We start from the raw sequence: 56,833 nt of genomic DNA, 5'->3' as shown, positions 1-56,833 counted from the left end.
ATCTCGGGCGTGGCGATGACCAAAGCGGCACCGAACCATGATGCGGCGCTGAAGCTGATGGAATGGCTGTCGTCGGATGAGGCGCAGAAGATCTACGCCGAAACCAACTACGAATTTCCGGTCGAGCCGGGGGTGGAACGCTCGGCCTTGGTGAAAAGCTGGGGTGAGTTTACGCCCGACAGCTTGCCCTTGGCAGATGTGGCTGCGCAGCGGCCGGCGGCGTTGAAACTGATCGAGGAAGTTGATTTCGACAACTGATCGGAACCCATGATCGAAATAGACGTTGAAAGGGGCGCTTTTGCGCCTTTTTCTTTTTTGACCATGTGGACAAGATCGGGGGAATGGCGTTTTCTGGCCGAAAAATGAGGAGCAGACCATGCCACAATCCCCGCGTAAAATCATCATCGACACCGACCCCGGCCAAGACGACGCTTTTGCGCTTATGCTTGCATTCGGCAGCCCGGAAGATATCGAGGTGCTGGGCATCGTGGCCGTCGCAGGCAACGTGCCACTGGCGTTGACCCAGAAGAACAGTCGGATGATTTGCGAATTGGCCGGGCGCTCGGATGTGAAAGTGTTCGCGGGCTGTGACCGTCCCATGAAGCGCAAACTGGTCACTGCCGAGCATGTGCATGGTAAAACCGGGCTGGATGGCCCGAGTTTGCCCGACCCTGTGATGCCGCTGCAGGATCAGCATGGCGTGGAGTTCATTATTGAGACACTGCGGCGCGAGCCTGCGGGGACGGTTACTCTGTGTCCGCTGGGGCCACTGACCAACATCGCGCAGGCGTTTTTGCAGGCACCGGATGTGGTGGGGCGGGTGCAGGAAATCGTGCTGATGGGCGGGGCTTATTTTGAGGTTGGCAATATCACTCCTGCCGCCGAGTTTAATATCTATGTTGACCCAGAGGCAGCAGAATTGGTGTTCCGGTCCGGTGTGCCTTTGGTGGTGATGCCGCTGGATGTGACCCACAAGGTGCTGACCACCAAGGCGCGGGTTCAGGCGTTTCGGGCTATGGGAACCGAGGTCGGTCGGGTTTCGGCGGATTGGGCGGATTTCTTTGAGCGGTTCGATATGGAGAAATATGGCTCGGATGGCGGGCCGCTGCACGATCCGACTGTGGTGGCCTATTTGATCAAGCCGGAGTTGTTTTCAGGGCGGGTGATCAATGTCGAGATTGAGACCCAGTCAGAGCTGACTTTGGGGATGACGGTGGCGGATTGGTGGGGGGTGACGGATCGGCCTAAGAACGCGCTATTTGTGGGCGATGTGGATGCGCAGGGGTTCTTTGATTTGCTGACCGAGAGGTTAGCGCGGTTATGATTTGGGGCGGTCCCGAGTTGGGACCGTTTTGGGTACACGGGGAATCAATAGGTTATGGGGCGGCGGTAAGGATCTGTTAAGGTTTCGTGGACTTCGATGAGAGGACCGGGGCCAGCCCCCGGCCCCCCGGAGTATTTGTGCCAATGTGAAACTGCTCAGAACAGCACGTTTAGACCGATGACGCGCGGTGTTTTATGTGGTTTTAGACAATGGCATGCTGCCAGCTTTTGTAGACGAACTCCAAGCTATAGCCATCGGGATCGCGGACCTGCGCAGCGTAATAGCGCGGGTCGTAATGCAGTTGTGGGCCGGGTGGGTGGATTTCAGTCGCACCTACTTTGAGGGCTGCTTGATGGGCGGCGTGGACCTCGGCTTGTGAATGAGCAATGAAGCCGACATGCAGTGCCGTTGGGCTGGGTTCACCCTGACGCAGCCAGAAGAAGATGCGGCCCTCTGCGCCAAAGCCCTTCAGATCGGGGTGATCTGGGAGGTTTAAGGGCGCGTCGTAGTCGTGCCGGATTGTGATGCCGACTTTCGGCAAAACCGCCTCGTAGAATGCGATGGAACGGGCGAGGTCGCTGACTGTCAGGAAGATGTGGTCGAGCATTGATTCTCGATTGCAGGTAGGGTTGGGGATCAATCCCTTGTCGATGTTTTAGGCAAGATAACCAAGCCCTCCATCAAGGCGAGGCGGCACCCAAGCTGCGGTCAGGCGCCGCCTATGTTGTGTGTTATCCTAAAGCATACCCCGCCCCGCGCACGGTGCGCAAAGGGTCGTCGCCGCCGAAGGTGCAGAGCGATTTACGCAGCCGACCAATGTGGACATCGACGGTGCGGGTGTCGACGTAGATATCGCGGCCCCAGACGCGGTCCAAGAGGCTTTCGCGGGAAAACACCCGGCCCGGCTTTTCCATAAAGGTCGCCAGCAGGCGGAACTCGGTGGGGCCGAGTTTCAGCACTTTGTCGGCGCGGTAGACGCGGTGGGTTTCGGTATCGAGGCGAATATCGCCCCATTCCAGCAAAAGCCCCGCCGTCGCAGGCCGCACGCGGCGCAGTTGCGCGCGCAGGCGGGCCATCAACTCGACCACGGAATAGGGTTTGATGACGTAATCATCGGCCCCGGTCTCTAACCCGCGCACCTTATCGACTTCTTCCGAGCGTGCCGACAGCATGATGATCGGGATGCCCCGGGTTTCAGGGCGGGCTTTCAGGCGGCGGCAGACTTCGATGCCGGAAACATGCGGCATCATCCAGTCAAGCAGGATCAGATCGGGGGCTTCTTCCGAGATCAGGGAGAGCGCGTCTTCGCCATTGTCAGCTGTGCGGACCTCGAAGCCTTCGGCCTCAAGGTTATAGGACAGCACCGCGCGCTGTGCCGGTTCATCCTCGACCAGCAGCACCGATGGACGCGGTGCCATCAAGCCTCCCCCCCAGCGAGTTCGGCTTTCGGGCGGGCCTCATCCGGCAGTGATCCGGTGGTGAGATAGATCACCTGTTCGGCAATCGTGGTGGCATGGTCGCCGACGCGCTCGATGTTTTTGGCGATAAAATGCAGGTGCATACAGGCCGAAATGTTGCGGGTGTCTTCCATCATATGGGTCAGGAATTCGCGGAACAAAGCGTTATACATCTGATCGACTTCTTCATCGCGCAGACGCACTTCGGCGGCGAGGCCCGCATCGCGCGACACGAAGGCGTCCAAAGCGTCTTTCAGCAGCAGACCGACCTGACGCGCCATACGGCGGATCGAACCTGCGGCACCGGGGATCGGTGACATTGCATTCAGCACCAGCGCACGTTTGGCGAGGTTTTTGGCGTAGTCGCCGCAGCGTTCCAGACTGGAGGCGATTTTCATCACGGTCAGCACGGTGCGCAGATCGGTGGCGATGGGCGCGCGCAAAGCGATCAGCCGGGCGCATTCGGTGTTGATCATTTCTTCCAGCTGATCAATCGCGGCGTCGTTGTTGCGCACCTGATCGGCGAGGCTTTCATCTTGGGTATCCAGCGCTTTGGCGGCATCAGACAGGGCGGCTTCAACAAGCCCGCCCATTTTCATGATCATGGCCTGAACCGCTTCAAGATCACGGTCGAAAACGCGGGCGATATGGGGATCATTCAACATATTTGTGTTCCTTAACCGATCCGGCCAGAGATATAGGATTCCGTGCGCGGATCTTTCGGATTGGTAAAAATCTGCCCGGTTTCGCCAAATTCCACCAGATTGCCGAGATGGAAGAAGGCGGTGCGTTGCGACACCCGAGCTGCTTGCTGCATCGAGTGGGTGACGATCACGACCGAGAATTGGCTGCGAAGTTCGTCGATCAGTTCTTCGACTTGTGCGGTGGCGATGGGGTCGAGCGCCGAGCAGGGTTCGTCCATCAACAAAACCTCGGGTGAGGTCGCGATGGCGCGAGCAATGCAGAGGCGCTGTTGCTGACCGCCAGACAGGCCGGTGCCGGGGGCTTGCAGACGGTCTTTGACCTCATTCCACAAGGCGGCTTTGCGCAGGCAGGATTCCACGATGGCGTCGAGTTCGGCCTTGTTGCGGGTCAAGCCGTGGATTTTCGGGCCATAGGCCACGTTGTCATAAATCGACTTCGGGAACGGGTTTGGCTTTTGGAACACCATGCCGATGCGGGCGCGCAGTTGCACCGGATCGACGCGGGGATCGTAAATGCTTTCGCCTTCCAGCGTGATGGAACCTTCCACGCGGCAGGACGGGATGGTGTCGTTCATCCGGTTCAGGCAGCGCAGGAAAGTCGATTTACCGCAGCCCGACGGACCGATGAAGGCGGTGACGGTTTTGTCCATGATATCGACATCGACGTCTTTGATGGCATGGTTGGTGCCGTAATAAACCTGCGCCTTGCGGGCCTCAATCTTGATGGTCTGGGTGTCCACGCGGGTCTCCAATCTTTGGTCTTTCATGTGATGTCCCCTTACCAGCGGCGTTCAAATTTGCGGCGGAAATAGATCGCCACGGCGTTCATTGCGATCAGGAAGACCAGCAGCACGATGATGGCCCCAGAGGCGCGCTCGACAAAGCCGGGGTCGCCGCGTTGGGTCCAGTTGTAGATTTGCACCGGAAGCGCCGAGGCCGGGTCAAACAGGCCCTCGGGCGGGCCACCGGGGAAATCGCGCACGAAGGCGACCATGCCGATCAGCAGAAGCGGTGCGGTTTCGCCCAAGGCTTGCGCAAGGCCGATGATGGTGCCGGTGAGGATGCCGGGCATCGCGAGCGGCAGCACATGGTGGGTGATGGTTTGCAAACGGCTTGCGCCGATACCAAGGGCTGCGTCGCGGATCGAAGGCGGCACAGCTTTCAGGGCGGCGCGGGTCGGAATGATGATACGCGGCAGGGTCATCAGGGTCAGCACAAGGCCGCCGACGATAGGCGCGGATTGCGGCAATCCGGCGAAGTTGATGAAGATCGACAGGCCGAGGATGCCGTAGACGATCGACGGCACGGCGGCGAGGTTGGCGATGTTGACCTCAATCAGGTCGGTGAATTTGTTTTTCGGGGCAAATTCTTCGAGATAGACCGAGGTTGCCACGCCAATCGGCAAAGCCAGAACCAGCACCACGAACATCATGTAGAGCGAGCCGACGATGGCGACGCCAAGGCCAGCAGCTTCCGGGCGTTTGTCCGACGCATCGGGCATCGTGAGGAAGCCGGGGTTGATTTGGGTTTTCATCACGCCTGCGGTTTTCAACTGATCTGCCAAAGCGAGCTGGGCGGGCGAGGTGTTTTTGTCCAAGGCGGCGGATTCCATCGTCACCCGGCCTTTGTAGTAGCCGTCGATGCGGCCCGAGGCGAGGACGTTGACCTCAATCGTGGTGCCGATCAGCGAGGGGTCGGCCAGGACGCGGTTGCGCAGGGTGGCCGGGGATTCTTCGGAGATCATCTTGGTGAGGTCTTTGGGCTTCATATCGCCCAAGTTCAGGCCTTTGGCCGCGACGTCGGCTTCCAGAGACGAAGCCAGCAGTTTGCCATAGGTGACAGTGGTGGCCTTTGCCAGATCGGCAGGATCGCGTTTGCCGCCTTTGTCGAGCAGGGCTGCGTCAAGGGTGACGGGCAAAGTGATGAAGGTCTGCTTGAACGCAGGCAGACCGTTGCCAAAGATCGAGATCAGCAACCAGACGAGGGCCAGCAGCGCCACGACGATGGCGGACAGGCCATAGGCACGAAAGCGTTTTTCGGTGGCGTTGCGGGCCTTGGTGCGGGGATCTTGCACCAGCAAAGACGCGCGGGTGTCGATGGCGGCGCGTGGGTTCAGCGGGCGGGCGGTCATTCGTATTGCTCCCGGTATTTACGCACAATCACCAAGGCGACGATGTTCAAGGCCAAGGTCAGGCAGAACAATGTCAGACCCAAAGCGAAGGCGACCAAGGTTTCTGGGCTGGCAAATTCGGTGTCGCCAGTCAACTGGCTGACGATTTTCACCGTCACGGTGGTCATCGCCTCAAACGGGTCAAGCGAGAGCTTGGCTGCGGCCCCTGCCCCCATCACCACGATCATCGTCTCGCCAATCGCGCGGGAGGCTGCCAGCAGCACGGCCCCGACGATGCCGGGAAGCGCTGCGGGGATCACCACTTGTTTGATGGTTTCCGAAGGCGTGGCGCCAAGACCGAGCGAGCCATCGCGCAGGCTCTGCGGTACGGCGTTGATGATGTCGTCAGACAGCGAGGACACGAAGGGGATCACCATGATGCCCATCACGAGACCTGCCGTCATCACCGAGGAGGATGAGTTGCCAAGACCCAAGGGCGAGGCGAAGTAATCGCGCAGCAAGGGGCCAACGGTGACCAAAGCGAACAGGCCGTAAACGATGGTTGGGATGCCTGCGAGGATTTCGATGGCGGGTTTCACCCAAGCGCGGGTGGAGCGGGAAGCGTATTCGGCCAAGTAAATCGCCGACATCAGGCCGATTGGCACCGCCACGATCAGGGCGATCACCGAGACGTAGAGCGTGCCCCAGAGCAGCGGTAGGATGCCAAGGCTGGAGCCACCGCCGAATTGCGGCTTCCAGACGGTGGAGAAGAAGAATTCGGACGCGGGATAGAGCCGGAAGAAGTGGATCGATTCGAACAGCAGCGAGGCCACGATGCCGACTGTGGTCAGCACGGCGACAAGGCTGGAGGCCATCAGAAGCCACATCGCAAAACGCTCGGTGGCGTTGCGGGCGCGGTATTCGGGATTGATGCGGCTAAGGCCAAAAGCCAGACCTGCGAGGGCGAGCAGAAGTGCGGCCCCGGTCATCGCAAGCCGCGAGGTTGCACCTGCATCGCGCAACGCGGCAGTTGCGGCGAGGGTTGAAGGCGTGGGTTCGGTTTCCAACACAACGCCCGCCCCATTCAGCGCGGATTTCAGCGCGGTGGGGCTGGCCAGCAGAGGACCCACATCATCGCCACGCGCTTCCAGCATGTTGAGACCAGCGGCGACACGGCGGACATCGGCCATCACCAGCTCGGCCGATTTGCCTGCGGGAAGCTCGGCTGGGTTGATCAGGCTGAGGGCTTTGTTTTCCAGAAACAACGGTTGCGCCAAAAGCCATGCGGCGATCAGAAAGAACGCGGGCACGGCGGTGAGCAAAGCGGTGATGCGGCCATAAAACGGCGGCAGAGAATGCAATTTGCGAATGTCGCCTTCGACTTGAGCGACGGCCTTACGGCGGCCAATCACATAGCCAGCAATGGCGAGGCCGAGAATAATCAGGGAGAGGAGGCCGATGCTCATGGGGATCCTACCAATGAGAGGGACAGGCGCGGGATGGATAAGCGGCGCGAGATGCCTCGCGCCGCTTATTTAAGTCTTACTGCAGCGGGCCCATCACGGTTTCGGCCTCAACAGCCGCTTGGGTTGCTGCCAGTTCCGGGTCGGGGACCAGACCGTATTCGGCCAGTTTGCCATCCGGGCCAGCCATGTCATCGGACACGAAGAACTGGATGTATTCTTTCAGGCCGGGGATCACGCCGATATGGGCTTTCTTGACGTAGAAGTAGAGCGGACGCGACACCGGGTATTCGCCCTTCGAGATCGTCTCAACCGACGGCAGGATGCCGTTGACGGTGGCGACTTTCAGCTTGTCGGTGTTGTTCTCGTAGAACGACAGACCGAACACGCCGACGGCGTTCTTGTTGGCGTCGATGCGCGACAGGGTTTCGGTGTAGTCGCCGTCGATGTCGACCGAAGTGCCATCCGAACGGGTGGTGAAGCACTGCTTTTCAGCATCTTTCTTCTTGGCAGCGTCATCGGCCTCTTTCGAAGCAGCGAGGAACAGATCGTAAGCGCCGTTGGTTTTGCAGCCTTCCAGCAGAACCTTGGTGTCGAACACTTCACGCGTGCCGTGCTTGGTGCCGGGGATGAAGGCGAGGATGTCTTGTGCCGGAAGTGCGGCGTTGGCGTCAGCCCAGGTCTTGGCGGTGTTGGCAACCAGAGCGCCGTCTTTGGCGATTTGCGCGCCGATGGCGTTGAACACGTCCACCGGAGTCAGCACGAAATCCGGGCCGTTGATGTCGGAGGCAAACACGATGCCATCATAGCCGATGCGGACTTCCATGATGTCGGTGACGCCATTGGTTTTGCACAGGTCGATGTCAGACTGGCTGATGCGCGAGGAGGAGTTCGCGATGTCGATGGTCGACTCTCCGACGCCTTCGCAGAGCTTCTTACGACCCGCGCCCGAACCGCCGCCTTCAACAACCGGGGTTTTGAAATCGCCGTTTTCGCCGAACGCTTCGGCCACGATGGTGGCGTAGGGCAGCACGGTGGAAGAACCCGCGATTTGCAGCTGGTCACGCGCCGAGGCGATGACGGTCGTGGCGGCAAGGATCGCCACGGCGGAAGGGATCAGTTTGATCAGAGACATGTTGCTCTCCAGTTAATTCCCGAGGGCTGCCCGGATGGCTTGCCCTTCGCCGCCCCGTCTAGGCGGGTTGTTCATATGTTTTGCGACAGTTTTGTAACAGTTATATGACGGGAACGGCTGGCAGGGGGAAATGAGCTGAAATAGGGCGCGGGTGGAGGTGGGGGAGCCTCCGGCGGGGATATTTAGGCCAAGATGAATGGCTGTAGGTAGGGGTTTTTGTCAGCGTGCCTCGTACGGCAACAGCACCGAGAATCGGCTGCCTTTGCCTTTGCTGCTTTCAATCACCAGCCTGCCCCGGTGGCGGTTGACGATGTGTTTGACGATGGCGAGGCCCAAGCCGGTGCCACCCTTTTCGCGCGAGCGGTGGCCATCGACGCGGTAGAACCGTTCCGTCAGGCGGGGGATGTGGAACGGGTCGATGCCCTCGCCTTGATCGCTGACCGAAATCCGCAACTGCGCACCGCGCGGGCCTTGTTCCCGCGCCAACGCCACCCGCACCTCGGCCCCCGCGGGGCTGCCGTATTTCACCGCGTTCTCGACAAGGTTGGTCAGTACTTGCGTCATCTGATCGGCATCAGCGCGGATGATCAGCGGTTGATCGGCGCCCTCGACCCGGATCGTGACGCGGGCGGTTTCGGCAAGCGGGCGCAGGCTGGCCACCGAGGTGCGCAAAAGTCCTGCGATATCAACATCATCTCCCGGCAGCACACGTTCTTCGGACTCAACCCGGCTGAGATGCAGCAGATCGCGCACCAGGCGGTTCATCCGCTCGGCCTCAGAGGCCATGATGGCCAGGAACCGCTCGCGCGCCGGGGCATCATTGCGGGCGGGGCCGCGCAGGGTTTCGATGAAGCCCAGCAAAGCGGTCAGTGGCGTGCGGAGTTCATGACTGACATTGGCGACAAAATCGCGACGCATCTGGTCCATCTGCTCCCATGCCGAGCGATCCTCGAAGGCGCAGAGCACGCCCTGCGGCACTGGGCTGACCGAGATTTCATAGATGGTGTCCTGCGCGGCCCCCGCGAGGGTGAGGCGGATGCGGCCCTTCTCGCCGCGCAGCATCGCCGCCGCTATTGCGCGCAGAAATTCCGGTTGCCGAAAGCTGAGCGCGTGGTGACGATCCACAATCGCCGCACCAAACAGCGCAACGGCAGGCCCGTTTGCCTGCACGATCCGCTCATCCACCGCGATCAGAATCACCGGCAGCGGCAGTCCGCCCAGTAGTGCTTTTGTGGCCTCATGATCCATTGCCCACCCCTTTTGCCTTTGCCAATCTCTACCCTGCCCCAACTGATCATGCCAGTTCGGGCTTGCTCACGCCGCTGCGTGTGCGCTAACATAAGGCGAGTGTCGTAACGGAAATTCGCGCTTTGGCTGTGGAGGCGCAGGATATCGACGCCTCTAAGCCCCAAAGCGCGCAGTAGAGTGAGTGGGAGGCTACCATGCCACCGCAGTCGGGGTTGTCGCAAGACCAAAATCCGCCGAGCCGCCGAATCCTGTATCTTGCCGGAGGCGAGGCTGCCCCGGCGTCACAGGATGCGATGATCTTCTCGCTGCCCTTCGCGCGGCTTTGCCCGGAAGAACTGTCCCGTATCGCCCCCGATCTGGTGGTTTTCCCCCTGTTCAGCGCCAGTTTGGACGCGATCGTGGTGCTGACCCGGCTGAACGAATTGGGCTATGCTGGGCGTTGTCTGGTACTGACGCCCCGCCTGCCAAAACCGCATCTGATCGAGGCCGAACTGCGGGGCTATAAGGGTGAGATGCAGGTGCAGCTTTTGACCTCGGACGCGCCGTTTGAATAGGGTTTAAACTGGCGCGTTGTCGCGCTGGTAAATCCAGTCATGATCCGGGTCGTTCTGAAACCGCCAGTTGCGGCGGGGGCCCGCCATGACGTTCAGGTAATACATCTCATAGCCATAAGGCGCGCCGCAGGGGTGATGGCCCTTGGGCACCAGCGTGACGTCATGGTTTTTGACCGCCATCGTCTCATCAAGGCTGCCATCCTCGGTATAGACGCGTTGGATGCCGAAGCCCTGGGCCGGATTGAGACGCATGTAATAGCTTTCCTCCAGATAGGTCATGCGGGGGAAATCGTCTTCGTCATGACGGTGGCTGGGATAGGACGACCAGTTGCCGGAGGGCGTGAAGACTTCGGTGACCAGCAGGCTGTCGGCCACATCCAAGCCTTCCATCGCGATGTTGTTGATGAAACGGGTGTTCGCGCCGGTGCCACGCTGGGTCAGGGTGATGCCAGCGGGGCCTATTTGTGCGGCTTTGTGGCCGGATTTGCCGGGGGCGGTGCAGACCGCCAAGGTGCAGGCGGTGGTGGCTGTGGCAGACCAATCGGAATCGTTGGGGATATACAGGCAATGCGGTGGGGTTTTCTCAAACACATCCAAACGGTCGCCGAGCACGCCCCAATCTTGGCCTGCGGCATGGATTTGGGCTTTGCCTTCGACCAGCACGAGGATGACTTCGCGGTCGCCAGTGACTTCGGCAGCGGTTTCACCGGGTTGCAGACGATAGAGACCAAAGCCGACATAGCCCCAACCCGCGCTTTCGGGCGTGATGTCATGCACCTTGCCTGATGTGCCCTTGGGTTTACGCAATAGATCGGCCATGTTCGTCTCCCAGATACGGGGTCTGGGGGGCGTGCCCCCCAGCCTTTATTTGTCGAGGCCAGCCCGCTTGGCAAAGCCCTTCAGACTGCGCAAACCAAGGCTTTGATAATCCATCGGAATCCGCACAGATGGGTCTTGCTCGGCCTCAATCACCAGCCAGCCCGAATAGTTGTGCTGCGCCGCCACTTCGAGAACAGAGTAGAAATCGACCGCCCCTTCGGCATCGCCCGGAACGGTAAAGCTGCCACGCCGCACGCCTTCCAAGAACGACAGCCCTTGCTCGCGTACCTGTTTCATAATGTCGGGGCGGACATTCTTGGCATGGATATGGCCGACACGGGCCATGTGCTTTTTCGCCACCCGCACCGGATCGCCGCCGCCGTAATAGCAATGGCCTGTGTCGAGCAGCAAATGGGTGTGCGGACCGGTCTCGGCCATTAGGCGGTCAATCTCCCACTCGGCCTCAACAATGGTGCCCATGTGGTGATGGTAGACCAGTTTGACGCCCTGTGCTTTTGAAAATTCCGCCAAAGCTTCAATGCCTTGGCCGAATTTCTTCCACTCGGCGTCGGGCAGATGCGGGCGGTCGTTGACGGCTTTGCCATCGTCGCCGTGGATGGCGTTCGAGGTTTCGCAGACGATGATCACCTTGCAGCCCATGCCCTTCAGCAGGTCGAGATAGGGTTGCATCGCGGCCTTTTCGTCTTCGACCGAGTTCACCAGCAGATTGGTCGAATGCCAGCCCGAGATGTATTTCAGCCCACGCGGTTGGAACAAGGCGTTCAGACCTTCCACCGTCAGCGGCATTTTATGGCCCTTTTCGATGCCATCAAAGCCGATTGCGGCGGTTTCGTCCAAGCATTGTTCCAACGAGATATGCGCGCCAAGGCTGCGATCGTCGTCATTGGTCCAAGCGATTGGGTTGGTGCCGTAGTAGATCATCATGTCCTCAAATTTTAACCATAACGTGAAGGTCAGTCGACAAGCCGCTGATCTTTTTGTTTTTCTTCATAATTGGCGCGGGCCCGATTGACCTCTGCACGCAGCGAGACCTGCGGCACGCCGACATCCCACCATGTGCCACCCGCCTCGGTGCCGGGCCAGGGATCGGTGTCAATCACGATCACTTGGGGAATTTTTGCGCCCTTGGCGGCGGTCAGGGCAGCCTCTAGTTCGGCCACGGTGGCGACTTTCACCGCATTTGCCCCCATTGAGGCTGCATGGGCGGTGAAGTCGATATGGGACGGGTTAACGTGGTAGGATTCGTCAAGAAGGTTGTTGAACCCTGCCCCGCCGGTGCCTTTTTGCAGCCGGTTGATGCAGCCATAGCCGCGGTTATCGGTGATCACGACGGTGAACGCCACGCCCATCATCACGGCGGTGGCGAGTTCTGAGTTCGCCATCATATAGCTGCCATCGCCGAGCATACAGATCACGTCAGCTGTCGGACGGGCCATTTTGATACCCATAGCGCCGGCAATCTCATAGCCCATGCAGGAGAAACCATACTCCATATGGTATCCGCCTGTCGGAGCATCCCAGATCTTGTGCAACTCGCCCGGCATGGTGCCAGCAGCAGACATTACCACGGTGGCCTTAGAGGCCGTGCGCTGCACAGCGCCGATCACCTGCATATCGGTCGGCAAAGCGTTGCTGGTGGGCGCGGCTTTGACGGCAGCGGTGGCAGCGGCCCAATCGGCTTGCAGTCCGGGAATCGAGGGCCATTTCTGATTTCCCAACGCCTTGCCAAGCACTTGCATGGCGCTCTTCGCATCTGAGGTTAAGTTAATCGCGCCGTGCTTATACGAATCGTAAGCTGCCACGTTGATCGACAGGATGCGACGGTTCGGGTTCTTGAACAACGACCATGACCCGGTGGTGAAATCCTGAAACCGGGTGCCAAGGCCGATGACCAAATCAGCGTTTTCGCACACCGTGTTGGCGGAAGCCGATCCGGTCACGCCCACTGGGCCGAAGTTCAGAGCATGGTCGAAATCGAGGCTGGATTTGCCGGCTTGGGTTTCGACCACAGGGATATTATGGGCGCTGGCGAAAGCCGCCAATTCCGCTTCGGCCCCTGAATAGATCACGCCGCCACCTGTCACGATCACCGGAGATTTCGCGCCCTTGATCGCGGCAATCGCTGCGGCGAGTTCATCAGCATCGGCTTCGGGACGACGGATTTTCCAGACCTTCGGGATAAAGAAAGACTCAGGATAATCAAAGGCTTCGGCTTGCACGTCTTGGCAGAACGCGAGGCACACCGGGCCGCAATCGGCGGGATCGGTCATCACCCGGAAGGCGCGCGGCAGAGCGGTGAGAATATGCTCGGGGCGGGAAATCCGATCAAAATAACGGGTGACCGGGCGGAAGCAATCATTGGCAGTAATGGTACCGTCGTTGAAATCTTCGAGCTGCTGCAACACCGGATCCGGCGCGCGGTTGGCGAAGACATCGCCGGGAATGATCAGCAATGGCAAGCGGTTGGCGAAGGCCACCCCGGCGGCGGTCACCACGTTCAGCGCCCCCGGCCCAATCGAGGTGGTCACCGCCATCGCGCGGCGGCGTTTGTGTGCCTTGGCAAAAGCGATGGCGGCATGGGCCATGGTTTGTTCGTTATGGCCGCGCCAAGTCGGGAATACATCCTTCGCCCCGTGCAGCGCTTCGCCGATACCGGCCACGTTGCCATGGCCGAAAATCGCCCAGATGCCTTCGATAAAACGCGCGCCGTCCTCGGTCATCTGCACGGAAAGCCAGCGCACCATGGCTTGGGCGGCGGTCAAACGGATGGTGTTCATGACTTTACTCCTGCGCGGGCCCCAGTTCGGGCGGCGTCCCAGATGCCGCAGAGGCGGCGGAAGTTTTCGGCCATGATGGCCACGGCACTGGCGTCGTCAATCTTGCCCGCGATCCATTGGCGGCCAACATCGGCGTGAATGGTGCGGCCGACGGCAAAGCCTTTGACCAGCGGGAAATCGGCGGCGAGTTTGAAGGAAGACGCCAGTTCCGCCTCGGATTGACCCAAACCAAGGATCACGATGCCTTGGGTATGCGCGTCGCGGCTGGTGATGGCGTCGCAGGTGGCGGCCCAAGCTTCGCGCGTTTGCATCGGCTCCAGCTTCCACCAATCGGGGTAGATGCCGATATCGTAGAAGCGGCTGATCAGCTTGGCGTTGGTTTGGTCATCCACGGGGCCGACTTTCGACGGGATGATTTCAAGCAGCATTTCCAAACGGTTACGGCGGCAGGCGTGGAACAGCCGGGTGATCACAGCTTCCTGTTCGGCTTGCATTTCGGCGCTGTCATCGGGGTGGCAGAAGCACAGCACCTTGACCACATCCTCGAGCGCCCATTCCGACAGGCCGCCGAAATCGGGGCCAATTTCAGGTTCTAGCGTCAGTGGGCGCGAGCCGGGCCACTCAACGGGGCGACCGATCCACAGGCCTTGACCCGAGGCTTTGTGAAGCGCGGATTTGCCGAGGCGGTTGTCGCACAACAGGCCGTAGCCTTCGCGGCCTTGGCTGACGGCGAGTGTAGCTTCCAGACACAACTCTTTGAAACGGCCAATGTTTTCAGGATTGGCGCCGGGGATTTCTTCCAACTGGGAGCGGTGATCATAGGCGAAGGCGCGCACTTCGGACCATTGTTTGCGACGGTTGGTGGACCAGTGGATTTGTTCTAACTCGGCGTCTTTGCGCAGGGCTGGGGTTTTTACGCCGCGGTCGAGGAAGAAATTGAGTTCTTCCAAGGATGGGTAAGCCGGGGTACAGCCGTGGCGAGACACCGCGAAAGCACCGCAAGCATTGGCGTATTTCAGTGCGACTGACCAAGATTCGCCATCGAGCCAGCCTTTGGTCAGGCCCGACATGAAACCGTCGCCTGCGCCCAAGACGTTGAACACTTCGATGGGAAAGCCGGGGCCGGTTTGGCCTTGATCGAGGCTGTCGGGGATTTCGCCTTCGAAGGCGGCAGCCCCGGCGGCCCCGCGTTTGCAGACCAAGGTGGCGTTGGAGACTTTACGGACGGCGCGCAGGGCTTCGATGGTATTGATCGAGCCGCCCGCGATGTGGAATTCTTCTTCGGTGCCGACGATCAGATCGAAATAATGTAAAGATGCTTGAAGCTTAGTGGTAACAGCAGCGGATTCAATGAAGCGCGATTCGCCATCGCCATGGCCCGCCAGACCCCAGAGATTCGGTCGATAGTCGATGTCTAAAGCGGTTTTTGCGCCGTGTTTGCGCGCGAGCTTCAGGGCTTTCAGCACGGCGGCTTCGGTGTTGCTGTGCGACAGATGCGTGCCGGTAACGATGATCGAACGGGTTTCGGCGATGAAACTCTCGTCGATGTCGTCTTCGCAAAGCGCCATATCAGCACAGTTTTCACGGTAGAAAATCAGCGGAAACTGGGTTTCATCACGGATGCCAAGGATCACCAAGGCGGTCAGCCGTTCGGGGTCAGTTTTCACGCCGCGCACATCGACGCCTTCGCGCGCCAGTTCTTCGCGGATGAAGCGGCCCATATGTTCATCGCCGACGCGGGTGATCAGCGCCGATTTCAGACCCAAACGCGCGGTGCCTGCGGCGATATTGGTCGGCGAGCCGCCGATATACTTCTGAAAACTCGCCATGTCCTCCAGCCGCCCACCGATCTGCGCGCCGTAAAGATCGACCGAAGATCGGCCAATGGTGATGGTGTCGAGCGTTTTCATCGCAGGCTCCTCCGGGGACAGGCGCTGCAGCGAGACTCAGTCGCCTTAGCGTTTTGGAATATTTATTCCATTTCTGCGCAAAGCAAAAGCGTTTTCTTTGCCGATCTAACCGCGCGCCGAGCCAACCGCCACTGCCAGCGCAATCGCCAGCGCGAGGGTGGCGGAAAGCGAGCGGAACGCGCCGAAATCAACCTCGGGCACCGTCAGAATCGCATCGCCGACGCGTGCAAGGGGGCTGGTGATACGGTCGGTTAGTGCCACCACGGGCAGCCCACGCGCGCGGGCATCTTGGGCCAAGGCGATGGTTTCTTCGGAATAGGGCGCGAAGGTGATCGCCAGCACCGCATCGCCGGGACGCAGGGCGTGGCGGTGATCCAGTTTGCCGGTGCCTTCGTGCAGCATCGCTGGAACCGACATCTTATCAAACACATAGGCGAGATAGGCGGCGACTGGAAAGGCGCGACGCAGACCGATGATATGGATGGTATCGGCGGCGGCGAGCAGATGAACGGCCTGCGCCAAAGCGGCCTCATCGGCGGATTTCGCCAAGGCCTCCAGCGACAGCCGCCCGGCTTCGATGAACTCGCCCAGCAGCGCTGAAGGGGTGCCCGTGCCGCCATCTTTCAGATTTTGCAACCGAGTGGAATAATCGGGGAAACCGGGCGAATAGGCGTCGCGGAACAGCTTTTGCATTTCGGAAAAGCCGGAATAGCCGAGGATTTGGCAAAATCGCATCAGCGCCGAGGGCGGCACATCGGCCCCGGCGGCGAGTTCGGCGACGGTTGACACCGCAATGCGGTCGATGTTGGCGGCGATATGATCGGCGCATTGCCGCAGGCGGCGCGGCAAGCCTTCGGTGATCGCGGCCAAACGCTCGCGGAATTCCTCGATCGTGGCGGGCGCGGTCAGGTCGTCGGAATCCAAGGCGGTCATATGTCTGCGATCATTCTGCGGAGTTTCGGGTGATTGATCGCAGGGTAGCGCTGTGGAACAAACATTCCAACTGTTATTTCTTTGCTTGCGGATAACGCCGCGCCAAGGCATCGGCCACCGGGGGGGTGACGAATTTGGAGATATCACCACCAAGACGGGCGATCTCTTTCACCAGTTTTGAGGCAATCGCTTGGCGGCGCGCATCGGCCATCAGAAATACGGTTTCAACTGATGCATCCATCGCGCGGTTCATGCCAACCATTTGGAATTCATATTCAAAATCCGCCACAGCCCGCAGGCCACGCACGATCACCGAAGCGCCGACATCGCGGGCGCAGTCAATGAGCAGGTTTTCAAACGGATGCACGATGATCTCGCCACCGGTTTTGGCGAGGATGCCGGCGCATTCAGCTTCCACCATCGCCACGCGTTCTTCCAAGGTGAAAGCCGGGCCTTTGTCGCGGTTGATGGCGACGCCAATCACCAGACGATCCACCAGTGCCATCGCGCGCTGTATGATATCGACATGCCCCAGAGTGATGGGGTCAAAAGTGCCGGGATAGAGGCCGATGCGCATGGGAGGCTCCTCGCGTAAGTCCCGGACACGCAACAATATTGCGCGTCCGGATGCAAGCGGATTAATCGCCGCCTAGAACCCCTTGATCATGCCTTCCAGCGCGTCATTCTCCATATGCAACTCGGACAGCCGCGCCTTCACCACGTCGCCGATGGAGATCAGGCCGATCAACTCATCCCCCTCCAGCACCGGAATATGGCGGAAGCGACCATCGGTCATCTTTTGCAGCACGTCATTGGCATTGTCGGCGCGCGCGCAGGCGACGACCTTTGCGGTCATGATGGTGTCCACATTTTCATTCAGGCAGGACGCGCCACGACGGCCGATTTCGCGGACGATGTCACGTTCCGAGACGATTCCAGCGAGTTTTTTGCCATCGGGCGAGATCACCACCGCCCCGATGCGACGGGCGGACAGCACTTCGGCGACGCGGCTGATGATAGTGCCGGGTGGCAGAGTGACGACCCCGTCATCGGATTTCGATTTCAGGATTTGGCTGACAAGCATGAAGGTTCCTCCCTATCTGTCAGTCCCAGCGTCGGGGCAGCGTAAGATTCTGTCAAGGAATTGCTTCAAGTCTTTGCATTTCTTTCTTTACCTCAAGCATGAGTTGTGCGGCGAAGCGGTTGAGGCGTTCCACACGGCCATCATCGGCGTGGCGGATCAGCCAGAAGGCGCGGGTCAGGTGGATTTGCTCGGGGATAATACGGGCCAGTTCGGGCGCAGCGGGCAAGGCAAAGTCATGCACCACGCCAATGCCCGCGCCGTGACGCAGGAAGTTCAACTGCACTGAGACGGAGTTTGAAGCCAAAGGCGGGGCGGAGGCACCGATTTCGGTCAGATAGTCGAGTTCCTTGTCGAAGATCATATCGGGGATATAGCCGACAAGTCGGTGGGCTTTCAGGTCTTGCGGCGTGAGTATTGGCGGATGGGCGTTGAGGTAGTCGCGGGAGGCGGCGAGGTGCAGGTGGTAATCGGTGAGCTTTTGCACTGTGAGCCGACCAGCCTCGGGGCGGGATACCGCGATGGCCATATCAGCCTCGCGTTTCGAGAGGTTGAACACGCGCGGCAGGGCAACGATTTGCACCTCTAGCCCCGGATTGGCGTCGCAGATGCGGGCGATGACTTGTGGCAGCAGGTAGTTGGCGCAGCCATCCGGCGCGCCGATGCGGATTTGGCCAGTGAGGCCCTCGGGGCCGCTCAAGGCTTCGGAGGCGCCATCAACCGCCGCTTCGGTGCGAATCGCATGGGTAAGCAGGCGGGTGCCTTCTTCGGTCAGGCTGTAGCCTTGCGGGGTTTTGGCAAACAGCCGTGCGTCCATGGCGTCTTCCAGACGCGCGATGCGGCGGCCGACGGTGGCGGGGTCGATCTTGAGCCGCCGCCCTGCCCCGGACAGGCTTTCAGAGCGCGCTACCGCCAGAAACACCCGCAGGTCATCCCAATCCATCTTGTCACCTTTGCAATTTTGCAAAACCTATTTGAAACCTTGCCTCTACCTTCCGCAATTTCGCAAGGCTATTGTGGCGGCAGCTCATGGGAGAGATATGATGAAAGAGATCGGTCACTGGATCAACGGCAAGCTGGTTGCGGGCACTTCGGGCAAGTTTGCTGATGTGTTCAACCCGGCGACGGGCGAAGTGCAGGCGCGGGTGGCTTTGGCCTCCAAGGCCGAGTTGGACGCCGCCACCGCTGATGCCGCGAAGGCTCAGGTGAAATGGGGCGCCACCAACCCGCAGCGCCGCGCACGGGTGATGATGGCGATGGTGGGCCTTTTGAACCGCGATATGGACAAGCTGGCCGAGGCGCTTTCGTCAGAGCATGGCAAGACCATCCCGGATGCCAAGGGCGACATTCAGCGCGGTCTGGAAGTTATCGAGTTCTGCATTGGTGCACCGCATCTGCTGAAGGGCGAGTTTACTGACTCGGCTGGCCCCGGCATTGACATGTATTCGATGCGCCAGCCGATTGGCGTGGCGGCGGGGATCACTCCGTTCAACTTCCCGGCGATGATCCCGATGTGGAAAATGGGTCCGGCGCTGGCTTGCGGCAACGCGTTCATTCTGAAACCGTCCGAGCGTGCGCCGACGGTGCCTTTGATGCTGGCGGCTTTGATGAAAGAAGCCGGACTGCCCGATGGCGTGATGCAGGTGATCAACGGCGACAAGGAATCGGTCGATGCGATCCTGGATAACGAGACGATTTCCGGCGTGGGCTTTGTCGGCTCGACCCCGATTGCGCAGTATATCTATGCGCGCGGCACGGCGAACGGCAAACGGGTGCAGTGCTTCGGCGGTGCGAAAAACCACATGATCATCATGCCGGATGCCGATTTGGATCAGGCGGCGGATGCTTTGGTGGGTGCCGGTTATGGCGCGGCTGGCGAGCGTTGCATGGCGATCTCGGTCGCGGTGCCTGTTGGCAAAGCCACGGCGGATGCTTTGATCGAGCGGCTGATCCCGCGGATCGAAAAGCTGAAAGTTGGCCCCTACACGGCGGGCAATGATGTGGACTACGGCCCGGTGGTGACTGGGGCGGCTAAGGCGAATATCCTGAAGCTGATCGAATCCGGTGTGGCGCAGGGTGCCAATCTGGTGGTCGATGGCCGCGATTTCAAACTGCAAGGCTATGAGGACGGCTTCTTCGTCGGCCCGCATCTGTTCGACAACGTGACCACGGATATGGAGATTTACCGCAAGGAAATTTTCGGGCCTGTGCTGTCGGTGGTGCGCGCCAAGACCTATGAAGAAGCCCTCGGCATGGCGATGGACCATGAATACGGTAACGGCACCGCGATCTATACCCGCGACGGCGATACCGCGCGCGACTTTGCCGCCCGGATCAATGTGGGCATGATCGGCATCAACGTGCCAATTCCGGTGCCTTTGGCCTATCACACCTTTGGCGGCTGGAAGAAATCCTCGTTTGGCGATCTCAACCAGCACGGGCCGGACAGCTTCCGGTTTTACACCCGCACCAAGACGGTCACTGCGCGCTGGCCGTCGGGGATCAAAGAAGGCGAGGAGTTTAACTTCAAGCAGATGGAGTAAAAACTCTGATCTGACCCCGGAAATCTGGGGTCAGATCAAAGTCGATGGGACGGATATGGGTTATCCTTCCGACAAAGCCGCTGCGCTGGCGGGAATGTCTGAAAGGAAACATCATGTTGAAAACCAATGTCGGGAATCTGGACCGCATTCTGCGCGTGGTGGTGGGTGTCGCTTTGCTGCTGTGGTTTTTCATGGATCAGGGCACGGGGTTTTGGCATTACGCCAAGCTGATCGGGCTTGTGGCCATCGGGACGGCGCTGCTGCGCACTTGCCCGCTTTATACATTGTTGGGTCTGAAGACCTGAAGTTTAGGGTTGAAAAAGGGCGGGATGAACTCCCGCCCTTTTGCTTTGCTGTCAGGGCTTACTTCGCGCCCATCCGCAGCAGGAAATACACCCCACCGCCGATGCCGACGCCGAAGAACCAGCCATAGGTGCCCCACCAAGCGGGCAGGATCGTGGTGAACGTCGGCAGGATCGACGAGAACACCATGCCAATCGCCAGTGCGACGAAGGCTTTGACGTGCCAGCCGCCTTCAAAGCGGAACTCGCCGTTTTCTTGATAGAGCGCGTTGACGTCGATCTTGCCTTGGCGGATCAGGTAGTAATCCACCATCATGATGCCGAAAATCGGGCCCATGGTGGAGCCGATGAAGTTGACGAAATGCGCGGCACCCGTCTCCCACGGCGCCCAAGGATACAGGATCAGCGCGATAGCCGCGGCGATATAGCCGCCGCGTTTGAAGCTGATGTGACGCGGGAACACGTTGGCAAAGTCGAAGGCCGGAGAGACAAAGTTTGCCACCACGTTGATGCCCAAGGTGGCAACGGCGAAGGTCAGGGCTGCGAGGGCTGCCAGGAACCAGCTGTCGAATTTGGCGCTGATTTGCTCGGGGTGCAGCAGAACCTCACCATAGACGGTGAAAGCGGCCGTGGTGGTGATGCCTGCGACCAAGCAGAACGCCAGCAGGTTGATCGGCAGGCCCCAGAGGTTGCCTTTGCGCAGGGCGGCCTCGGATGTGGCATAGCGCGAGAAGTCGCAGAAGTTGAGGTAAAGCGCTGCGAAATAGGTGATCCATGTCGCAGCAACAGCAGCAAGGGCTGCGGTAGAGCCGGGAACACCGGGGACACCTGCATCAGCGGTGGCTTTCAACAGAACATCTTGCGGGATTTCGGCACCGAATGAGAATGTGCCGGCTTTCACGACCAGATAGACGGCGAGCAACAGCATGGCGATCCAGACCGCCGGGCCTGCCCAATCCTGGAACTTGCGCACGGTTTCCATGCCGCTTTGGATGATCAGCAGCTGCAGGCACCAGACGACGAAGAAGCAGATCACCTCAAGCGTCGAGTGGCCGAGCAGGTGGGAATTGGTGTGAAACTCCAACATGCCGGGGCTGCGGATCAGCAAAGCCACGATGGCCCCTGATGCTGCCGAGGTCTGCGCACCATACCAAAAGCAGGCGACGATCGCCCGGACCAAGGCCGGGGCATTGGCGCCAAAGGTGCCAAACGAGGCCCGCGCCAGCACTGGGAACGGCACGCCTGTACGGACGCCTGCGTTGCCGACCATGCTCATCAGCACGAAGATCACCAAAGACCCCGCACCAATCGCGATGACGAAGTTAACGAAGCTGCCGCAGAGCAAAAACAGGCTGGCGGCCAGATAATAGCCCCAAAGGCTGTGAACGTCCGAGGTCCAGACGTTGAAAATCGAAAACGCGCCCCATTTTCGCTCAGTCGCGGGCGCCAGATCCTCGTTATGGAGCGAGGGTGACGGGTTGGTGAGTTGCATCGTGCTGTCCCTATCCTATAGCGCAGATACGCTTTTATCGACGCCAAAGCGCCCAGCATAACTTGCGAAAACCGTGTTGCCCGTTTTGGGCCTGTGTTGGTTTACCGAATGGCTGTTGGCTTTCGGTCGCGGGCCCGGTCTTGCGCCGGATTGTCGCAGGCGCAGGGTGCTCCTGATCAGGGTTTCACACAATCGTGTTAATCTGAAATGGACCTTTCGGGAAATTTTGAAAATGTTTCGGGTAACGCAGGTGAATTGCCCTGATTTTTGGCGAAAATGAAATCGGCCTTCGGGCGTATTATGACACCGATACCCGATCTCTGATGCGCGCCAAATCGCTGACGGGCTGATTTTGTCGGAACGGAAACCCCGGATGGGCGTTAAGGTTGCAGTGCCAATCTGTCGTCAGGATCTCACCATGAACATGATCAAAGCTCTCTACATTCCCCTCACCGTTTTAGCCTTGTCGGCGGGCTCTGCCTTGGCTGACTCGAAAGGCCACGGCGACAAGGGCCATGGTAAAAAGCCAAAAGCGCATCACGCGACGCAGTTTTGCCCTCCGGGTTTGGCAAAGAAGTCACCGGCTTGCATCCCACCCGGCCAAGCGAAGAAACACGGACATGATGACGATGACGACCATGAAGGCCATGTCATCTACTACCGCCTCGGCGACGTGGTGCGCGACGATTGTACGGTCGTGCCGTACACACGCTATCGGTCGCTGCCCGCTGGTACCTACTGCCGCTACGAAGATCGGCTGATGCGGATTGACCCGGAGACCCGTGCGGTCCTGACGATTTTGGACATTCTGACCAATAATTGACGCGCAGGCGTGCTTACTCCGCCGCTGCCCGGCGCGGAGTAAGCAGGTCTTTCAGGTAATGCCCGGTGTGGCTGTGGCCCGCCTTGGCGATGGTTTCCGGCGTGCCAACCGCAACGATCTGACCACCGCCATCACCGCCTTCGGGGCCAATGTCGATCACCCAGTCAGCGGTTTTCACCACATCAAGGTTGTGTTCAATCACCACCACGGTGTTGCCCTGATCGACCAATTCATGCAGCACTTCCAACAGCTTGCGCACGTCTTCAAAGTGCAATCCGGTGGTAGGCTCATCGAGGATATACAAAGTGCGTCCGGTGGCGCGGCGGGAAAGCTCCTTGGAAAGCTTGACCCGTTGCGCTTCGCCGCCTGACAAAGTCGTCGCCTGCTGGCCGACCTTGATATAGCCAAGGCCAACCTGACACAGCGCATCCATCTTCTCACGAATGCTCGGCACGGCTTGGAAGAACACCTGCGCATCTTCACATGTCATATCAAGAACATCGGCGATGCTCTTGTTTTTGAACTTAACTTCCAAAGTCTCGCGGTTATAGCGATGGCCCTTGCAGGTCTCACAGGTGACATAAACATCCGGCAGGAAGTTCATCTCAATCTTCAAAACGCCGTCGCCCTGACAAGCCTCACAGCGCCCGCCCTTGACGTTAAAGCTGAACCGCCCCGGCAGATAGCCGCGGGCTTTGGCTTCGGGCAGGCCAGCAAACCAATCGCGGATCGGAGTGAACGCGCCAGTGTAGGTCGCGGGGTTCGAGCGCGGCGTGCGGCCAATCGCGCGTTGGTCAATGTCGATCACCTTGTCGAGATGCTCAAAGCCCTTGATCGTCTCACAGGGTGCCGGTGTTTCATGCGCGCCATTGAGGCGGGTGGCGGCGGTTTTGAACAGGGTTTCGATGGTTAAAGTGGACTTGCCGCCGCCAGAAACCCCGGTGACGCAAACGAACATCCCCAGCGGAAATTCGGCGGTGACGTTTTTCAGGTTGTTGCCGGTGGCTCCCACCACGGTCAGCTTCTTGCCACTGCCCTTGCGACGGACCTTCGGCACCCTGACCTCACGCGCGCCGGAAAGATACTGTCCGGTCAGGCTATTAGGGTCGGCAGCCACCTGCGCCGGAGTGCCATGCGACACCACGAAACCGCCATGCACACCAGCACCAGGCCCCATGTCGAAAACGTAATCCGCCTCACGGATGGCGTCTTCATCATGTTCCACCACCAACACGGTATTGCCCGCGTCGCGCAGGTTTTTCAGCGTGGTCAGCAAACGGTCATTGTCGCGTTGGTGCAGGCCGATGGAGGGCTCATCCAGCACATAGAGCACCCCGGTCAGGCCGGAGCCGATCTGAGACGCGAGGCGAATACGCTGGGATTCGCCACCCGACAGCGTGCCTGCGTTGCGCGACAGCGTTAAGTAGTTCAGGCCGACGTTTACCAAGAACCCCAAACGCTCACGGATTTCTTTCAGGATCGCCTTGGCGATTTCGTTCTTTTGCTTGGTCAGATGTTCCGGCGCTGCGCTGATCCAGTCATGCGCCTCCGAGATCGACATCTGCACCACCTGCCCTGCGTGCAAGCCGCCGATTTTAACAGCCAGTGCCTCGGGCTTCAGACGGTAGCCGCCACAGGCGCCGCAGGGGCGATTGTTCTGAAACCGTTCCATTTCCTCGCGGCTCCACGAGCTGTCGGTTTCGCGGTAGCGGCGTTCCATGTTGGGGATGACGCCTTCGAAAACGCGGGAAACTTGGTAAACGCGGCCGCCTTCATCATAGCGGAACGAAATCTCCTCACCACCCGAGCCGCGCAGGAACACCTGTTTGACGTTTTCGGGCAGATCCTTCCATTTGGTTTTCTTATCAAAGGCGTAGTGTTTGGAAATCGCCTCGATGGTCTGGGTGAAATACGGGCTTTTCGACTTGGACCACGGCGCGATGGCCCCGCCGAGTAGGGTTAGCGATTGGTCGGGAACAACAAGGCGTTCATCGAAAAACAGCTCCATCCCCAAGCCGTCACAAACCGGACAGGCCCCATAGGGGGCGTTGAACGAGAACAACCGGGGTTCGATTTCCGCGATGGTAAAGCCGGATACCGGGCAGGCGAATTTCTCGGAATAGGTGATGCGCTGCGGCTCACCTTCGCCCTCGGCAGGGGCGGTTTCGATCACCGCGATGCCATCGGCGAGATTCAAAGCAGTGCGGAAACTGTCGGCGAGGCGGGTTTCCAAGCCTTCGCGGACGACAATCCGGTCGACCACCACGTCGATATTGTGGCGGAATTTCTTGTCCAGAACCGGAGGCTCCTCCAGCTCGAAAAACTCGCCGTTAACCTTAATGCGCTGGAAACCCTGCTTGCGCAGGTCGATAAACTCTTTCTTATATTCGCCTTTGCGGTCGCGGATGATCGGTGCCAGCAGGTAAGCCCGGCTGCCTTCCGGCATCGCCATCACCGCATCAACCATATCCTGCACCTGCATTGCGGTGATCGGCAGGCCAGTGGCGGGGCTGAACGGGGTGCCAACGCGGGCGAACAACAGGCGGAGATAGTCATAGATTTCCGTCACGGTGCCGACGGTGGAGCGCGGGTTTTTCGAGGTGGTTTTCTGCTCGATGGAAATCGCAGGCGACAGGCCGCTGATGTGATCCACATCAGGTTTTCCAGCCATATCAAGGAATTGCCGCGCATAGGCCGACAGGCTTTCGACATAGCGGCGCTGGCCCTCGGCATAGATCGTATCGAAGGCGAGGCTGGATTTGCCCGAGCCCGACAGCCCGGTGATCACCACGAACTGGTCGCGCGGAATGTCCACGTCGACGTTTTTCAGGTTATGCTCGCGCGCGCCGCGCACTTCGATGAACTTATGTTCGGCCATGACCCACCCCATTCGACGCCGTATAGATAGGGTGAATGTGGTGAGTCTCCAACTGCAAAATGTGAACGAAGTGTGAACAATCGACGGGGTGCAGCATATTTTCTAGGGTTAACGCGGCTGACGCTGCCTGCGACGGGCCTGCAACGCATGGATCGCGATGCCCAAAGCGGAAAATCCGATCAGGAACAGCGCGAACCCGGTGGCCCCGGCCTGCACCATGATCAGCGCCAGCAAGGGCGTGCCAGTGGTGGTGCCGAGATTGCCCAGTTGCGCAATCGCCCCAGCACCCCGTGCGCGATCCTCAGCCGAGGGGTTGATCTGCGCAAGGCTGGCGAAACTCGCACCCTGCACCACGCCCAAGGCGGCGGCCATCAGCAGCGCAAACGCGGCCTCTGGCGCCCCCCGCCCCCATGTTGCCCAAAGGCCAAGGCTGGCGAGCATGGCCACCGCAAAACCTGCTTGCACAAGGCGGAAGGCCGCGATTTTGGACAGCAGCCAGACGCCGAGGGTCAGCGAGACGGTGATGGACACCAAGGGCATGAACACCCCGATGAACGGCCCCCAGCCGGGGGTGACGGCGGCGGGTAGCAGGGTCAGGACGGCCACGTAAGTCACTGTATAGAAAACGAAACCCATTGCTGGGGCTGCGATGTAGGGTGAGGCGTAGATCGCCAAATGCTGCGCCAGTAAATTGCCCTGCCCCGCCACAGGATGATGCTCAGGATCCGTCGGCAGCAACACAAACAGCACCGCGAAGCACAGCAGCATCCATAGCCCATGCAGTTGAAACAGCGCGCCGGGGCCGTGAAGCGCTATCAAACCGGGCGCGAAAAAGGCCAGCGCCGCATAGGTGACGCCAAAAAACGACGACCACAATGTCATCGCCAAGCCCTGATGCCGCGCTGAAGTCACGCCTGCAATCGCGGTGGGGCCGACGACCACGATGGTCAAATGCGATACGCCCTCCAGCACGCGGGTCAGCATCATCAGCGGATAGGACGGGAAGCTGGATTGGATCAGGCTGACCGCAGCGCCCAAAGCCAAGGCGGAGAGGATGGCGCGACGGGGGCCGATTTTGGCCACCAAAAGCCCCGCCGTGGTGCCAAAGATCAGTCCGACGATGCCGACGATGGACACCATCAACCCGATGCCGAAACCTGCATGGCTGGCGTAGGTGGTTTGAAGCGTTTGATACAGAACGGATATTTTACCGAACTGCGCAGCCGCCCCGAGGCCCGCCGCCCAAAGCGCTAGGACGGTTAAAACGCTGCGCATCGATCATCCTTCCGGCAAGATTTTACAGCCCCGCCAGAATCATCGCCTTGATCCGGCTGGCTTTAACAAAATGGTCCAGCTTATGGGTCTCAATCCACCAGGTTGCGGCCTCCATCAAGGCTGCGGGATCGTGGTTTTTATTGGCAAAGAACGCGTAGAACGACAGCCCAACGCCGTCGCCCTTCTGCGCAATTTTAGCATCACAAACCGCCAGCACCTTTTGTCGCAAGGCGGCGCGCATCACATATGCAGGGCGCGGCCGTAAGCGTCCAATACGGATTCGTGCATCATTTCCGACAGAGTGGGATGCGGGAAGACGGTGTTCATCAGGTCTTCCTCGGTGCTTTCCAGCCCGCGTGCCACCACATAGCCCTGGATCAGCTCGGTCACTTCGGCACCGATCATATGGGCGCCCAGCATCTCGCCGGTTTTGGCGTCGAAAATGGTTTTGATGAAACCCTCGGCCTCACCCAAAGCAATCGCTTTGCCGTTGCCGATGAAGGGGAAGCGGCCGACTTTTATATCATAGCCAGCTTCTTTGGCTTTGGCTTCGGTCAGGCCGACGCTCGCCACCTGCGGGTAGCAATAGGTGCAACCGGCGATGGAGTTCGGCTTGATCGGATGCGGATGTTTGCCCGCGATCAGTTCGGCCACCATCACGCCTTCATGGCTGGCTTTATGCGCAAGCCAAGGCGCGCCTGCGATGTCGCCGATGGCGTAAAGGCCAGCTACGCCGGTGCGGCAGAATTCATCGGTGACGACATGGGTGCGGTCGATTTTGACTCCCAAGGCTTCAAGCCCAAGGTTTTCGATATTGCCGATGATGCCGACAGCGGAGATGACGGTGTCGAATTCCTGCGTCGTAGTGCCTTTGGCGTCTTCGAGATGCGCCACCACTTTGCCTGGTGAGCGATCCAGTTTCTTCACCGTGGTTTTTTCTAGAATCTTCATGCCTTGCTTGACGAAGGCTTTCTTCGCGAAGGCCGAAACTTCGGCATCCTCGACAGGCAAAACGCGGTCCATGACTTCGACGACGGTGGTATCCGCGCCCAAGGTGTTGAAGAAGCTGGCGAATTCGATGCCGATGGCACCCGAGCCGATCACCAGCAGCTTTTTCGGCATCCGTTTGGGCTGCAAGGCGTGGCGGTAGGTCCAGACCAGATCGCCGTCCGCCTCCAACCCCGGCAATTCACGCGCACGGGCTCCGGTGGCAAGGATGATCGACTTGGCGGTCAGTTCATCAACGCCCTTGTCGGTTTTCACCGATACCGTCCCGGCTTTCGGCAGGGTCGCGGCGCCCATGAACACGGTGACTTTGTTTTTCTTCATCAGATGGCCGATGCCGCCGGACAGCTGTTTGGCGACCCCACGCGAGCGGGCGACGACGGCGTTCAGATCAAAATCCAGTCCGGTCACCGACAGGCCAAATTCCTTGGCGCGGTGCATCAGATGGAACACCTCGGCCGAGCGCAGCAGCGCCTTGGTCGGGATACAGCCCCAGTTCAGGCAGATGCCGCCGAGGTTTTCACGCTCGACAATCGCCACTTTCAGGCCAAGCTGGCTGGCCCTGATGGCGGCAACATAGCCCCCCGGACCTGCGCCGACCACGATCACGTCAAAATTTTGAGCAGCCATCTTTCCCTCCTCCGAAAAAGTAGTTTGCCATTAAACTATTTTTAAAACTCCAGCAACATTGGCGGTGCTGCAGGCCTATGCGCTGGCTGCATGGCTGGCTTTCAGCGCGTTGACCACCGCGCCATAGCCGCCAGAGGCAAGAAATTCGGTCTCCTCAGGCGTGTTTTCTCGGCCCAAAGCCGCGTTGCGGCTGGGGAAGCGGCCAAAGCGGGTGATGATTTCGCGATGCGCTTCAGCGTGCAGCGCCATGTCTGGATCTGAAGCCAGACGTTCGGTCAGCAGGGCCACCGCTTGATCTTGGTCGGCCAATTCCTCGGAATGCTCAAACGGCATGTAGAAAAATTGCCGCTCGGGTTCAGGGGCATTCATATCCCAGCCCTCGGCCACAGCCTTTTTCGCAGCCGCCAAGGCCTGTGGGTCGGTGGCGAATGCGCGGGCGGTGTCGCGGTGCATGTTGCGGGAAAACTGATCGCACAGGATCAGATAGGCCAGCGTGCTGACGGTGCCTTCGACCCAATGCTCTAGTCCGCCGTCAAACGCGGCTTGCCAGATTTCGCTGAAATGGTCGCGGATGGTGGCATCAATCTCGTCGCCGCCCGCATACCAGCCGTCGGGGCCGATCTCGCCCAGCCAGAAGTCGAGAATCTCAATCGGATCAGACATAAGCATCCCTCTTTGCAGCAAGGTGGCAGGTTCACAGGACCACCGCAACCGCTTTGGAGGGCGTCAGCGGCGCGGTTCTTCTTGCTCTTGCAGGACTGCATCCACTGCCAGCGCCGACACGGTCGGCGTCAGGCCCGCGTAGGTGTTGGTTTGCACCGGGGCCACCCGCTTGGTCATCCGGTAGCCCGCATAGCCTGCAAGGGCGGCAAAGAAGCCGCCGATGATCAGGAAATAGCCTTTGGGGCCAATCGCGCTCATCAGCCAGCCTGCCAGCAGCGGGCCAAAGATCGCACCGAAGCCGTTGAGAAAGATTAGCCCCGCCGAAGCGCCGGGCATTTCCTCTTTGCTGAGGTAGTCGTTGGTGTGGGCAATCAGCAGCGAATAGAGCGGGTTGATGATGCCGCCCAACAGGGCCGCCACCAGCACCTCCAGCGTGAACGGCAACGGCACGGCGGCGGCAACGGCCATCACCACGGCCCCGGCGGTGGACATCCACAAGATCAGCACGCGGCGGTCGGCACGATCAGACAGCCAGCCCACCGGGTATTGCAGCACAAGGCCGCCGACATACATCGCCGCCACAAAGATCGCGATCTGGCCGATCGTCATCGCCGACATCGCACCATAGACCGAGGCCATCCCGAACATCGCGGCGAACACCCCCCCTGTCAGCAGCATCCCGGCGCAACCAAGCGGCGAGGTGCGGAGCAGTTGCGCAAAGCTCATGCGTTTGATGGTGGCGAAGGTTGGCGCGGGGGTGTCAGCGAGCAGGATCGGCATGAAAGCCAGCGAGACGAGAACCGAGGGGATGATGAACAGCCCAAAACCGCTGGGGTCGCCCATCGCCAACAGGCCTTGGCTGGCGATGATGCCCAGCATCTGCACGATCATATAGGCGGATAGCGCCTGACCACGGGTCTCATTGCTGGCGGTGTTGTTCAGCCAGCTTTCGGCGGTGACATATATGCCCGAGAAACAAAAGCCGATCAGCACCCGCATCACCGCCCAAGCCTGCCAATCCAGCATGAGGGGATACAGCACCAGCACGGCAGAAATCATTGATCCTAGGGCGGAAAAAACCCGCACATGACCAACACGGCGGATCATTTCGGGGGCCATGCGGGAACCGCCGAGGAAGCCGAGGAAATAGGCCGACATCACAATCGAAAGTTCAAAGGTGCTAAAGCCTTCCAGCGCGCCGCGGATGCCCAAAAGCGAGCCTTGCACGCCATTGCCAACCATCAGCAGCATGACGCCCAGTAATAGGGGCCAGGATTGGGCGAGGACTTTCAGCATCGAAGGCTCCGGTTTCGGCGGCAAGATAGCATGGTAAACCTTGCTGAGTGATTTATTTGCGACATGAAACACCCGTGGCGCGGCAGGCTAGGGAATCAACAAAGACGCATCGCCGTAGGAGAAGAAACGGTACTCATGGCCCACGGCATGGGCATAGATCCGGTCCATCCGCGCCTTGCCCATCAGGGCCGAGACCAGCATCAGCAGGGTCGACTTCGGCAGGTGAAAATTGGTCATCAGCGCATCGGCGACGCGGAAGCGGTAGCCGGGGTAGATGAAAATGTCGGTAGTGCCCTCCCACGGCTCCACCCTGCCCGAGGTCGCCGCCGATTCGATCAGGCGCAGGGCGGTGGTGCCGACCGGGATCACTCTGCCACCTGCGGCTTTGGTGGCGTTGATCTCAGAGGCTGCCTGTGGGCTGACTTGGCCCCATTCGGCGTGCATTTTGTGGGTGGTGACGTCTTCGACTTTAACAGGCAGGAAGGTGCCCGCGCCGACATGTAGGGTGACTTCGGTGAACGCCACGCCTTTCGCCGCTAAAGCTGCCAGCAACTCCGCGTCGAAATGCAGGCTCGCGGTGGGGGCCGCAACCGCGCCCGCATGGCGGGCGAAGACGGTCTGGTAATCGGTGTTGTCTTGCGCATCAGCGGGGCGTTTGGCGGCGATATACGGCGGCAGCGGCATCGCCCCGGCGGCATTCAGCGCGGCGTCGAAATCATCGCCGGTGAGGTTAAACTCCAGCCGCAGATCGGTTTCGGATTTGGCGGCGACAGTCGCCGAAAGCTGATCGGAAAATCGGATCACCTCGCCGATATTGACCTTGCGCAAAGGTTTGGCCAGCGCGCGCCAGCCTTGCGCTTGCGGTTCCAGCAAGGTGATTTCGACCTTGGCCACCGCCTCACCGCGCTGTCTGTGGCCGAACAGGCGGGCAGGAATGACGCGGGTGTTGTTCAGCACCAAGCGATCACCGGGACGGAAGATGTTGATCAGATCAGAGACATGCAGATCCATGATCTGATCGCCCTGCGCCAACAGCAACTTAGCTGCCGTGCGGGGCCGTGCCGGGCGAGTGGCAATCAGCGCCTCGGGCAGATCAAAGTCAAAATCCGACAGCTTCATCCGCCACTTCCTTCTGTGCCTTTGCTGCCGATCACCGGCGCGGGGCTGCGGAAGATCTCGCGGAACATCCCCGGCGTCAAGATCGACAGCGGGTTTACACTAACCTGCGGATCGGTCGCCGTGCCGCTGAGCGCATAGTTGAAGCCAAACAACCCTTCGCCGCGTTTCGTCAGAATCGATCCAATGCCGTTCAGCATATAGATCGGTGAGATCGTGCCCTGCATGAACAACTCGGCGCTGGCGCTTTTATAGACCCCCGCCATCGACACCCCCAAGGATGCACCGATTGCCGAGCCGTGATGCACCTGTATAGCATTGGGCGTCAGCAGGAAGGCGGCCTCGACATTGTTGAACAACAGGCCCTCACCGTTGAGCTGCTCCAGTATCCCCACCACCGAGATGGCGTTCAACAGCTCTGCCAGCACATTGGTGTTGCGCACCCGCAGCGCGCCCATTTTCACCACTCCGTCATAGCTGCCCGCCTCGGGGCGGGGTTGCAGCGTCAGATCCAAAGAGCCACCCCGCGCCGAGGCGAAAATGCCTGCCGCAGCCATCACCGCCCCCGCATCATCCGACAAAAGCCGCACCGCCGTGCCGTTGCGGGCAGGCACCACCGTGCCTTTCACCGGCGCTTTACCGTTGACCGCCGCGATGAAATTGCCGTTCAACCCGCCTGTCAGCGAGAAATCACCCCGGAAGCTGTTCAAAGCAATGCTCTGCGACACTTGCAAACGGTCCAGCCGCAGGCTCAGCGGGCTGCCCCCCGACTTGCCGCTGGATTTGCGCTCAGACGCCGAAGGCATCCGGCGCATATCCACCGATCCCCCCGTCACCGCCAAGCCCACCGATTTACCCTGACCGCGTCCGCGAATTTCCACTGGCGCATCCAGCCAATCGCCCAAGCGCACCCGGTTAAACTTCGCCACATCAAGGCCGCCGCCCGGCTTCATTGTGACCGAGCCCGAGGCATCCAGACCGCTCGCCTTCAGGCTGATGCTTTCCACCAAAGGCGGCTTGCCCAGACGAACTTCGGCGGTCAACTGGCCCTTGGCGGCTTTCGGCTTCGACCAGCCGACCTCGGGGATGGTCAGACCGATATTGGCCAGATCGGACACCAGCGAAAGATGCCCCGGTTGGCCGCGCACCAGATCAATCTTGACCTGCCCACGCCCCTGCCCCGATACCATGCCATCCGGCAGGCCCAGCCCGAATTCGGAGGCGGTTTTCTGCGACAAAGTGACAGCACCGTCGATGTGCGCCTTACCCTTCTGATCCAGCGCGAAGCCTTGGCGGTAAGTCACGTCAAACGGAACAGCACCGATCAGCCCCGCGCCCGCAATGGTCAGGCCGGTGGTATCGGCAGAGACCGCCAAACTGTCCGCCGTGATCTTGCGCCCCGGCACCACCGTATCCGAGGAAAACCCCGAAACCGTGCCCGCCACCTGATATTGTACATCTTTCAGCGCGATTTTCTTTTGCAGCGGCATCTTCAGATGCGTCTCAATCGCCGCGGTGCCCTGCCCCAAAGTCACCGGCTGGTCGGCTTTCGACATGAAGTGAAACGGCGGTTGATCCAGCAGCGACAAAGCGGCGGTCAGGCTGGATTGGGTTTTCAGGGTGATCTCTGCTGTGGCGGGGCGCTTGGTCACATCGGGGATGGCGAAAACTGAGCCTGCGACGTTGATCTCACCGCCCTCCGGTGGCGTCACCGTGCCGCTCGACATCACCATCGTATAGGTTTGCCCGTCGACCGAGGCATAGCCATCCCCCGCCTTGATCGGTGGCAAAGTCGCCAGAAACCGCACATCGGCGTCGTTGAAGTTGTACCCCAGATGCAGGCGCGGGGCAGCGCCCGGCTCGATCCGCAACGCCGCGCGCACGTCGGTCAGTGAGCCGCTGAGCACGTTTTTATCCACCCAAAGCCGGGTGTTTGGCAGCAAGGTCACCGGCCACAGCGCCACCAGACGATCATGCTGGATCTCATTCAACGCCAGATCAATCGCCGCGCGCCAGCCCTGCTGATCGGCGCCAATCTTCCCCGAAGCCGTCAGCCGCCGCCCGGCCTCGGTCAGCGCCAGTTGACCGATCTCGACCGAGAACGGCTGCAAGCGCATCCGCGTGTCCAACGCACCATGGCTGAACTCGACCGGCTCTTGGAACAGGCCCTCGGGGTCAATCATCACTTGGCTGAACTCAAGCTGGGTGAGATAGGCGTCCGGCACTTCGCGGGCCAAGGGGCCGAGGATGCGGCTGCCATTGGCGCGGATCATATAACTGTGGCCGGAGGCTTTCACCCGCAACGTCGGGCTTTGCACCGAAAGTGCTGTCAGGTCCATCCGACCTTGTTCGGGCACAAAGCGCATCGCCATGCTGGCACTGTCAAACGTGATCGGGCGGGCTTCCGGGCTGGGCTGCAACGCGCCTTTGCCGAAGCTTAAGCTCGCCTCCAGTGCCGCGACACCTTCGGCGCGCAAAGTGGTGTGAATCTCGCCGGAAATCGGCGCATCCAGCAGCCCGGCCCAAGCAAAGGGGGCTGCAAGGGCCGCGACATCCTTGGCCGCCACGCCGTCAATCTGCGCCGAAATCCGCGCCTGATCATCGGTCTTTTGCGACACGATGGTCAGCACGGCGCGCGCAGGCGCAGCACTGCTGATCAGCGACAGGCTGACCTCTGCCGCAACTTCCGTGGCGCGGTTTTCCAGCTGCAAGCGGCCATCGCCGAGATCAAACTGCCGGCCCGAGCTTTGATCTTGCAGCGTCAGGGTCAGCGCCTCGGCCTCAATCGTGGTCAGATGGGCGGCGGCGGGGCTGGCAAAGGCGCGGTCCACCGCATCGAAAAGTTCGGGCAAGGTGCGGATTTTCGGCTGCATCTCGGTGCCGCCCAGCGAAAGGTCAAAATTACCATCGCGGTCACGGGTGACCTGCAGGTGCGCTCCGACGATTTTCAGGCTGCGGGCGCGGAATTGGCCGTGCAGCAAAGCGCCGGGGTCCAGTGTGACGCGCAGGTCGGGGAGTGTCAGCAGGGCTTGGTTGTTGGTCTTGAGCAAGCGCAGATCGTCAAGGCGCAGCCGGGGCACCCAACCCTCGACGGTGATCTCAACCCCGCCGATGGCGATGGCGGCTTCCGGCAGGGCCTTGGCGATGGATTTGTTGGCGCGCTGTTCGATCTCGGCCACCACCCAAGTCGGCATCGGGATGGGTTTGCCGGACAGGCCCAAGATGCCAAAGATGATGCCGAAGATCAGCGCCAGACAGAACAGCCGCCCGCCAAGCCCGGTGCGGTGGCGTTTGCGCGGTTTGGACGTGGTCACAGCAGGTTGCGCGGAAGGCGCAGACGCATCAGCAGCAACCGACACAACGGGGGCGGCGACCGGATCGGCCCCTGCCTCGTTCTGCGGATCACTCATCATCTCTGCCGTCGCCTTTCCAAATGCCCGGCGTTTGCCACCGGTGCCGTCTCTCGCCGTCCAATTCCTGAGGGCTTGCCTTTATCTTTGCCCAAAGGCAACTAGATCGCAAAGGGTTGATCCCAGAAAAGGCAAGGAGCCGCGCATGATTGAGATTGGCCAAACCGCCCCCGATTTCACCCTACCCCGTAATGGTGGTGGCACCGTCACATTGTCAGAATTGCGCCCCAGCCGCGTGGTGCTGTTTACCTATGGCGGCGATGGCACGCCCACTTGCACCAATGAGGTGATGGATTTCAACGCGTTGCAGGCGGATTTTGCCAAAGCGGGCTGCGTGGTGTTGGGGCTATCGAAGGATACGGCGGCCAAGCACGACAAATTCATCGCAAAAATGGGGATCACTTTGCCACTGGCCTCGGATGCGGGCGGTCAGGTGATGGAGGATTGGGGCGCGTTTGGTGAAAAATTGTTCTTCGGAAAATTGGTGCAAGGTGTGCTGCGCTCGACGTTCCTGATTGAAGCGGATGGCACGCTTGCCCGCGTCTGGAAGGTGGACCGCGTCAAGGGCCATGCTGCCGAGGTTCTGGCGGCGGTGCAGCTGCCGTGATGCAAACTTTGGCCGAAATGGCGGTCGAGGTGCTGACCACCGCCGATGGCCGCGCGAAAACCGCGTTGTCGCATGCCCATGCCGCCCGTTGGCGCGCTGCCCGGGCGGCGGGTACGCCGTTAGCCGTAGGGCAAGCCAGCCCCCCGCAGAGCCCTGCTCGCCCCGAAAAGCCCGATCTGCTGAACCCGCGCGAGGTGCCGCGCCGCCGTCCCGGCTCGCCCTTGGGTCGCATCGCCTTGCTGCATGCGGTGGCGCATATCGAGCTCAACGCCGTCGATCTGCATTGGGACATCATTGCGCGGTTTACCGAGACGCCGATGCCGTTGGGGTTTTATGACGATTGGGTGCAGGCGGCAGATGACGAATCCAAGCATTTCAATCTGCTGTGTGATTGTCTGGAGGCGATGGGCAGCTTCTATGGCGCGATGCCCGCGCATGCCTTCATGTGGCAAGCCGCCGAGGATACCGCCGAAGACCTGCTGGGCCGCCTCGCCGTGGTGCCGATGGTGCTGGAAGCGCGCGGCTTGGATGTGACGCCGGGGATGATCGCTTTGTTCACCCAAGCCAAAGAAACCCAAGCCATCGCGGCGCTGAACACGATCTATGCCGAGGAAGTGGCACATGTGGCTTACGGCTCAAAATGGTTCAACTGGCTGTGTGGCCGTGCCGGGGATGATCCGAAAGAGATATTCCACACGCTTGTACGCAAGTACTTCCACGGCAATCTAAAGCCGCCGTTCAACGAAGAAAAGCGCGCTGAAGCTGGACTGCCGCCCGATTTCTACTGGCCCCTCGTCGATCAGGCTTAAGATTTATCGGCGGAAACTCGCCGATGCTGGCGAGTTTCCGCCCCGGTTCCCCCCGCTTTGGTCAAATTTGTTGCGACTGGGCCAAGCGCTGGCTAATCAGGCAAGAGCCCGGCAAATGGGCACCCCACCGCCCTTTGTGCCTAAAGAACCGGAACATGCCGCTGTGCTGACACGCCTCACCTATCGGATTCACACCACGTTGGAGCGGTATCTGCCGGAACAACGTCTGTTTCTGAAATCCGACACCGAGACGCGCTTCATCCGTCTGCGCCCCAGCACGCAAGCGATTGCTTTGGTGTTCGGCTCTTTGGCCTTGGCTTGGACGATTCTAGCGACGGCGGTCCTGCTGCTGGATTCAATTTCGGCGGGCACCTCGCGGCAGCAAGTGGCGCGCCAGCAGGCGCTTTATGAACAACGGCTGAATGATCTGTCCGCCGACCGCGATCTGCGCGCGGATGAGGCGGCTTCGGCGCAGGGGCGGTTTAATCTCGCTCTCGCACAGGTGTCCCAGATGCAAGCACGGCTGCTGGCCTCGGAAGACCGGCGGCGTGAGTTGGAAACCGGCATCGACGTGATCCAGAACACCCTGCGCGGCGTGATCAAAGAACGCGATTCTGCGCGCGATCAGGTGGCCTCGCTGTCCACCGCCCCCACGGCGGGCCGGACTGAGGCCGAGAAGCTCGCCGATGCCGATGCCACGCTGGAAATGATGACCGCCAGCTTGGGCGAAACCGCGCAAGCCCGCGATGTGATGCAGACCGAGGCCGAGAAAGCCGATGCGCGCACCGCCAAAGTGACCCAAGAAAAACAACAGCTTGAGACCCGGAATGACGCGATTTTCGCGCAGCTGGAACAAGCGATGAATGTCTCGGTTGAGCCCTTGGACAAGATGTTCCGCGCCGCAGGCTTGTCGCCGGATGATCTGCTGTCAGCCGTCCGCAAAGGCTACAGTGGTCAGGGCGGGCCTTTGACACCGATTTCGCTGTCGACCTCGGGGCAAGCGGCGTCGATGGATGAAATCCGCGCCAATGCGATCTTGAAAAGCCTTGATAACATGAACATGTACCGCATCGCCGCGTTCAAAGCGCCGTTCGGGATGCCGGTGAGAACCGCGGTGCGCTATACTTCGGGCTTTGGCGGGCGGGATGATCCCTTGGGCCGTGGCCTGCGGATGCATGAGGGCCAGGATTTGGCGGGCGATTACGGCGCGCCAATTTATTCCACCGCTGACGGCGTTGTGACTTTTGCGGGCTGGTCAAACGGCTATGGTCGCTTGATCAAGGTCCAGCACGCCTTTGGCATCGAGACCCGCTACGGCCATCTTTCGCAGATCAGGGTGGAAGTCGGCCAAAAGGTATCGCGCGGCGACAGGATCGGTGATATGGGCAACTCGGGCCGCTCGACTGGCACACATCTTCACTACGAGATCCGCATCGGTGGATCTGCGATAAATCCGATGACCTTCATAAAGGCAGCGACCAATGTTTTCTAAAAGCCGCATCAACGAACCGGGCCCCAAGGCTGGCGAGAGCGATAAACCCAAAGCCCCGGAGGCTCCTGTGACCAAACCCTCGATGGAATTTACCCCTTCGGCGCCGAAGGGCAAAGTGGCGGCCTCTGTGCTGTCCGCCGATCTGACCGTGGTGGGCAATCTGCGCACCACCGGTGATATTCAGGTCGAAGGCACGGTTGAAGGCGATATCCGTGCGCATTTGCTGACCGTGGGCGAAACCGCAACCATCCGTGGTGAGATTGTCGCCGATGATATCGTCGTCAACGGCCGGGTGATTGGCCGGGTGCGTGGGCTGAAAGTGCGCCTGACCTCGACCGCCAAGGTTGAAGGCGACATCATTCACAAGACCATCGCGATTGAATCGGGTGCGCATTTTGAAGGTTCGGTGCAGCGTCAGGATGATCCTTTGTCGACCGGGCGCGTAGCAGCCCCGACCAGCCGGATCGTGCAGGCTCCGGCCTCCAGCGAAGAATCCTAAGTTCTCGCACAAGTGTCCAAGATGGAAATGACAGCACGGGCATCGAGGGAAACCTTGGTGCCCGTTGCCATTTGTGCGCCCGAACATCGGCGGGCGATCCTGTGGGCGGCGATTTTGGCTTCTTCGATGGGGTTTATCGACTCGTCGGTGACGGCCAACGCCCTGCCTGCGATGCGCGCATCTTTGGCGGCGTCGTTGCCACAAGCCCAATGGTTCAGTGGAATTTACCTGCTGGCGCTGACCTCGTTGATCTTGGTCGGCGGCGCGTTGGGCGATCGCTTTGGCACGGCGCGCGGCTTTGGCTTGGGGATTATTCTGTTCGTGGTCAGCTCGTTAGGCTGCGCTTTGGCGATCAGCCCGACGGGGATGATCGTGGCGCGCGGCTTGCAAGGCGTGGCGGCGGCGCTGATGGTGCCGGGCTCGATGGCGATCATTGGCCGCGCCTTCCCGCGCGAAGAACGCGGGGCGGCGCTGGGGTTGTGGGCGGCGGCGTCGATTGCGACGGCCTCGGCGGGCCCGATCCTGGCGGGGCTGTGTTTGATGGTCGATCCGGTCGCCGGATGGCGCTGGATTTTCGCGTTGAACCTGCCGCTGGGCGGGGTGTCGTTGTGGCTGCTGGCGCGGTTTGCTTTGGCAGACAGGGGGCGCCCGGGAGTGCCGATTGATTTCATCGGGGCTGCTCTGGCCACCTTGGGCTTCGGATTGGTCGCCTATGGCCTCAGTACTGAGACTGGAGAATCGCTGGCACTGATGGGGTTGGGCTTTGTGATCCTCGCCGGGTTTCTGCTGTGGGAGGCGCGCTGCCCTGCCCCGATGATCCGGCTGAGCATGTTCCGGGTGCGCAGGTTTTCCACCATCAACCTCGCCACCTTCCTGCTCTATTTCGCGGTGACCGGGATCGGGTTTTACCTGCCAATGACCGCCGTGTCGGCTTGGGGCGCGGATGCTTTGGCGATGACCGCCGCCTTCCTGCCTGGGGCGTTAATGATCGCCGCGCTGTCGACACGCATGGGCAAACTGGCGGATCGCATCGGCCCTGCGCCGTTTCTCGTCGGTGGCGCGATCTTGGTGGCTTTGGCACAGGCCGGCTTGGCAATCACCGCGCATGAGGCGCTGTATTGGACCCGCGCCGTGCCGCTGATGTGGCTGTCGGGGTTTGGCATGGCGCTGCTGGTGGCGCCGTTGACCACTGTGGTGATGACTTCCGCCAGTGATGCCGATCAGGGTGCTGCATCGGGGATCAACAATGCCGTCGCCCGCGCGGCCAGCCTTTTGGCGATTGCGCTGATGGGGCGGTTGGCGGCGACGGGATATGGTACGATTGGGCCCGAGACTCCGGGATTCGGCGTGATCGCCGGTGCGCCTGCGCATATCGCGGCGACCAGCCTGGGCTTTGCGCATCTCGCAGCTTTGGCCGCTGTCGCCTCGCTTGCCTCGGCGCTTGTGTCGGCTTGGGGCCTCAGGCGTTCCAACTGACCGCGCGGCGATAGAGATGCCAACTGGCATGCCCCAGCACAGGCAGCACCACGAACAGCCCCAGAAACCCCGGCAGCATCGCCACAAACAGCGCCGCCGCAATGAACGCGCCCCAGCACAACATCACCACAGGGCTTTCGGTCACCACCGCAAACGAGGTCAGCATCGCGGTGACAAAATCGACCTCGCGCTCCAGCAGCATCGGCAGACTGACCACCGTCAGGCAGAACAGCAGCGTCGAAAACGCCGCCCCCACAGCTGTGCCCACCGCCAGCATGGTCAGCCCCGCAGGCGAGGCAAACACCGCCAGCGACGACGACACATTGGTCATCACCGCATTGCCCAGAAACAGCGCGAAGATCATATGCGACAGGAAATTCCAGAATAGAAAGAACACCACGATCACTGCCGCCATCGAGGGGATTTGCCGATCTTTTTGCCGGAAGATCACCAGCAAGGTCTGGTGAAGGTCCCTCGGCAGGCCCGCCTCAAGCCGACGCGAGACGTCATAAAGACCGCAGGCGATGAACGGCCCCAGAATCGGAAAGCCCGCAGCGGCGGGCAAGGTCCACCACAGCTGCCCGGTCCCGGTCAGCGCGAAATAAATCAGCCAGCCGCCGATAACGTAGATGCAGGCGAACAGCAGTCCATACTGCGGGGCGGTCCGAAAGTCCTGCCAGCCCGCGCGCAAGGCCGCCGCCAGATCACTGACCTCGACATGCATCACCTCTGGCCTGTCGGCTTGGCTCTGTTCCATGCGTCTCCCCCGCTTTTGATCAGCCTATGCGGGGAAGGTCGCTTTCAGAAAGATGTATTTTTGACAAGGCATTAAGCGCCGATCTTAATCCTCGGCATTGGCCTCTGCGCGGGATTTCCCGGCCACGTCCATCGCCAGCGTCGCCGCCATGAACTTGTCCAGATCGCCATCCAGCACACCGCCAGTATCGCTGGTCTCATGCCCGGTGCGCAGATCTTTCACCATCTGATAGGGCTGCAACACATAAGAGCGGATCTGGTTGCCCCAGCCCGCGTCGCCCTTGGCATCGTGCTGCGCGTTGATGCTGGCGTTACGCTTGTCCAACTCCACCTGGTACAGCCGCGAGCGCAAAGCGTTCATGCAGGCCTCACGGTTCTGGTGCTGCGATTTCATCGACGAGGTCACCACGATATTGGTCGGCAAGTGGGTGATACGCACCGCCGAGTCGGTGGTGTTGACGTGCTGACCGCCTGCCCCCGACGACCGATAGGTGTCGATGCGGATGTCACGGTCGGGGATGTCGATCTCGATGTTATCATCGACCACCGGATAGACCCAGACCGAGGCAAAAGAGGTCTGCCGCTTGTCGGCCGAGCCATAAGGGCTGATCCGCACCAGACGATGCACACCGGATTCCGATTTCAGCCAGCCGTAGGCGTTCAGCCCGGAAATCTTGTAGCCTGCCGATTTGATGCCGGTCTCATCCCCAGCACTTTCCGACTGCAACTCAACCTTATAACCCTTTTTCTCGGCCCACCGCACATACATCCGCGCGAGCATCGACGCCCAATCGCAGGACTCGGTGCCCCCTGCACCTGCGTTGATCTCCAAGAACGTATCATTACCATCGGCCTCGCCATTCAGCAAAGCCTCCAACTCTTTCGCCCCCGAAAGCTCTACCAGAGCTTTCAGCGCCGCCTCGGCCTCGGTGATGATCTCCTCATCGGCCTCAGCCTCACCGAGTTCAATCAACTCGACATTGTCGCGCAGGCCAGATTCGATCAGGCGGTAGGTTGACATCTGGTCCAACAGACCCTGCCGCGCGCGCATCAACTTTTGCGCCTTGGCGGGGTCGTTCCACAGATCGGGGGCCTCGATCATCGCGTCGAATTCTTCCAACCGATGCGCAGCCGTCTCCCAATCCATCCGCTGCCCGAGCAGGCGCAGAGATTTGGTGATGGCATCGACATTGTATTGCGTCTCGGTGCGCATGATCGGCAGTTCCTTCGTAGACTTTGGCGGGGTGATAGCGTGGGCAGCGGCAAGCGGCAAGCGCCGCTAATACAGCCCGCCGGACGAAAGCGTACCGAAATTCGCCTTCTTCGGCACCGATTTCGTCTGGCCGTCCGAAGTGGTCACCGTATCCGAGCCGCCAATATCACTTTCGCCATTGGCAAACAGCGGCAGGTTTGATCCCATCGCAAAGCCGCCGTCGATGATTTCACCCAAGGCGAACAGCGGCTCTTCGCCTTCGCGGAAGTATTCGGCGACCACATTGGCACCGGACGCATCCGGGCCCAAAAGCGCACCCGTAAAGCGGTCGATATTCTGGAAATAGCCGCCCGGCGGCACTTTGAACGTGGTGCCACCGCGGCGCTTGACCACCTCTTTCATGAATTCCTGAAAGATCGGCACGCACAATGTGCCGCCAAACGCCCCCGGCCCCAAGGTGCGCGGCTGATCAAAGCCCATATAGCAGCCCGCCACGGTGTTCGAGGTATAGCCGATGAACCACACATCCTTCGCGTCGTTGGTCGTCCCGGTCTTGCCAGCCACAGGAACCGGCAGCTTTACCCCAGTGCCAGAACCGCGCTGAATAACCCCCTGCATCATCGAGGTCAGCTGATAGGCGGTGATCGCATCCATCACGCGTTCGCGGTTGCTATCGATCTTCACGCCGTCGCCTTTGGGCAGGCGTGGAGAATTACAATCCTCGCATTTGCGCTGATCGTGGCGGTAGATGGTCTTGCCGTAACGGTCTTGCACGCGGTCAACCAGCGTCGGCTCCACCCGTTCCCCACCATTGGCGAACATCGCATAGGCGGCGACCATTTTATAAAGCGTGGTTTCCTGCGCACCCAAGGCGTTGGCGAGGAATGGCTGCATCGGTTTGTAAACGCCAAACTTTTCGGCATAGCTCGCCACCAGCGGCATGCCGATTTCCTGCGCGATCCGCACCGTCATCAGGTTACGCGACTGCTCAATCCCGGTGCGCATCGGGGTGGGGCCATAGAATTTGTTGGTGGAGTTCTTTGGCGTCCACAAGCCTTGCGGGGTTTCCACCTCAATCGGCGCATCGACGATGATGGTGGCGGGGGTGAAACCCGAATCCAAGGCTGCGGCATAGACGAACGGCTTGAAGCTGGAACCCGGCTGCCGTGTGGCTTGCGTCGCGCGGTTGAACACCGAGGATTGATAGCTGAAGCCGCCCTGCATCGCCATGACGCGGCCGGTGTTCACGTCCATCGCCATGAACCCGCCCTGCACCTCCGGCACCTGCCGCAAAGACCAGCGCACAAATTCGCCGGTCTTGTCGTCGGTCACCTGCCGCACCATGACGACATCGCCGACGCTGACCAGATCGGCAGGCACGCGGGCCTTCTTGCCCAGCTTGCCGCCTTCCAGCCGCTTGCGCGCCCAAGTCACGTCATTGGCGGGGATTTCCTGCGTGCCATCCACGCCCTCAATCCCGACCTCGGCGGTGGCTTCGCCCAAAGACAGCACCACGGCGACATGCCAGCCTGTCACATCGCGCGGCATGTCGTTGACCTCGGACAAAGCTTTGCGCCAAGCCGACTCATCCCCCAAAACCTCGGTCGGAACGGTCTTACCCGTGCCACGCCAAACGCCCTGATTGCGGTCGTATTTTTCTAGCCCCCGGCGTAGGGCGACAGCGGCGATTTCCTGCAATTCCGGGTCGGCAGTGGCGCGGATCGACAAGCCACCACCGAAGAATTCTTCCTCGCCGAACGTCCCCGACAACTGACGCCGAATTTCATCGGTGAAGTAATCACGCGGCGGCAAAGCCTCGCGGAACGCCGGGTAATCGCCGTTTTGTACCGATTTCAGCGGCTCATCCTTGGCCTCGTTATAGCTGGCCTCGTCGATATAGCCGTTCTGGAACATCTCATTCAGCACATAGTTCCGCCGGGTTGTCAGGCGTTCTTTCTGCGTCACCGGATTGTAATCGCTGGGCGCTTTCGGCATCGAAGCCAAGGTTGCAGCCTCGGCGGGGCTCAGTTGATCCAGCGATTTATTGAAATAAGTCTGCGCGGCAGCCGCCACCCCGTAGGAATTCTGGCCAAGGAAAATCTCGTTCAGATAGAGCTCAAGGATCTTATCCTTTGACAGCGTTTGCTCCAGCCTAGATGCCAGAATCAATTCCTTGACCTTGCGCTCAACCGACCGCGATCCATCGAGCAGGAAGTTCTTCATCACCTGCTGGGTAATGGTGGACGCCCCCCGGGTGTTCTTGCCACGCGATTTGATCGCATCCCAAGCCGCCGAGATCATGCCCTGCACATCATAGCCCTTGTGGGTGTAGAAATGCTTGTCTTCCGCCGAGATGAACGCATCGCGCACCAGCACCGGAATATCCTCGATCGGCACGAACAACCGGCGTTCCTTGGCGAATTCGTCAATGATCCGGCCCTCGCCGGAATAAATCCGGCTGATGGTGGGCGGCGAATATTGCGCAAGGCTTTCATGGCTCGGCAGGTCCGCCGAATACATCCAAAACACCGCGCCCAGAGTCAAAGCGCCGAACAACAGACCAAGCGTGATCGTCGTGAAAATGCCCCCGAAGAAAGAGCCGATAAACCTGAGCACGCCTGTCATTCCCGTCACTGCGTCCGGCCCTCTGCCCGCGCACGCGCGCTTATACACGCGGGCGGGCGGAAAGGTCAAAACACTCCGCTGCGATTTTTCAATCCGGGCGAAGTGCTGCCAGTCGTCAAGGCTATTTCAACGGCAAAGCCTGCAGGCCCGCATCCTGCTTGGCCCAAGCCTTCAACGCCGAAACCAAAGCCTGCGCCATCTTCGCCCGCCATTTCGGATCGTCCAACCGTTTCAGGTCACGCTCGGACGACAAAAATCCCAGCTCAAGCAAGACGGAAGGAATATCCGCCGATTTCAGCACCGAAAAACTCGCCTGCTGCCGGGGGTGGCGGTGCATTTTCAACCCCTGCGCCTTGATCGCCGCCTCCAACGCCATCGCCAGCCGTTCGGTGCGCGGGCTGGTGTCAGTGCGCGCCATATCCATCAGCACCTCGGCCACCAGATCGTCTTGCTGCGTCAGATCAACCCCAGCCAGCAAATCATCACGGTCATGACGCTCCGCCAAAGCTGCCGAGGCCGCATCGCTGGCGTCCGCAGACAGGCTATAGATCGTCGCCCCCACCGCATCACCCTCGGCAATCGCATCGGCATGCAGCGCCAGGAACACATCCGCACCCGCCTGATGCGCAATGGAAATCCGGGTCTCCAGCGGCACGAACACATCCTCGTCCCGTGTCATCACCACGTCAAAACCGCCATCGCGCACCAGGGCTTCTTTCAACTCGCGCGCAAATGTCAGCACCAAGGTTTTCTCGTTCTGCCCGTCGCTCTCAGCCCCTGGATCAATGCCGCCATGGCCGGGGTCAAGCACCACCACCAGCTTGCCATCCTTCTTCACCGGTGCTGCGGGCAGATCGACAGGCTTTGGCAAGGTCCAATCAGCAGGCTCAGGTAAAGCCGCAAGCGCTGCAAAGGCGGCCTCGGTCGCAGGCTCCAACCGCAGATGCACGCCAACAGCGCCGCTGGTGCGCATCTCGGCAGACGTCAGCTGCATCGGCCCCGCAAGCTCGATCACCAACCGCGACCAGCCGGGGCGAAACACCCCGGCCCGCAAGGCCACAACCGCTTTGCTGTCCAAGGGCATATCAGCCAGCCCGGTCCAATCCACCTCGCGGAAATCCACCACCAGCCGCGCCGGATCATCCAGCACCCGCACCCGCCACGGCACCGCTTGCGAGAGGCCAAGATCAATCTGCACACCCGATCCCGCGTCTGCAATTTCAGACGCGCCGGGGTTAAATTTCGCCAAACCCGACAATTGCTGCGCCCGACCCTGGCCCGCAAAGGCCAGCGCGCAGATCAGTAAGATAAGACTAAAAAGCGCTTTCATCTTGGCCTAAATATCCCCGCCGGAGGCAAAAAGGAACTCACCTTTGCGCCATATACGCGGCCAATCGCTCCAGCCCTTCGACAATATCCGCCGTGCCGCGCGCATAGGAAAACCGCAAGGTCTGCGCGCCGCGCACCGGGTCAAAATCCAACCCCGGCGTCACCGCCACCCCTGCCTTGTGCAGAATATCGCGCGCAAAGCCCAAGCTGTCATCGGTGAAGTCGCTGACATCGGCATAGATATAAAACGCCCCATCCGGCGGCGCGATCTTGTCAAACCCCGCGCGCGGCAGACCTTCCAGCATCAACCGACGGTTCTCGGCATAAACCGCACGATTGGCCTCCATCTCCTCGACGCAATCCAGCGCAGCCAGTGCCGCCACCTGAGACACATGCGGCGCGCAGATGAACATGTTCTGCGCCAACCGCTCGACCGTGCGAATATGATCCTCTGGCACCACCATCCAGCCCACCCGCCAGCCGGTCATGCTGAAATACTTCGAAAACGAGTTGATCACATAGACATCATCGCTGATCTCCAGCGCCGAATGCGCCCGCTCGCCGTAATGCAGCCCGTGGTAAATCTCATCCGAGACAAAGCTGATCTCCCGCTGATGCGCATATCCGATCAGATCGGCCAAGGCGGATTTGGACAGCATCGTCCCCGACGGATTCCCTGGCGAGGCCACGATCAGCCCCTTCATCTCGACCCCCGCCAAATCCTCCGGCACTGGCTGCAAGCGGTTCTCCGCCCGCGTCGCAATGCCCACCGGCTGCAAAGACAGCGCCTTCAAAATCTGCCGATACGATGGATACCCCGGCTCGCCGAGGCCCACCCGATCTCCTGCCTCAAACAGCGCCGTAAAAGCCAGCAGGAACGCGCCGGATGAGCCTGCGGTGACAATCACCCTCTCAGGGTTCAGCGTAACCCCATACCAGCGTTGATATAATGCCGCGATACCCGCCCGCAATTCCGGGATACCAAGCGACACGGTATAGCCCAAAGCCTCGGTCCCCATCCGCGCCGACAGCGCCGCAATCGCGCCCTGCGGTGCCGGAGTGGACGGCTGCCCCACCTCCATATGAATAATCCGCCGCCCCAAAGTCTCCAAGGCGGCGGCTTCCGCCACCATATCCATCACAATGAAGGGATCAACCTGACCCCGGCTTGATCTATCCATCACCCTGCCCCTATTGTTGTGCCCAATAGTCCCGCCTACAAGGCGTTCGTCAACCCCGGCCGACCCGTCCGGCCCAGCCCGAGGTTCCCTGATGCGCCTGCCCCTGATTGCTGCCCTGCTGACCTGTACCCTTGCCGCCCCCAGCCTCGCCGGAGGCATCGACTCAATGACCGAGTCCGAGCGCACCGCGTTCCGCGCCGAGGTCAAAGCCTATCTGATCGAGAACCCCGAAGTGCTGGTCGAGGCAATGAACGTGCTGCAAGACCGTCAAGCGCAGGCCGAGCAGGCCAGCGACAAGCAGTTGGTGATCGACCACAAAGCTGACCTTTTCGCCGATCAAGCCTCATGGGTTGGCGGCAATCCCGATGGCGATATCACCATGGTCGAATTCATGGATTACCGCTGTGGCTATTGCCGCAAGGCCTATCAAGAGGTCGAAGATCTGGTGAAAGCCGACGGCAACATCCGTCTGGTGCTGAAGGAATACCCGATCTTGGGCGACGATTCCGTCACCTCCGCCCGCTTTGCCATCGCGGTGCTGCAACTGCACGGCAACGACGCCTATAAGAAAGCCCACGACGCGCTGATCACCCTGCGCGGTGCCCCCGATGCCGAAACCTTGGGCCGCCTTGCAACAGATCTGGGCTTTGACGCGAAACCCGTGCTCGACAAAATGGCTTCGCCCGAAGTCAGCGCCGTGATCGCGGCCAATCAAGAGCTTGGCACCAAAATGGCGATCAGCGGCACGCCGACCTTCGTGATCGACAGCCAAATGCTGCGCGGCTATGTGCCGTTGGACGGCATGCAACAGATCGTCGCGTCCGAGCGGAAAAGCTAAGCCTCTAAAATTTATCTAAAATTGCCATCCTCTGTGCACAAATATCCCACGGGGGAAGCTGCATTGCTGCTTCAGCAATGCAGCGCGGGGGTGTGAAACCCCCGCTCGCCAGAGGCCAAGAGCGCAGGCTTAAACAGGTTGAGCGGCTTCAGCCTCCGCCGCCTCAATCTCCGCCGCCTTTTTCTCAACCAGCTCGACGATGTGATCGACCATACCTTCGTTGCCCAGTTTGTGATGCTGCTTGCCCGCGAGATAGACCATGCCTGACCCCGCCCCGCCGCCGGTGAAGCCAATATCGGTCATCAACGCCTCTCCCGGCCCATTCACCACGCAACCGATGATCGACAGGCTCAAAGACGTGGTGATATGCGCCAAGCGATCCTCCAGCGCCGAAACCGTCTTGATCACATCAAACCCCTGCCGCGCGCAGGAGGGGCAAGAGATGATCGTCACGCCGCGATGGCGCAGGCCAAGCGATTTCAGAATCTCAAAGCCGACCTTGACCTCCTCGACCGGATCGGCCGAGAGGCTGACCCGAATGGTATCGCCAATCCCTGACCAGAGCAGATTGCCAAGCCCAATCGCCGATTTCACCGTGCCAGACACAAGCCCCCCGGCCTCAGTAATCCCAAGATGAATCGGTGCATCGGTGGCCATCGCCAGTTGCTGATAAGCTGCGGCAGCCATGAACACGTCTGACGCCTTCACAGAAATCTTGAACTCGTGGAAATCATTGTCCAGCAGCAGCCGGATATGATCCATGCCGCTTTCCACCATCGCATCCGGGCAGGGTTCGCCATATTTATCCAGCAGATGCTTTTCCAACGACCCGGCGTTGACCCCAATGCGGATTGAGCAGCCGTGATCCTTCGCCGCCTGCACCACATCGCGCACCCGTTGCGCATTACCGATATTGCCAGGGTTGATGCGCAGACAGGCCGCCCCCGCCTCGGCGGCTTCAATCGCGCGTTTATAGTGGAAATGGATGTCGGCGACGATCGGCACCGGACTTTCCCGCACGATTTCCCGCAACGCAAAGGTGCTGCCCTCATCCGGGGTCGAGACCCGCACAATATCCGCGCCGGCCACCGCACAGCGCTGAATCTGCTCAATCGTCGCCGCGACATCGGTGGTCAGAGTGTTGGTCATCGTCTGCACCGAAATCGGCGCATCGCCGCCGACCAAGACCTTGCCAACGCGGATCTGCCGCGACACCCGCCGTTCGATGTTGCGCCAAGGGCGGATCGGATTATGGGTCATGGCGGGCTCCTTTAAGCTGCCCCTTAGATAGACAAGCCAAAGCCCCGGAGCAACCGCCCGGGGCCAAAAGCCGCATCAACTTTGGGTATTTGGCTTATTCCGAGGGCGCTACAGGCGCGGCAGGCACGCTTGCATCGGCCACATTCACAAACTGCGCCAGATCAGCATCGCCTGAAATATCAGCCGTCTGATAGCCCGCCGTCAACGCTTCTGCAGACAGTGCCACATTCTTGATCACCTGCGCACCGGGCGCTGCCGGGCCGTAGGTCTTGCCGTTCACCACGAAATAGATCGACCCCGAATTGCCCGAGCGCAGCAAAGCCGCCTGTTGCAACGGCGGCACCGCATAGCGCTCGCCCGCATCAAGGATTTTCTCAAATAACACCGTGCCATCGGCAGCCGAGACGCGCACCCAAGACGGCCGCACCGCCAGCACTTCGACGCCGGGTTTGGCCTCGGCCACAACCTGCACCGTATCGTCAATCGCCGCTTGCAAGCTGTCCTGCGCCGTGGGCGCCACGCCTGCATCCGCCGTCAGCACGCCAGCCGCGCGCGGATTGATCGTGCCAATCGGGCCATCGCGTGCTGTCAGCACCGGAGCCTCCAACGCCTCGGGCTGATACAGCCGATCCAACTGATCGCTGCCTGCCTGCGCATCGGTGCCCGCATCCGCCACTTGTTCGGGTGCCGCTTTCACGCCCGCCAGCGGGTCCAACTCAGCCACCACCACCGGAGCCTGCTCAACCGGGGAAAGCTGAACGCGCTGCACTTCTTGCAACACCGACCAGCCGCCATAGCCTAGCGCGCCAATCAACGCGACCAGCACCGCCAGCGAGCCAATCGCCCCCGGCTCGACCCGTGCAAACAGGCCTTCGCTGCGCGGAATGAACGCGGTGTTCAGATCGCCAAAGCTTTCGCGGCCCTCATTCGCCACTTGCCGCGCCCGCAAAGCCGTCATCGACACCGAAGATGCCGCCGCCGACATGCCATGCGCGACTTCGAAATTCGCCTCACGGCAGAATTTGGCAAATGCCCAATCCGGGTCCATGCCCAGATAACGCGCATAAGATCGCACGTTGCCTGCGATAAAACCCGGAGTTTCAAACGCCGACACATCGGCATTTTCAATCGCGGCTATATAGGTGGCCTTGATCTTCAACTCGCGCTGAATATCCAGAAGCGATTTGCCCAGCGTGGCGCGCTCGCCCCGCATCAGGTCGCCCAAGCGCAGCTCAAAATCGTCAAAGCCTTTCGGCTTGTCCGCTTCAGCTGCCGGAGTTTTCACTCTCCGCCCGATCATGCGCTGAGCCCCATTTCTGCCCCGATATCCCTGCCACCCTTAAGGGCGACTCATATTTTGTCTATTGGGCAAAACCTAGCACGGGGCAAGCGATTCTGCATGTGCAGAAAGACATTTACGCCACAGCTTCGGCACGATTCAGCGCACACTGCCCCCAAAGCGAGTCCATCGCCATCACAACTGCGTCAATCGCCCGCGAATCATGCACCGGAGACGGCGTAAACCGCAGCCGTTCGGTGCCGCGCGGCACCGTCGGGAAGTTGATCGGCTGCACGTAAATGCCAAACTGCTCCAGCAGCATGTCGGACAGCATCTTGCAATGGATGGGGTTGCCAACATGAACAGGCACAATATGAGTGCCATTGTCGATGATCGGCAGGCCCAGCCCGCGCAACCGTAGCTTGAGAATGCTGGCATTGGTTTGCTGCGCATCGCGCAGGTGTTGCGCCGTTTTAAGATACCGTACCGAGGCCGCAGCCCCCGCCGCCACCGCAGGCGGCAAAGAGGTGGTGAATATGAACCCCGGCGCATAGGACCGCACCGCATCGACCATCTTCGCAGTTGCAGCAATATAGCCGCCAAACACCCCATAAGCCTTGGCCAAAGTGCCGTTGATGATATCGATTCGCCCCATCAACCCATCACGTTCCGCCACCCCCGCGCCGCGCGGGCCGTACATGCCCACGGCGTGAACCTCGTCGATATAGGTCAGCGCGTTGAACTCATCCGCCAGATCGCAGATCGCTTTGATCGGGCCGAAATCGCCATCCATCGAATAGATCGACTCGAACGCGATCAGCTTCGGCGTTGCCGGATCATCCGCCGCCAACAATTCCCGCAGATGCGCCACATCATTGTGCCGGAACACCCGTTTAGCCCCACCATTGCGGCGCACACCTTCGATCATCGAGGCATGGTTCAGCGCATCGGAATAAATGATCAGGCCGGGGAACAGCTTGGGCAAAGTCGAAAGCGTCGCGTCATTGGCAATATAAGCGCTGGTGAACACCAAAGCCGCTTCCTTGCCGTGCAGATCGGCGAGCTCCGCCTCCAACTGGTTGTGATAGACTGTGGTGCCAGAGATGTTCCGCGTACCGCCCGAGCCTGCCCCGGTCGCATCCAAAGCCTCGTGCATCGCGGCCAAAACCACCGGATGCTGCCCCATGCCGAGATAATCATTGCCGCACCACACCGTGATATCGGCCTCGGTCCCGTCCAGCTTGCGCCAGATCGCATGCGGATAAGCGCCCTTGCGGCGCTCGATGTCGATGAACGTGCGATAGCGGCCCTCGTCATGCAAACGGCCAATCGCGGTATCAAGGGCGGCTTCGTAATTCATCATCTTCTCCATCATCTTGCAGCCCTGCTAAAACATATGGCCACAAGATACCTTGATGTGCGTCAAACCAGCCTCGGGCGAAAGACGGCATTTTGCCACGCCATCGGATCAGCCCTTCGGTGCAATCTCCAGCACCAGCACGCAAGCGGCCTCACCCTTACGCAATTTATCACAGGCCGCCAGCGCATCTTTCGCCGCCGACGCGGCATCCGGCAAACCGCCGATTGCCTGCGCGGAAGCCGCTGGCGCACCCGCAGGCAGGAACCCGTCATCCGGCGAGACAGCCAGCGCGGCAAAACCTTTGCTGCTGTCGGGCACGAAAATCGCCAGCGCATCCGGGTTGGTCATCACCACCCGCAACGTGCTCACCTCTGCCTCGGTCAGAAACGGTTGCAGATGCAGGGTGATGCTGGAACTGCCCAAAACGCCCGTTTCTGTCTTGACCGCTTCCGCGGCACCCGCTGTCGCCAACCCGAGCGCCAATGCTACGCCAACCCCTAAATATTTCATCATGCCACGTCTCCGGCTGCCTGAATTTCAGGCTTTCTAGCGCAGCCCGCCGCCACTGGACAGTCCCCCCCGTCCTGTTAGGCTCCGCCTCGCCAATAATCGCCGATATATCAAGGAGAGCCCGATGAGCTTGGATGCCGTCCTGTCCCGCATCGACACCGATCTGCCAGAGGCGCTGGACCGCCTGCTAGAGCTTTTGCGCATCCCGTCGATTTCGACCGACCCTGCCTACAAGGCCGAATGCGCCAAAGCCGCCGACTGGCTGGTCGAATATCTGAAATCTTTAGGCTTTGAAGCAGCCTCCCGCCCCACCCCCGGCCATCCGATGGTGGTGGCACACGGCGGCAAAGGCGACAAACACCTGCTGTTTTACGGCCATTACGACGTGCAGCCCGTCGATCCGCTGAACCTGTGGGACCGTAACCCGTTCGATCCTGAAATCCAGGACACTGCTGCCGGAAAAGTGATCCGCGCTCGCGGCGCGTCCGACGACAAAGGCCAGTTGATGACCTTTCTGGAAGCCTGCCGCGCCTGGAAAGCCATCCACGGCACCCTGCCCGGCAAGCTGACGATCTTTCTTGAGGGCGAGGAAGAATCGGGCTCGCCTAGCCTGATCCCGTTCATGCAGGAAAACGCCGCCGAGCTGAAAGCCGACATCGCGCTGATCTGCGACACCGGGTTGTTTGACGACAACACCCCCGCCATCACCACCATGCTGCGCGGGTTGTTGGGCGAAGAACTCACCATCCACGCCGCCAACAAAGACCTCCATTCCGGCTCTTACGGTGGGGCTGCGGCAAACCCGATCAAAATTCTGTCGAAAATCCTTGGCAATATGACCGACGCCACCGGGCGCATTGTCATCCCGAACTTCTACGATGGCGTCACCGAACTGCCCGACAACATCCGCGCGCAATGGCAATCCCTCGCCTTCGATCACGCGAAATTCCTCGGCGACGTTGGCCTGTCGATTCCCATCGGCGAACAAGACCGCACGCCGCTGGAAATGCTGTGGTCGCGCCCCACAGCGGAAATCAACGGCATGTGGGGCGGCTATACCGGTGACGGCTTCAAAACCGTGCTGCCCGCGCAGGCCCATGCGAAAGTCTCGTTCCGTCTAGTGGGCGATCAAGATGCCGATGCGATCCGCAAGAGTTTCCGCACTTGGGTCGAGGCGCAACTGCCCGCGGATTGCCGTGTTGAATGGAAAGGCCACGGTGCGGGCGGGGCCAGTGTGATGTCGATTGAGGATCCGGCTTTCGAAGCTGCACGGTTGGCTTTGGGCCAAGAATGGGGCAAGCCCGCGGCCTATATCGGCTGCGGCGGCTCGATCCCCATCGCGGGCTATTTCAAAACCTATCTGGATATGGACGCGATGCTGATCGGCTTTGGCCGTGACAACGACCAGATCCACTCCCCGAACGAGAAATACGATCTCGAATGTTTCCACAAAGGCATCCGCTCTTGGGCGCGCATCCTCGCGAAACTCACATAAAAAAACGGGGGCCAGCTGGCCCCCGTTCCCCCCAGCCCTGCGGCCAGTCTCAGCTTTTAACGATACTCACCGCCGATGCCTCGTGGATCTTGCCCTTCAGATCCCAGACCACCGCGACCTTTTCGCCCACCTTCAGCCCCGGATCCTTGAAGCCTTTCGGCAGCATATAGGCCGTGCCATCCGCCAGCGTGATGGTGTTGGTTTTCATATCCAGCGATTTGATCACCCCATCCGTGGTGGTGCCAGCGGCCATCGCCAATGAGGCCGAACCAATGGACAAAATGATCGCTGCGGGAAGCATGTAAGCACGCATCTGCGTAACTCCGAATTTTGGACCGGGGGCGCACCCCTTCGGCCTTGTGTCGAAACCGTCTCGGTCTGTCGCGTCGGCGGAAGCTATTCCGTCCGGCAGATCCCGGCTTCAACGAGGGTTATACACCCGCAAAATCAAAAGGAAATCCGGGGGCACCGCCTTGTGAAACCCTGTGAAAACTGCGAGATTCCCCCGTGATCGCCCAACCGGAAGGCCCTGAAATGACTGTTCAAATCCGCAATACCACCCCGGAGGACGCGGCCGCATGGCGCGGGCTTTGGGCGCAGTATCTGGCCTATTACAAGGTCGATCTCGCCCCCGAAGTCACCGCCAACACTTGGGCCCGCGCGCATGACCCGGCCAGCCCGATGCGAATCCGTTTGGCCGTGGAAGGCGACGCAGTTTTGGGCTTTGCCATCCACCTCCACCACCCCTCGACTTGGGTGATCGGCGAAGATTGCTATCTGGAAGATCTGTTCGTCAGCCCCGACGCGCGCGGCAAAGGCGTCGGCCGCGCGCTGATCAAAGACCTCGCAGCCCTCGCCAAAGCCAACGGCTGGCAGCGCCTCTACTGGCACACCGATGAGGGCAACGCGACCGCCCGCCGCCTCTACGACAGCTTCACCCCCAGCGACGGCCATGTCCGCTACCGGCTGAAACTGTAGATCACTTGGCTCAAACTTAGCTAAAATTTGCTTTCATACTGGCTTAAATATTCTGCGGGGTGCGGGGGTGCAAACCCCCGCTCAAACCAATGCAGCAGGTAAACGCCGCAAGCACATATACAGGCTAAAATTTCTGTGGAAATTTTTGAAATGGCGCGGTGGACGGGGCTCGAACCCGCGACCCCCGGCGTGACAGGCCGGTACTCTAACCAACTGAGCTACCACCGCGCGATTGCCCGCTTGCTAAGGGATGCGCCGGGGGGCGTCAAGGAGGAAAATGCCCGAATGTTGGCTTGACCCACCCGCCGCCGCCCCACATGTTGAACCCGAGCAAGCAGGGGCATCAAGGTGGCAGAAACGGCAGCGGACAAAGCCTATGCAGCAGCACTGTCAGAGATCAAGCTGGTAAGATTGGCGGGCGAGACAGAACTACCCTGACCGGAGTGCTTCACTGCAATTCAAGCAGTCCATGGGGCAGTTGTTGGCGGAACTGCCCCAAGCGATGCCCCAGTGCGGGTGGAATGGGTGACGGGGTTTGGCGGCGGCGGGGGCCAGTGGAACGGTAATCAGAGCAGACCGAAATCCACCCCGTTTGCCGCAAAGTCCCGTTCATCCTGAAGGTTCTCCCCCCTAGAGCCAATCTCAAGATGGTCTGGATTGATGCAACGGCGATTATTGCAGCGATGGCGAACCACATCGTCATAACCCGCCACCCCCCCAATTCAGGATGCAGAAGACGAAGCGATAGGCCGTTAGGTGTGCAGGGGTTCTGTGCTGATCGAGGCGAGAAAGCGCTCTGCGGCGCTGTAATCGGTTGTGGCGATGATGATCATGGCGCGGATGGTGGCGGTGCCGAATTGATCGAGTTTGATGATCAGCGGGCCGAAGCCATCATGTAGGCGCTCAAGGCGAAGTGCTGACCGCAAAGACGCCCGCATCCGCATGATCAGGCGGGCGGGCGCACCGCACGGTCTTGGGGTCGACACCAACCAGGTCGCAGACCCGACGCTGCGAGATTTTGTGGTCCCGCAGCGCCTTGATCGCCGCTTCGCGCCGCTGGGCAGGTGTCGTCAGCGCTTTCCCAGCAGGTCTTTCAGCACGACAACGTCCAGCATCGTGTCCGCCACAAGCCGCTTGAGCTTTGCGTTCTCGTCCTCAAGCTGCTTAAGGCGTCGGCCATCAGACACGTCCGTCCCGCCATATTTGGCCTTCAGCTTGTAAAAACTCGCGGGGCTGATGCCGCGCTTGCGGCAGACCTCTGCCACAGTCAGCCCGGCTTCCTGCTCTTTGATCATCCCAATAATCTGGTCTCGGTGAAACGGCTCTTTCGCATTCGTCTGCTCCTTCTGGGTTGGGCAGACTCTACATTAAAATGAGGGCGTTTCCGGGGAGCAGGTCACGTCGTTTGTAGCGGCGGCGGTCGAAGCGGACTTTCTTCCTGCGGCTCTTGCTGCCAGGGATGCAAACCCGTATCCCTTTGTCTTTCAAAGCTTCTCGATACCAATCCGCGTCATACCCTCGGTCGGCCAGAAGTCACTCTGCCTTCGGCATGTGGCCCAGCAGGGCCGCAGCACCTGCTGTAATCGCTGACCCGTTGCCCGGCAGGCGATGCTTGCATCGCCGAGAGGGTCGCCTGCGGTCATGAAGAACTTCAACGGCCGTCCCTTGGCATCGGCGATGGCATGGAGCTCTTGGTGTTCAGCCCCCCTTTCGTGCGCCCGGTGGCCCGTCCGCGCCCCCCTTTTTCACGCGCAGGCTGGAGGCCGTGCGGTGCGCTTTCAGATAGGTCGCATCGATCATGGTGGTCTTGCGTTCCGCAGCCTCGGACGCGAGGCCCTCCATGATCCGGGCGAAGCCCCCCCATCTCGCTCCACCGCTTCCAGCGGTTGTAGAGCGTCTTTGTTTGATTCCACGGTTTGATGGTGCGATCCTTTCTCAGGCATGGAAGGAAGCAACATGGGACAGGTTTGTCCCGGGAGCGCCACGATCCCGTTGCCCGGCGGGTGAATGCATGCATTCGCCGAGAGGCGCACGCCGTCAGAGCCGCAATACAGCGATCACAAGCTTCGCTCGCGCAGCTGAGCCGAGGACTGGGCATCAACCCCAAGACGGTGGCGAAGTGGCGCAAGCGCGCGACGGTCGAGGATATGAAGACCG

General features: G+C 60.3%; 51 protein-coding genes, 1 tRNA gene and 3 pseudogenes (1 of these 55 cut by a window edge). 15 read left to right on the top strand and 40 right to left on the bottom strand.

Features of this window, described 5'->3' with window-relative positions; all coding sequences use genetic code 11:
• Nucleotides 1-258: the final stretch of a Fe(3+) ABC transporter substrate-binding protein gene (locus AKV04_RS24850; protein WP_082351851.1), read on the top strand. Its footprint begins 750 nt before the window's first position; only the last 258 of its 1,008 coding nucleotides appear in the window; its start codon lies off the left edge, out of view; it ends in the stop codon at nt 256-258.
• Nucleotides 259-376: 118 nt separating this feature from the next.
• On the top strand, nt 377-1,324 hold the full coding sequence (locus AKV04_RS24845) for a nucleoside hydrolase (protein WP_054009091.1): 948 nt from the start codon (nt 377-379) through the stop codon (nt 1,322-1,324).
• A gap of 202 nt (nt 1,325-1,526) precedes the next feature.
• On the opposite strand, the gene AKV04_RS24840 is transcribed toward AKV04_RS24845, so the two are convergent.
• The 8 genes from AKV04_RS24840 to AKV04_RS24805 all read right to left on the bottom strand — a co-directional run bounded on the left by AKV04_RS24840 (nt 1,527) and on the right by AKV04_RS24805 (nt 9,441).
• Nucleotides 1,527-1,931: a VOC family protein gene (locus AKV04_RS24840; RefSeq protein ID WP_054009090.1), complete on the bottom strand. Its 405-nt coding sequence runs from the start codon at nt 1,929-1,931 to the stop codon at nt 1,527-1,529.
• A gap of 124 nt (nt 1,932-2,055) precedes the next feature.
• Nucleotides 2,056-2,742 carry a phosphate regulon transcriptional regulator PhoB gene (gene phoB / locus AKV04_RS24835; protein ID WP_202905689.1) on the bottom strand — a complete coding sequence of 229 codons (687 nt, stop codon included), beginning with the start codon at nt 2,740-2,742 and terminating at the stop codon, nt 2,056-2,058.
• A complete protein-coding gene (gene phoU / locus AKV04_RS24830; RefSeq protein ID WP_054009088.1) occupies nt 2,742-3,446 on the bottom strand; it encodes a phosphate signaling complex protein PhoU in 705 nt (234 codons plus the stop codon). The genes phoB and phoU overlap by 1 nt, the downstream gene beginning before the upstream one ends.
• Nucleotides 3,447-3,457: 11 nt before the next feature.
• A complete protein-coding gene (pstB, locus tag AKV04_RS24825) occupies nt 3,458-4,252 on the bottom strand; it encodes a phosphate ABC transporter ATP-binding protein PstB (protein WP_054009087.1) in 795 nt (264 codons plus the stop codon).
• Between the two features lie 11 nt (nt 4,253-4,263).
• The gene (pstA, locus tag AKV04_RS24820) at nt 4,264-5,616 is read right to left on the bottom strand and encodes a phosphate ABC transporter permease PstA (protein WP_054009086.1); all 1,353 of its coding nucleotides are present in this window, start codon (nt 5,614-5,616) and stop codon (nt 4,264-4,266) included.
• Nucleotides 5,613-7,061 (bottom strand): phosphate ABC transporter permease subunit PstC, encoded by a 1,449-nt coding sequence (gene pstC / locus AKV04_RS24815; protein WP_054009085.1) that lies wholly within the window; start codon nt 7,059-7,061, stop codon nt 5,613-5,615. The genes pstA and pstC overlap by 4 nt, the downstream gene beginning before the upstream one ends.
• A 76-nt stretch (nt 7,062-7,137) precedes the next feature.
• The gene (locus AKV04_RS24810) at nt 7,138-8,193 is read right to left on the bottom strand and encodes a PstS family phosphate ABC transporter substrate-binding protein (protein ID WP_054009084.1); all 1,056 of its coding nucleotides are present in this window, start codon (nt 8,191-8,193) and stop codon (nt 7,138-7,140) included.
• Nucleotides 8,194-8,412: 219 nt separating this feature from the next.
• Complete coding sequence (locus AKV04_RS24805) at nt 8,413-9,441, bottom strand: sensor histidine kinase (RefSeq protein ID WP_054009083.1); 1,029 nt, start codon at nt 9,439-9,441, stop codon at nt 8,413-8,415.
• 194 nt (nt 9,442-9,635) lie between these two features.
• Between AKV04_RS24805 and AKV04_RS24800 the strand changes: the two genes are divergently transcribed.
• Complete coding sequence (locus AKV04_RS24800) at nt 9,636-9,995, top strand: hypothetical protein (protein ID WP_054009082.1); 360 nt, start codon at nt 9,636-9,638, stop codon at nt 9,993-9,995.
• 3 nt (nt 9,996-9,998) lie between these two features.
• Here the strand turns inward: AKV04_RS24800 and iolB are convergent, their stop codons facing one another.
• From iolB to AKV04_RS24760, 8 genes are all read right to left on the bottom strand, one after another.
• Entirely contained in the window at nt 9,999-10,814 is an 816-nt protein-coding gene (gene iolB / locus AKV04_RS24795) for a 5-deoxy-glucuronate isomerase (RefSeq protein WP_054009081.1), read from the bottom strand.
• Nucleotides 10,815-10,859: 45 nt separating this feature from the next.
• Nucleotides 10,860-11,756 (bottom strand): myo-inosose-2 dehydratase, encoded by an 897-nt coding sequence (iolE, locus tag AKV04_RS24790; RefSeq protein WP_054009139.1) that lies wholly within the window; start codon nt 11,754-11,756, stop codon nt 10,860-10,862.
• A 32-nt stretch (nt 11,757-11,788) separates the two neighbouring features.
• The gene (iolD, locus tag AKV04_RS24785) at nt 11,789-13,612 is read right to left on the bottom strand and encodes a 3D-(3,5/4)-trihydroxycyclohexane-1,2-dione acylhydrolase (decyclizing) (RefSeq protein WP_054009080.1); all 1,824 of its coding nucleotides are present in this window, start codon (nt 13,610-13,612) and stop codon (nt 11,789-11,791) included.
• Nucleotides 13,609-15,522, bottom strand: a complete 1,914-nt coding sequence (locus AKV04_RS24780; protein WP_054009079.1) for a bifunctional 5-dehydro-2-deoxygluconokinase/5-dehydro-2-deoxyphosphogluconate aldolase — start codon at nt 15,520-15,522, stop codon at nt 13,609-13,611. Before AKV04_RS24780 ends, iolD begins: the two co-directional genes overlap by 4 nt.
• Before the next feature lie 105 nt (nt 15,523-15,627).
• Nucleotides 15,628-16,455 carry a MurR/RpiR family transcriptional regulator gene (locus AKV04_RS24775; protein ID WP_054009078.1) on the bottom strand — a complete coding sequence of 276 codons (828 nt, stop codon included), beginning with the start codon at nt 16,453-16,455 and terminating at the stop codon, nt 15,628-15,630.
• Nucleotides 16,456-16,528: 73 nt separating this feature from the next.
• Nucleotides 16,529-17,032, bottom strand: coding sequence for a pantetheine-phosphate adenylyltransferase (gene coaD / locus AKV04_RS24770; RefSeq protein WP_054009077.1), 504 nt, complete (start codon nt 17,030-17,032; stop codon nt 16,529-16,531).
• Nucleotides 17,033-17,104: 72 nt separating this feature from the next.
• The gene (locus AKV04_RS24765; protein WP_054009076.1) at nt 17,105-17,539 is read right to left on the bottom strand and encodes a CBS domain-containing protein; all 435 of its coding nucleotides are present in this window, start codon (nt 17,537-17,539) and stop codon (nt 17,105-17,107) included.
• 52 nt (nt 17,540-17,591) lie between these two features.
• Nucleotides 17,592-18,479 carry a LysR family transcriptional regulator gene (locus tag AKV04_RS24760; protein ID WP_054009075.1) on the bottom strand — a complete coding sequence of 296 codons (888 nt, stop codon included), beginning with the start codon at nt 18,477-18,479 and terminating at the stop codon, nt 17,592-17,594.
• A 100-nt stretch (nt 18,480-18,579) separates the two neighbouring features.
• On the opposite strand from AKV04_RS24760, the gene AKV04_RS24755 reads away from it, so the two are divergent.
• Together AKV04_RS24755 and AKV04_RS24750 are read left to right on the top strand one after the other, a co-directional pair.
• Nucleotides 18,580-20,079: a CoA-acylating methylmalonate-semialdehyde dehydrogenase gene (locus AKV04_RS24755; RefSeq protein WP_054009138.1), complete on the top strand. Its 1,500-nt coding sequence runs from the start codon at nt 18,580-18,582 to the stop codon at nt 20,077-20,079.
• Between the two features lie 113 nt (nt 20,080-20,192).
• A complete protein-coding gene (locus AKV04_RS24750) occupies nt 20,193-20,384 on the top strand; it encodes a YgaP family membrane protein (RefSeq protein WP_054009074.1) in 192 nt (63 codons plus the stop codon).
• Between the two features lie 58 nt (nt 20,385-20,442).
• Here the strand turns inward: AKV04_RS24750 and AKV04_RS24745 are convergent, their stop codons facing one another.
• Entirely contained in the window at nt 20,443-21,873 is a 1,431-nt protein-coding gene (locus AKV04_RS24745) for an NCS1 family nucleobase:cation symporter-1 (RefSeq protein ID WP_054009073.1), read from the bottom strand.
• A gap of 418 nt (nt 21,874-22,291) precedes the next feature.
• On the opposite strand from AKV04_RS24745, the gene AKV04_RS27440 reads away from it, so the two are divergent.
• Nucleotides 22,292-22,696 carry a hypothetical protein gene (locus tag AKV04_RS27440; protein ID WP_054009072.1) on the top strand — a complete coding sequence of 135 codons (405 nt, stop codon included), beginning with the start codon at nt 22,292-22,294 and terminating at the stop codon, nt 22,694-22,696.
• Nucleotides 22,697-22,709: 13 nt separating this feature from the next.
• Here AKV04_RS27440 and uvrA read toward each other — a convergent pair whose 3' ends face one another.
• From uvrA to AKV04_RS24700, 8 genes are all read right to left on the bottom strand, one after another.
• Nucleotides 22,710-25,574 (bottom strand): excinuclease ABC subunit UvrA, encoded by a 2,865-nt coding sequence (gene uvrA, locus AKV04_RS24735; protein ID WP_054009137.1) that lies wholly within the window; start codon nt 25,572-25,574, stop codon nt 22,710-22,712.
• A 108-nt stretch (nt 25,575-25,682) separates the two neighbouring features.
• On the bottom strand, nt 25,683-26,849 hold the full coding sequence (locus tag AKV04_RS24730; RefSeq protein WP_054009071.1) for an MFS transporter: 1,167 nt from the start codon (nt 26,847-26,849) through the stop codon (nt 25,683-25,685).
• A gap of 22 nt (nt 26,850-26,871) precedes the next feature.
• Complete coding sequence (locus AKV04_RS24725) at nt 26,872-27,090, bottom strand: DUF6500 family protein (RefSeq protein WP_054009070.1); 219 nt, start codon at nt 27,088-27,090, stop codon at nt 26,872-26,874.
• Nucleotides 27,090-28,484 carry a dihydrolipoyl dehydrogenase gene (gene lpdA / locus AKV04_RS24720; protein ID WP_054009069.1) on the bottom strand — a complete coding sequence of 465 codons (1,395 nt, stop codon included), beginning with the start codon at nt 28,482-28,484 and terminating at the stop codon, nt 27,090-27,092. Before lpdA ends, AKV04_RS24725 begins: the two co-directional genes overlap by 1 nt.
• Nucleotides 28,485-28,559: 75 nt before the next feature.
• Nucleotides 28,560-29,147 (bottom strand): DUF924 family protein, encoded by a 588-nt coding sequence (locus tag AKV04_RS24715; RefSeq protein WP_054009068.1) that lies wholly within the window; start codon nt 29,145-29,147, stop codon nt 28,560-28,562.
• A gap of 63 nt (nt 29,148-29,210) precedes the next feature.
• Entirely contained in the window at nt 29,211-30,443 is a 1,233-nt protein-coding gene (locus tag AKV04_RS24710; protein WP_054009067.1) for an MFS transporter, read from the bottom strand.
• Nucleotides 30,444-30,530: 87 nt separating this feature from the next.
• Nucleotides 30,531-31,562, bottom strand: coding sequence for a tRNA preQ1(34) S-adenosylmethionine ribosyltransferase-isomerase QueA (gene queA, locus AKV04_RS24705; RefSeq protein WP_054009066.1), 1,032 nt, complete (start codon nt 31,560-31,562; stop codon nt 30,531-30,533).
• Nucleotides 31,559-34,969: a YhdP family protein gene (locus AKV04_RS24700; protein ID WP_082351855.1), complete on the bottom strand. Its 3,411-nt coding sequence runs from the start codon at nt 34,967-34,969 to the stop codon at nt 31,559-31,561. The genes queA and AKV04_RS24700 overlap by 4 nt, the downstream gene beginning before the upstream one ends.
• Before the next feature lie 145 nt (nt 34,970-35,114).
• Here AKV04_RS24700 and AKV04_RS24695 point away from each other — a divergent pair, with 145 nt between their 5' ends.
• From AKV04_RS24695 to AKV04_RS24675, 5 genes are all read left to right on the top strand, one after another.
• Nucleotides 35,115-35,576 carry a peroxiredoxin gene (locus AKV04_RS24695; protein WP_054009065.1) on the top strand — a complete coding sequence of 154 codons (462 nt, stop codon included), beginning with the start codon at nt 35,115-35,117 and terminating at the stop codon, nt 35,574-35,576.
• A complete protein-coding gene (locus AKV04_RS24690) occupies nt 35,576-36,385 on the top strand; it encodes a ferritin-like domain-containing protein (protein ID WP_054009064.1) in 810 nt (269 codons plus the stop codon). Before AKV04_RS24695 ends, AKV04_RS24690 begins: the two co-directional genes overlap by 1 nt.
• 163 nt (nt 36,386-36,548) lie before the next feature.
• Complete coding sequence (locus AKV04_RS24685; protein WP_054009135.1) at nt 36,549-37,877, top strand: M23 family metallopeptidase; 1,329 nt, start codon at nt 36,549-36,551, stop codon at nt 37,875-37,877.
• Nucleotides 37,867-38,376 carry a bactofilin family protein gene (locus AKV04_RS24680; protein ID WP_054009063.1) on the top strand — a complete coding sequence of 170 codons (510 nt, stop codon included), beginning with the start codon at nt 37,867-37,869 and terminating at the stop codon, nt 38,374-38,376. Before AKV04_RS24685 ends, AKV04_RS24680 begins: the two co-directional genes overlap by 11 nt.
• Before the next feature lie 57 nt (nt 38,377-38,433).
• On the top strand, nt 38,434-39,852 hold the full coding sequence (locus AKV04_RS24675) for an MFS transporter (protein WP_162232946.1): 1,419 nt from the start codon (nt 38,434-38,436) through the stop codon (nt 39,850-39,852).
• On the opposite strand, the gene AKV04_RS24670 is transcribed toward AKV04_RS24675, so the two are convergent.
• The 5 genes from AKV04_RS24670 to AKV04_RS24650 all read right to left on the bottom strand — a co-directional run bounded on the left by AKV04_RS24670 (nt 39,836) and on the right by AKV04_RS24650 (nt 46,956).
• Nucleotides 39,836-40,609 (bottom strand): DUF2189 domain-containing protein, encoded by a 774-nt coding sequence (locus AKV04_RS24670; RefSeq protein ID WP_054009062.1) that lies wholly within the window; start codon nt 40,607-40,609, stop codon nt 39,836-39,838. The genes AKV04_RS24675 and AKV04_RS24670 overlap by 17 nt on opposite strands.
• A gap of 84 nt (nt 40,610-40,693) precedes the next feature.
• Nucleotides 40,694-41,821, bottom strand: a complete 1,128-nt coding sequence (prfB, locus tag AKV04_RS24665; protein WP_054009061.1) for a peptide chain release factor 2 — start codon at nt 41,819-41,821, stop codon at nt 40,694-40,696.
• Between the two features lie 66 nt (nt 41,822-41,887).
• The gene (locus AKV04_RS24660) at nt 41,888-44,437 is read right to left on the bottom strand and encodes a penicillin-binding protein 1A (protein ID WP_054009133.1); all 2,550 of its coding nucleotides are present in this window, start codon (nt 44,435-44,437) and stop codon (nt 41,888-41,890) included.
• A gap of 130 nt (nt 44,438-44,567) precedes the next feature.
• The gene (locus AKV04_RS24655) at nt 44,568-45,776 is read right to left on the bottom strand and encodes an N-acetylmuramoyl-L-alanine amidase (RefSeq protein ID WP_054009060.1); all 1,209 of its coding nucleotides are present in this window, start codon (nt 45,774-45,776) and stop codon (nt 44,568-44,570) included.
• A 37-nt stretch (nt 45,777-45,813) separates the two neighbouring features.
• Nucleotides 45,814-46,956, bottom strand: coding sequence for a pyridoxal phosphate-dependent aminotransferase (locus AKV04_RS24650; RefSeq protein WP_054009059.1), 1,143 nt, complete (start codon nt 46,954-46,956; stop codon nt 45,814-45,816).
• A gap of 91 nt (nt 46,957-47,047) precedes the next feature.
• Here AKV04_RS24650 and AKV04_RS24645 point away from each other — a divergent pair, with 91 nt between their 5' ends.
• The gene (locus tag AKV04_RS24645) at nt 47,048-47,794 is read left to right on the top strand and encodes a DsbA family protein (protein ID WP_054009058.1); all 747 of its coding nucleotides are present in this window, start codon (nt 47,048-47,050) and stop codon (nt 47,792-47,794) included.
• 129 nt (nt 47,795-47,923) lie between these two features.
• Here the strand turns inward: AKV04_RS24645 and ispG are convergent, their stop codons facing one another.
• The 4 genes from ispG to AKV04_RS24625 all read right to left on the bottom strand — a co-directional run bounded on the left by ispG (nt 47,924) and on the right by AKV04_RS24625 (nt 52,206).
• Nucleotides 47,924-49,054, bottom strand: coding sequence for a flavodoxin-dependent (E)-4-hydroxy-3-methylbut-2-enyl-diphosphate synthase (gene ispG, locus AKV04_RS24640; protein ID WP_054009057.1), 1,131 nt, complete (start codon nt 49,052-49,054; stop codon nt 47,924-47,926).
• A gap of 94 nt (nt 49,055-49,148) precedes the next feature.
• The gene (locus AKV04_RS24635; protein WP_054009056.1) at nt 49,149-50,354 is read right to left on the bottom strand and encodes a helix-turn-helix domain-containing protein; all 1,206 of its coding nucleotides are present in this window, start codon (nt 50,352-50,354) and stop codon (nt 49,149-49,151) included.
• A gap of 115 nt (nt 50,355-50,469) precedes the next feature.
• Nucleotides 50,470-51,693, bottom strand: coding sequence for a 5-aminolevulinate synthase (hemA, locus tag AKV04_RS24630; protein WP_054009132.1), 1,224 nt, complete (start codon nt 51,691-51,693; stop codon nt 50,470-50,472).
• Between the two features lie 108 nt (nt 51,694-51,801).
• Nucleotides 51,802-52,206: a hypothetical protein gene (locus AKV04_RS24625; protein WP_054009055.1), complete on the bottom strand. Its 405-nt coding sequence runs from the start codon at nt 52,204-52,206 to the stop codon at nt 51,802-51,804.
• A 121-nt stretch (nt 52,207-52,327) separates the two neighbouring features.
• Between AKV04_RS24625 and AKV04_RS24620 the strand changes: the two genes are divergently transcribed.
• Nucleotides 52,328-53,698, top strand: coding sequence for a M20/M25/M40 family metallo-hydrolase (locus AKV04_RS24620; protein WP_054009054.1), 1,371 nt, complete (start codon nt 52,328-52,330; stop codon nt 53,696-53,698).
• Between the two features lie 49 nt (nt 53,699-53,747).
• On the opposite strand, the gene AKV04_RS24615 is transcribed toward AKV04_RS24620, so the two are convergent.
• On the bottom strand, nt 53,748-54,011 hold the full coding sequence (locus tag AKV04_RS24615; RefSeq protein ID WP_054009053.1) for a DUF1344 domain-containing protein: 264 nt from the start codon (nt 54,009-54,011) through the stop codon (nt 53,748-53,750).
• 221 nt (nt 54,012-54,232) lie between these two features.
• Here AKV04_RS24615 and AKV04_RS24610 point away from each other — a divergent pair, with 221 nt between their 5' ends.
• On the top strand, nt 54,233-54,676 hold the full coding sequence (locus AKV04_RS24610; RefSeq protein WP_054009131.1) for a GNAT family N-acetyltransferase: 444 nt from the start codon (nt 54,233-54,235) through the stop codon (nt 54,674-54,676).
• A gap of 151 nt (nt 54,677-54,827) precedes the next feature.
• Here the strand turns inward: AKV04_RS24610 and AKV04_RS24605 are convergent.
• The 5 genes and pseudogenes from AKV04_RS24605 to AKV04_RS25905 form a co-directional block, all read right to left on the bottom strand.
• Nucleotides 54,828-54,904: transfer RNA gene (locus tag AKV04_RS24605), tRNA-Asp, on the bottom strand.
• A gap of 338 nt (nt 54,905-55,242) precedes the next feature.
• Nucleotides 55,243-55,371 carry an HNH endonuclease gene (locus tag AKV04_RS27960; RefSeq protein WP_407638498.1) on the bottom strand — a complete coding sequence of 43 codons (129 nt, stop codon included), beginning with the start codon at nt 55,369-55,371 and terminating at the stop codon, nt 55,243-55,245.
• A 57-nt stretch (nt 55,372-55,428) separates the two neighbouring features.
• Entirely contained in the window at nt 55,429-55,662 is a 234-nt protein-coding gene (locus AKV04_RS24600) for a hypothetical protein (RefSeq protein ID WP_162232944.1), read from the bottom strand.
• Nucleotides 55,613-56,009, bottom strand: a pseudogene (locus AKV04_RS24595) (transposase); the annotation flags it as partial. The gene AKV04_RS24600 and the pseudogene AKV04_RS24595, both read right to left, overlap by 50 nt.
• Before the next feature lie 62 nt (nt 56,010-56,071).
• Nucleotides 56,072-56,579, bottom strand: a pseudogene (locus AKV04_RS25905) (IS5 family transposase); the annotation flags it as partial.
• A 64-nt stretch (nt 56,580-56,643) separates the two neighbouring features.
• On the opposite strand from AKV04_RS25905, the pseudogene AKV04_RS26790 reads away from it, so the two are divergent.
• Nucleotides 56,644-56,833 (top strand): annotated as a pseudogene (locus AKV04_RS26790) (hypothetical protein); the annotation flags it as partial.

Origin of the sequence: Cypionkella psychrotolerans (genome assembly GCF_001294535.1) — a bacterium.
Classification (GTDB): Bacteria; Pseudomonadota; Alphaproteobacteria; order Rhodobacterales; family Rhodobacteraceae; genus Cypionkella; species Cypionkella psychrotolerans.
Note: the sequence above shows the minus strand (reverse complement) of the source record. Positions and strands in the feature narration are given on the sequence as shown.

Excerpts from the sequence above, each read along its gene's own strand:
- AKV04_RS24845 (WP_054009091.1), top strand. The coding sequence starts at position 377 with ATGCCACAATCCCCGCGTAAAATCATCATCGACACCGACCCCGGCCAA.
- AKV04_RS24840 (WP_054009090.1), bottom strand. The coding sequence starts at position 1,931 with ATGCTCGACCACATCTTCCTGACAGTCAGCGACCTCGCCCGTTCCATC.
- phoB (WP_202905689.1), bottom strand. The coding sequence starts at position 2,742 with ATGGCACCGCGTCCATCGGTGCTGCTGGTCGAGGATGAACCGGCACAG.
- phoU (WP_054009088.1), bottom strand. The coding sequence starts at position 3,446 with ATGTTGAATGATCCCCATATCGCCCGCGTTTTCGACCGTGATCTTGAA.
- pstB (WP_054009087.1), bottom strand. The coding sequence starts at position 4,252 with ATGAAAGACCAAAGATTGGAGACCCGCGTGGACACCCAGACCATCAAG.
- pstA (WP_054009086.1), bottom strand. The coding sequence starts at position 5,616 with ATGACCGCCCGCCCGCTGAACCCACGCGCCGCCATCGACACCCGCGCG.
- pstC (WP_054009085.1), bottom strand. The coding sequence starts at position 7,061 with ATGAGCATCGGCCTCCTCTCCCTGATTATTCTCGGCCTCGCCATTGCT.
- AKV04_RS24810 (WP_054009084.1), bottom strand. The coding sequence starts at position 8,193 with ATGTCTCTGATCAAACTGATCCCTTCCGCCGTGGCGATCCTTGCCGCC.
- AKV04_RS24805 (WP_054009083.1), bottom strand. The coding sequence starts at position 9,441 with ATGGATCATGAGGCCACAAAAGCACTACTGGGCGGACTGCCGCTGCCG.
- AKV04_RS24800 (WP_054009082.1), top strand. The coding sequence starts at position 9,636 with ATGCCACCGCAGTCGGGGTTGTCGCAAGACCAAAATCCGCCGAGCCGC.
- iolB (WP_054009081.1), bottom strand. The coding sequence starts at position 10,814 with ATGGCCGATCTATTGCGTAAACCCAAGGGCACATCAGGCAAGGTGCAT.
- iolE (WP_054009139.1), bottom strand. The coding sequence starts at position 11,756 with ATGATCTACTACGGCACCAACCCAATCGCTTGGACCAATGACGACGAT.
- iolD (WP_054009080.1), bottom strand. The coding sequence starts at position 13,612 with ATGAACACCATCCGTTTGACCGCCGCCCAAGCCATGGTGCGCTGGCTT.
- AKV04_RS24780 (WP_054009079.1), bottom strand. The coding sequence starts at position 15,522 with ATGAAAACGCTCGACACCATCACCATTGGCCGATCTTCGGTCGATCTT.
- AKV04_RS24775 (WP_054009078.1), bottom strand. The coding sequence starts at position 16,455 with ATGACCGCCTTGGATTCCGACGACCTGACCGCGCCCGCCACGATCGAG.
- coaD (WP_054009077.1), bottom strand. The coding sequence starts at position 17,032 with ATGCGCATCGGCCTCTATCCCGGCACTTTTGACCCCATCACTCTGGGG.
- AKV04_RS24765 (WP_054009076.1), bottom strand. The coding sequence starts at position 17,539 with ATGCTTGTCAGCCAAATCCTGAAATCGAAATCCGATGACGGGGTCGTC.
- AKV04_RS24760 (WP_054009075.1), bottom strand. The coding sequence starts at position 18,479 with ATGGATTGGGATGACCTGCGGGTGTTTCTGGCGGTAGCGCGCTCTGAA.
- AKV04_RS24755 (WP_054009138.1), top strand. The coding sequence starts at position 18,580 with ATGAAAGAGATCGGTCACTGGATCAACGGCAAGCTGGTTGCGGGCACT.
- AKV04_RS24750 (WP_054009074.1), top strand. The coding sequence starts at position 20,193 with ATGTTGAAAACCAATGTCGGGAATCTGGACCGCATTCTGCGCGTGGTG.
- AKV04_RS24745 (WP_054009073.1), bottom strand. The coding sequence starts at position 21,873 with ATGCAACTCACCAACCCGTCACCCTCGCTCCATAACGAGGATCTGGCG.
- AKV04_RS27440 (WP_054009072.1), top strand. The coding sequence starts at position 22,292 with ATGAACATGATCAAAGCTCTCTACATTCCCCTCACCGTTTTAGCCTTG.
- uvrA (WP_054009137.1), bottom strand. The coding sequence starts at position 25,574 with ATGGCCGAACATAAGTTCATCGAAGTGCGCGGCGCGCGCGAGCATAAC.
- AKV04_RS24730 (WP_054009071.1), bottom strand. The coding sequence starts at position 26,849 with ATGCGCAGCGTTTTAACCGTCCTAGCGCTTTGGGCGGCGGGCCTCGGG.
- AKV04_RS24725 (WP_054009070.1), bottom strand. The coding sequence starts at position 27,090 with ATGCGCGCCGCCTTGCGACAAAAGGTGCTGGCGGTTTGTGATGCTAAA.
- lpdA (WP_054009069.1), bottom strand. The coding sequence starts at position 28,484 with ATGGCTGCTCAAAATTTTGACGTGATCGTGGTCGGCGCAGGTCCGGGG.
- AKV04_RS24715 (WP_054009068.1), bottom strand. The coding sequence starts at position 29,147 with ATGTCTGATCCGATTGAGATTCTCGACTTCTGGCTGGGCGAGATCGGC.
- AKV04_RS24710 (WP_054009067.1), bottom strand. The coding sequence starts at position 30,443 with ATGCTGAAAGTCCTCGCCCAATCCTGGCCCCTATTACTGGGCGTCATG.
- queA (WP_054009066.1), bottom strand. The coding sequence starts at position 31,562 with ATGAAGCTGTCGGATTTTGACTTTGATCTGCCCGAGGCGCTGATTGCC.
- AKV04_RS24700 (WP_082351855.1), bottom strand. The coding sequence starts at position 34,969 with ATGAGTGATCCGCAGAACGAGGCAGGGGCCGATCCGGTCGCCGCCCCC.
- AKV04_RS24695 (WP_054009065.1), top strand. The coding sequence starts at position 35,115 with ATGATTGAGATTGGCCAAACCGCCCCCGATTTCACCCTACCCCGTAAT.
- AKV04_RS24690 (WP_054009064.1), top strand. The coding sequence starts at position 35,576 with ATGCAAACTTTGGCCGAAATGGCGGTCGAGGTGCTGACCACCGCCGAT.
- AKV04_RS24680 (WP_054009063.1), top strand. The coding sequence starts at position 37,867 with ATGTTTTCTAAAAGCCGCATCAACGAACCGGGCCCCAAGGCTGGCGAG.
- AKV04_RS24670 (WP_054009062.1), bottom strand. The coding sequence starts at position 40,609 with ATGGAACAGAGCCAAGCCGACAGGCCAGAGGTGATGCATGTCGAGGTC.
- prfB (WP_054009061.1), bottom strand. The coding sequence starts at position 41,821 with ATGCGCACCGAGACGCAATACAATGTCGATGCCATCACCAAATCTCTG.
- AKV04_RS24655 (WP_054009060.1), bottom strand. The coding sequence starts at position 45,776 with ATGAAAGCGCTTTTTAGTCTTATCTTACTGATCTGCGCGCTGGCCTTT.
- AKV04_RS24650 (WP_054009059.1), bottom strand. The coding sequence starts at position 46,956 with ATGGATAGATCAAGCCGGGGTCAGGTTGATCCCTTCATTGTGATGGAT.
- AKV04_RS24645 (WP_054009058.1), top strand. The coding sequence starts at position 47,048 with ATGCGCCTGCCCCTGATTGCTGCCCTGCTGACCTGTACCCTTGCCGCC.
- ispG (WP_054009057.1), bottom strand. The coding sequence starts at position 49,054 with ATGACCCATAATCCGATCCGCCCTTGGCGCAACATCGAACGGCGGGTG.
- AKV04_RS24635 (WP_054009056.1), bottom strand. The coding sequence starts at position 50,354 with ATGATCGGGCGGAGAGTGAAAACTCCGGCAGCTGAAGCGGACAAGCCG.
- hemA (WP_054009132.1), bottom strand. The coding sequence starts at position 51,693 with ATGAATTACGAAGCCGCCCTTGATACCGCGATTGGCCGTTTGCATGAC.
- AKV04_RS24625 (WP_054009055.1), bottom strand. The coding sequence starts at position 52,206 with ATGATGAAATATTTAGGGGTTGGCGTAGCATTGGCGCTCGGGTTGGCG.
- AKV04_RS24620 (WP_054009054.1), top strand. The coding sequence starts at position 52,328 with ATGAGCTTGGATGCCGTCCTGTCCCGCATCGACACCGATCTGCCAGAG.
- AKV04_RS24615 (WP_054009053.1), bottom strand. The coding sequence starts at position 54,011 with ATGCGTGCTTACATGCTTCCCGCAGCGATCATTTTGTCCATTGGTTCG.
- AKV04_RS24610 (WP_054009131.1), top strand. The coding sequence starts at position 54,233 with ATGACTGTTCAAATCCGCAATACCACCCCGGAGGACGCGGCCGCATGG.